This is a genomic window from Acinetobacter sp. ANC 3832 (genome assembly GCF_002135415.1).
GTDB lineage: Bacteria > Pseudomonadota > Gammaproteobacteria > Pseudomonadales > Moraxellaceae > Acinetobacter.
The window spans coordinates 173,015-230,685 of record NZ_NEGJ01000005.1 but is presented as its reverse complement, the minus strand read 5'-3'; the positions used below and the strand labels follow the sequence as shown (position 1 = coordinate 230,685).

The window sequence follows — 57,671 nt, the reverse complement described above, 5'->3', positions numbered from 1 at the left end:
TGGCATGTTTTTATTCAAAAAATTATTAAAAATGAAGATTGTAAAACAGATGAAGAAATCAAAGAATTAATAGTGGATGCTGCGAATAAATTAAAAGATTTAACAGGCCTAGAATTAGAAAATATTCTAGAAATTAAAGTTAAATTTAGAGAGAAATAAAAATGACAACAAAACTTCAAAAAAGTAATGATGCTATTTCAGCTTTAAATTCAGATTTCCAAACAGGCAAAATTAAAACTTTAGATGATCTTAAGGCTTTTGTTAATAAAGTTTCAGGTGATGTATTATCTAAAGACGGAAGTAGCAGTTCTGCTTCGAGATTACTTTGGTCTGGAGGTCTAAGTCCTGATGGTACAGGAGGCTTTGTTGCATAAACCTAGCCTAGAAGGTTTATTCAGCCATATAATTTCAAAATGAATAAGCCTACCCCTAAAATCTATCGCACCACCAATTGGGCATCGTATAACCGAGCGTTAATAAATAGAGGAAATATCACCATTTGGTTTGATCCAACGACTCAATGGTATGCTCAGCCACAAGGTAGGCATGGGCGAAATCAAACCTATTCCGACACAGCAATTCAATGCTGTTTGATGATCAAATCTCTTTTTACACTTTCTTTACGAATGGTCACAGGCTTTGTGCAAAGCCTTATTCAACTTAGTGGGTTAAGTTGGACAGCACCGGATTATTCCACACTTTGCAGACGACAAAAACAGATTGATATTGCGATCAGCTATCAAAAAAGTCATGAAGGACTACATCTATTGGTAGACTCAACTGGCCTTAAGTTTTTAGGTGAAGGTGAATGGAAACGTAAGAAACATCAGCCTGAATACCGTCGACAATGGCGTAAACTTCACATTGGCATAGATGCTAACACCATGCAAATACGTGCTATACAGCTTACAACCAATAATGTGAGTGATTCACAGGTATTTGGTGATTTACTCGATCAAATTCCACCAGATGAGCAGATTGACTCTGTTTATACTGATGGTGCTTATGATACCAAGCAGTGCCGTCAGGTTATTGCAGATCGGCAAGCGCATGCGTTGATTCCGCCCAGAAAAAATGCGAAACCTTGGAAAGATACAAAGACCAGCTCGCTAGAGCGGAATGAATTACTTCGTACTGTTAAATATTTAGGCAGGATGCTATGGAAAAAATGGTCAGGCTATCATCGCCGAAGTTTGGTCGAAACCAAGATGCACTGCATCAAATTATTAGGCGATAAACTCAGTGCAAGAAACTTTCAAAGCCAAGTCAATGAGATTCATGCACGTGTAGCCGTCCTCAACAGATTTACGGAATTAGGTCGCCCTCATACCCAAGTTGCCACTTAAATTTGGCTCAATTAGGGTAGCTCTACCTTTCAAATCTTTGTGCAACAAAGCCATTTAGATATAAATCTCGTTATGTATCAATAATTACACTTAAAAATAGATTTGATGTTATTCCTAGGTGGCAGACGTATCAGCAACAAGTGATTAAAACCATCCAACAATTCGAAACACAATAAACAAAATCAAAAAGGAATCAAACATGAATAGCAATTCAAATATTACGACATCAGGTCAATTGAAATTAACGCAGGGTGAAATAGACTATTTACAACAGTTTTTAAAAGCCAATGACCGAGGTGGCTATTATCTTGCTTTATACAATATGACAGGGGTGACGCAGGTTTTAGTACAAGGAGAAATTTCAACTTTTAGTGGATTCGGTGGTGGTGCTGCCTATGTTTCAAATATGCTGATGTATGAATATAAAGAAGATTACAAAGCCATGAGAATACCATTGAGTTTTAGAATCTATGAAAATCGAGATGTTTCCTAGATTGATCAGACGTGTATAGGATACTGCTCATATAGAAGACCAATTGGATGCAAGACTTTTCATTTGAGAGTTATATGATTGCATAAGCTATTAATGATAGGTTTATGCAACAAAGCCATATTTAATACTCAAAGTTTATGTTTCGTATAACGGCAAGTAGCAACTTTCAGCAATTCGTTTTATTTCTTCAGCAGATTTTAAAGTAACGTCATCCCATTTGATCATTTGTTCAATGAGCCAATAAAAATCATCTATTTTCGGTGTTGTAGAATCTTTGACTAAATGACGAATGATATTTTGAATAGAATAATATTTGTCTACATGAAGACTTTCTGAGCATTGAAATTGAATAATATTAAATTCAATTAATAACTCCCAGACTTCATCAAAATCGACCATATCTTTTAACTCTTGTTGAGCTTTAACAATTGCTTGAGTAATCGCTTTAAGCGTATTGGGATATTGTATGGCCCAGTCCTGAGTGAACGCTAAAACTTTATCTGCGATGTCAGGGATAATCTCCTGACTTGAAATGATGGATTGGCTGATACCTGCTAATTCCCCTTGCGTATTCCAAGGTTCTCCAACACAGAAACCATCAATTAAGTTTTTAGAAATGGCTTCGACCATATAGGGTGGGGGAAGTGTTAGAAGATTACATTGTTGAGCGGTTTCATGATCTGCAAGTGCGAGCCATTGTCGTAGACAATAGTGGTGTATAGATTGCTTAAATACATTTGCCAAACGTATTTTCTGCCCATTTTTTAGGGCGAGAACAATTTTTTGAGCAGATTGTTCAGCAGAATCTTGGTGAGAAATATTGAGTTGATGGCAAAGCTTTTGGCTGAGTGAAATAAAAGCACGATTTTGGCTCAAGACCAAATTGGTTTGTAGCGGAATACCGAGCTGATCCTCACCTAAAGCTGCTGCAGGAAGCATGGCTGATAGGCAATGAGCGACATCTAAAACACCAAAAGCCAAACGATCTCTTAGGCTCGCCCAAGAGGCTTCTTTGATTAAATTCACCTCTAAACCTTGTTCATCAAAAAAACCACGCTGTTTTGCCCAAAGTATTGCAATGCAATCGAGTAAAGGAATATAGCCGATTTGGATTTTGGTTTTTTCTAAATCTATCATCATCTAATCCTTCAATTGATTTTGTAAAAGTTGTTGAGCGTCCAGTAAACGACGAGCCATTTCACCCATGGTCATACGATGGCTCATGGCATTTTTACGCAATAACTGAAATGCGTGTTCTTCATTTAAGCCATGTAATTGCATCAATAAAACTTTGGCTTTTTCAACATCTTTGCGGTCAGCCAGTTTATTTTTAGTATCTTCAAGATCAGTCATTAATTTTTTATGTTTTTTGAATTGTTCAATGGAAATCTCTAAAATACTTTCCAACTTACTAGGATCAATACCATCCACAATATACGCTGTGACTCCTGCATCTATGGCATTTTTAATTGTATCTTTATGGCTATTCTTGGTGAATAAGACTGTAGGTAAATCAAATTGACTGACACAGCTTTCAATGATGTCTCGATGTGGATGATCCATGTCTAGTAAAATCACATCTGCATGTAATTGTTGCAGATCGAACATATTTAAATGATCAATCATCAGGCATGCCACGACTTCGAAGTCATGTTCGATCAGTGATTTTTTGATGAACTGCGCCCGATCTAAATCGTCATCAATTAAGGCTATTTTTAGTTTTGGCATTTGAAAATGACTGAAATCTAAAAAGTTATAGAGATAAGCAAGCAAATAAGATGCCAGTCATATTGTTTCTTATAAGCCTTAAATGCTTATTTGGATAGATAGATTATTCGTTATATATTTCAATCATATAAAACTTAAATAAAAGGATTTCGTACAAAAAATATAAATATGTAAAGTGATAAAAATAGTGAATTATGGGATATGCATCATCATGATGCACTCGAAAAGCGCAAGATGAACATTAACAAAGCATTTTTAAATTCACCATGATTTTAATTTAGATAACTTAAATGACTGTAAAATAGAGTTTAAGAAAATAATCATGAATAAATATTTAAAAATCAAATAATTAAAAATGAATTTAAAGTCTTGGCACACTAAGTGCACTATCTATTTCGAGTCAAAGACGACTCCAATAAAATTTGTAAGACGGCCAACGACGTCCGCTCTGATCGCTCTGAGATGCAATGTCTGCATCACAGAAAAGCCATACGTTCAGTTCAGGTAGGAGAAGGTTATGTCTTCAAATTTAGATGCTAAAAAAGCCACAAAAATAAGTCTTTTTAACTTTAATAGCGCAGCGATGCGAGCCTTCCACATGAGTTGGCTCGCTTTTTTTGTCTGTTTCTTTGCGTGGTTTGCCTGTGCGCCGCTGATGCCTGTGATTGCAGGTGAGTTTCATCTGACTAAAGATCAAATAGCCAATATTAATATTGCAGCAGTTGCGATTACCATTTTAGTCCGCCTGATTGTTGGCCCTCTTTGTGATAAATACGGGCCACGTAAAACCTATACCGCACTCTTAATTATCGGCAGTATTCCTGTGTTTGGTGTTGCATCTGCCAACAGTTATGAATCCTTCTTATTCTTCCGCTTACTCATTGGTGCAATTGGTGCCAGTTTTGTGATCACGCAATATCATACCAGTATTATGTTTGCACCGAATGTCGTGGGCACAGCAAATGCAACCACAGCAGGTTGGGGAAATGCAGGTGGTGGTGCGACACAGGCTTTAATGCCCTTAATGTTAGCGGCTTTGGTAATGTTTGGTGTTGAACAGGCAATGGGTTGGAGAATTGCGCTGATTGTGCCGGGCGTATTGATGCTGATTGTTGGTGCGATGTATTGGAAATTTACACAAGACTGTCCACAAGGCGATTTTAAAGAATTACGTGCACAAGGTGTTCAAGTCGGCAGTGATAAAAAAGGCGGTATCGCGATTTTAATGCACGCTGCACGTAACTACCGTGTTTGGATTCTTTTTGGGGCGTATGCGGCATGTTTTGGTATCGAAATTTTCATTCACAATATTATTGCGTTGTACTACGTCGATAATTTTCAGTTTGGTTTAAAAGAAGCAGGCTTGGCAGCAGGAATTTTCGGTTTACTTGCCTTATTTGCCCGTGCTTTAGGTGGCATTGTTTCAGATAAAGTCGCAACAAAAAAAGGTTTAGATGGTCGTACCAAAGTGCTTTTCCTGATGATTTTGATGGAAGGTGTATTTTTGGTGGTCTTCTCTCAAATGAATACTGCGGTTTTTGCCATCCTCGCAATGACTGTTTTTGCTTTATTCACACACATGGCATGTGGCGCAACTTATGCACTCGTACCTTTTATTGATCGTGATGCTTTAGGTGGTGTGGCGGGCATTATTGGTGCAGGCGGAAACGTCGGTGCTGTGGCAGCAGGCTTCTTACTGAAAGGTATGCTTGATATTCAAACGACACTGATGGTGTTGGGTGGTTTGGTGGTGATCGCTGCAAGTTGTGTCCTGATGATTCGCTTTTCGGTTGAGCATAAAGAAAAAGAGCAAAAACTGTTTGAAGCCGCTGTTCTTGAGCGTCGTCATCTTGAGCAGAGCCTCGCACAAAGCACTAAACAAAATCACGCAGCTTAATATCAAAAGAATAAGAATATTTGAGGAGAATTGAAATGAAATTAGTCATGATTGGTCACGGCATGGTGGGTCACAAATTTATCGAATCGGTGCTTGAGCACGCAGGCGATGAAGTGGAAATCACAATCCTTGCTGAAGAACCGCGTTTAGCCTATGACCGTGTGCATTTAACTGAGTATTTCTCAGGAAAATCAGTTAAAGATTTAACCTTATGCCGTAGCGATTTTGCAGATGCTTATGGAATAGATTTGCGCTTAAGCACCAAAGCGGTTGCTATTGATCGTATCAATAAAAGCATTACGACCAATCATGGTGATGTGATTGCCTACGATAAATTGATATTAGCAACAGGTTCTTATGCTTTTGTTCCACCTATTCCGGGCAATGAACGTAAGAACTGCTTTGTATATCGGACTATTGATGACCTTGATGCCATTCGTGCTGCAAGTTTAAATGCTAAAACAGGTGTAGTCATCGGTGGTGGTCTGCTTGGACTGGAAGCGGCCAAAGCATTAAGAGATTTAGATTTAGACACCCATGTGGTGGAATTTGCGCCCCGTTTAATGGCAGTACAAATTGATGACTTGGGCGGTAAAGTTTTACGTTCAAAAATCGAAAATTTAGGTGTGAAAGTTCACACCCAAAAAGCCACATCATCCATTGAAGACGGCACATCAACCACGCATGTGATGAAGTTTGGTGATGGTTCAGAGCTTGAAACCGACATTATTCTATTTTCAGCAGGCATTCGCCCACGTGATGAATTAGCGCGCCAAAGTGGTTTGAACATGGGTGAACGTGGCGGAATCAGTATTAATGATTATTGTCAAACCTCAGATGAAGACATTTACGCCATTGGTGAATGTGCATTATGGCAAAATAAAATTTATGGTTTGGTTGCACCCGGCTATGACATGGCACGTATTGCAGCCAAGCATGTTATGGATGAGACAAGCACTGCATTTTTAGGTGCGGATATGAGCACCAAGCTGAAATTGATGGGTGTGGATGTGGCATCAGTCGGTGATGCCCACGCCATGACACCGAATGCACTCAGCTATTTTTATGCAGATGAAGATGCCATGATTTATAAAAAAATTGTGGTGAATGCTGAAAAAACTAAACTTTTGGGTGCGGTATTGGTTGGTTGTGCCAAAGAATATAACGACCTTTTGCAAATGATGTTGAATGGCTTAGCGGTTCCAGAAAGCCCTGAAAGTTTGATTATGCCGGGTTATGCCAATGCACCCTCTAAAAGTGGGGGCAGTGGTGTTGATTTACTGCCTGACAGCGCAACGATTTGTTCATGTAATAACGTGTCTAAAGCAGATATTTGTTCGGCCATTGCAGAGGGTTCAACCTCATTGGGCGCACTGAAAAAATGCACCAAAGCCGCAACGGCGTGTGGTGGCTGTTCAGCCTTGGTAACACAGGTTTTAAAATCTGAATTACAGCGTCAGGGCGTGACGGTTAATAACCATCTATGTGAGCATTTTGCTTATTCACGTCAAGAGCTGTATCACTTGGTACGGGTCAATGAAATTAAAACTTTTGATGATTTAATCCATCAACATGGGCATGGTTTAGGTTGTGATATTTGTAAACCAACGGTAGCGAATATTTTAGCCTCCTGTTGGAACGATTTTGTTTTAAAACCCACGCATGCAGGCTTACAGGACAGCAATGATTATTACTTGGGCAATATTCAAAAAGATGGTTCTTATTCGGTTGTGCCACGAATTGCAGGCGGGGAAATTACCCCTGAAGGTTTAATTGCCATTGGACAAGTGGCGAAAGATTATGGCTTGTATACCAAAATCACAGGTGGGCAACGCATTGATTTATTTGGGGCGCAAGTGCATCAATTGCCTGACATTTGGGAAAAGCTCATCAATGCCGGTTTTGAATCAGGTCATGCCTACGGTAAATCCCTTCGTACTGTTAAATCTTGCGTAGGTCGTACTTGGTGTCGTTATGGTGTCGATGATTCTATGGCTTTGGCGATCTTTTTAGAGAATCGTTATAAAGGCTTACGTTCACCACATAAACTTAAAATGGCAGTTTCAGGTTGTACCCGTGAGTGTGCCGAAGCACAAAGTAAAGATGTCGGTGTGATTGCGACAGAACGAGGTTGGAATTTATATGTCTGTGGTAATGGTGGGATGAAACCTCGTCATGCAGAATTATTGGCTTCCGATTTGGATACTGAAACTTTAATTCGTTATATTGACCGTTTCTTTATGTTCTATGTGCAAACTGCTGACCGTTTACAACGAACTTCAGTATGGCGTGACAACATGGAAGGGGGCTTGGATTATCTAAAAGCTGTCGTGATTGATGATTCTTTAGACATCGCGGATGAATTGGAACGCCGTATGTCGCATGTGGTTGGTACTTATCAGGATGAATGGCGTACTGCAATTGAAGATCCTGAAGTACGTAAACGCTTTATCACCTTTATTAATGCAAAAGCTGAACAACAAAATGACCCACATATTCAGTTTGCCTCTGAACGTGGGCAAATCCGTCCAAAAACCACAGCAGAACGTGATGTGAGCCGTATTGCGATGGTTGAAGCTTAAGCGGTTGAAAGCTTAAGTATTTGTACTGAATAAGATCAAGGAGAATTTGCATGACTATTTTAAAAAGCGTCAATCCAACCGATGAGATGGAATGGGTTGAAGTGTGTCAACTTGCCGATATCACGCCAAATACAGGTGTGGGTGCAATCATCCATAAACAACAAATTGCATTATTCCGTGTCGGGAATGAAAAACGGGTCTATGCCTTAAGCAATCAAGATCCATTCAGTCAGGCTTTTGTGATGTCACGGGGGATTGTGGGAGATTTACAGGGCGAACGTGTGGTCGCATCGCCTATTTATAAACAACATTTTAGCCTTGCAACAGGGCGTTGCTTGGAAGATAAAGAACAAAAACTCTTGGTTTTTCCAAGCAAGATTGAAAATGGTTGTGTTTTTGTCTGCCCGACAGCACAAAAAACCTATATTACCAACAATGCATCTTCACAGGAAAAAACCAAACTTGTTTTGGTGGGTAATGGTTTGGCAGGTATGCGTTGCTTGGAAGATTTATTGGATATGGCACCTGAACGCTATGATATTACGGTGATTGGTGAAGAACCATGGGGTAACTATAACCGCATTATGCTGTCGCCTGTTTTATCCGGTGAAAAAACCATTGAAGATATAATGTTGCATCCACATTCGTGGTATCAGTCGAAAAATATCAATTTTATTGCCGATGATCCTGCGGTGAAAATTGATCGCCCACGGAAGCAAGTCTATACCCAAAAAGGTCAGGTGGTGGATTATGACCGTTTGATTTTAGCCACAGGTTCAAAACCCTTTATTCCGCCTATTTCAGGTGCAGATTTAACAGGCGTGATTAGCTTTCGTGATATTTACGATGTGAATACTATGCTTGATTATTGCAAAAACAAAAAAAATGCGGTGGTGATTGGTGGCGGATTGTTGGGGCTTGAAACAGCTTATGGCTTAAAGCAACGGGGGATGAATGTCACCGTATTGCATTTGATGGATCGGATTATGGAGCGTCAGCTTGACAGCAGAGCAAGTGTAATGTTGCGCCATAGTATTGAAGCCAAAGGTATTTCGATCATCACCGAAGCCAATACCGCAGAATTGATGGGTCAGGATGGGCATGTCAGTCAGATTAAACTGAAAGATGGCACAATCCTCGATGCAGATTTAGTTGTGTTTGCTGTCGGTATTCGCCCCAACATTACTTTGGCACAAAGTGCAGGCTTGCGTTGCAATCGTGGCGTGATGGTGAATGACACCATGCAGACTTTTGATCCTAGTATTTATGCGGTCGGTGAATGTATTGAACATCGTAATCAAACTTTTGGATTGGTTGAGCCATTGTGGGGACAAGCTTTTATTTGCGCGACCCATTTGGCAGAGCATGGCAGTTTAACTTTTAAAGCGCCAACTGTACCCACGCAGTTAAAAGTCAGTGGTTGTGATGTGTTTTCCGCAGGTCGAATTGATTTGGAAAATAGTGAATCAGCTGAAGATTATGAAGACATTATTTTGAATGATGAAAAACGTCAGATTTACAAACGCATCATTATTCAAAAAGACAAAATGATTGGTGCCGTGTTGTTTGGTGACACTGAAGATGGTGCTTGGTATGCAGAACTGATTGCAGATCAAAGCTCAATTTCAAGTATTCGCAATAAATTACTGTTTGGTCGAGATTTTGCATTAAAACAAGCAGGGTGATGAGAACCTCCCCTAACCCCTCCTAAAAGGAGGGGGAATTAAAAGAGCAATTTAGATTAAGGAGCATCCATGAAGAGTATTCCCATGATGGAACTGCACGGCTCCACAGAAAGTCATACAGACAATAATATTAAAACCACCGATTCTACGTGCCCATACTGTGGTGTGGGTTGTGGCGTGACGGCTACAGTACAAACGGAGACTTTGGGGCAAAAAGTCACGGTCACCGGGGATATTCATCATCCTGCAAATTTTGGGAAATTGTGTATTAAAGGCAGTAATTTAGCCGATACGCTTGGCTTGGAAAGCCGTGTTTTACAGCCGATGCTTGGACGTAAGGCACAACGTGAAATAAGCGATTGGGATACGGTCACGACAAAAATTGCAACACAATTTCAATACTGTATAGATAAGTATGAGCGTGGCAGTGTGGCCTTTTATGTATCGGGGCAATTGCTGACCGAAGATTATTATGTCGCCAATAAATTTGTGAAAGGTTATTTGGGCACAGCTAATATCGACACCAATTCACGACTGTGCATGTCTTCCGCCGTGGCAGCGCATAAACGGGCTTTTGGTGAAGATATCGTTCCTGCAAGTTATCAGGATTTTGAACATACCGATATGGTGGTTTTGGTTGGTTCAAATACCGCATGGTGTCATCCAGTGTTATATCAACGGATCATGAAAGCCAAAGAAGAGCGGGATTTATTCGTGGTGGTGATCGACCCACGTTTTACTGCGACCTGTGAAGCCGCAGACTTACACCTACCGATTTTACCCGGACAGGATGTCGCACTGTTTAATGGTCTATTGCAACATTTGCATCAAAATGGCGCAGTTGATGCCGATTTTGTCACAGCACATACTCAAGGTTTAACAGCGGCTTTGGACAGTAGCAACAGTGAATCCTCCATTTATGATGTGGCACAAAAAACAGGGATTTCTCTCGAAAAATTAGAATTGTTTTATCAAAAGTTTGCTCAGACTGAAAAAGTCATGAGTTTATTTTCGATGGGGGTTAATCAATCTTCACAAGGCGTGAATAAAGCCAACAGTATTATCAACTGTCATCTGTTAACAGGCAAAATTGGCAAACTTGGTGCTGCGCCATTTTCTATGACAGGACAGCCGAATGCGATGGGCGGGCGTGAAGTGGGTGGACTAGCCAATATGTTGGCGGCACACATGGAAATTGAAAATCCTCAACATCAGCAATTGGTACAGGAATTTTGGCACAGTCCGCACATCGCGCAAAAGTCAGGTCTAAAAGCCGTTGATCTATTTGAGGCTGTAGAAAGTGGGCAAATCAAAGCTATTTGGATTATGGCGACCAATCCCGTGGTGAGTTTACCCAATGCCGATCATGTGAAACGCGCTTTGGAAAAATGTGAATTTGTGGTGGTGTCTGATATTTGTGCGGATACAGATACCACACAATATGCGGATGTGCTTTTACCTGCACTTGCATGGGGTGAAAAAGAAGGTACCGTCACCAATTCGGAGCGACGAATTTCCCGCCAAAATGCTTTTTTAGCTGTACCTGAACAATGTAAAGCCGATTGGTGGTCGATTTCGCAAGTCGCAAAGAAGATGGGTTTTGATGGTTTTGAATTTGCCAATAGCCATGAGATTTTTATAGAACATGCGAAATTATCTGCTTATCAAAATGTACAACCTATAGATCGAACAGATGATTCTACTTTCCGTTATTTTAATTTAAGTGGTTTAACCGATTTAAGCATTAGCGATTATCAAAATTTAGCACCAATTCAATGGCCTGTATGGTCAAGCGAACAAAAAGAAGATGCTGTGGCACGTTTGTATGCCGATGGTCATTTTAGCCATGCCGACAAGAAAGCCAAATTTATCGCCACATCCGTCATTCATCCTGTACATCAAACTGACAGTGAATATCCACTCATTCTCAATACAGGTCGAATTCGGGATCAATGGCATACCATGACCCGTACAGGTTTATCCGCCAATTTAAGTACCCATAAAGCAGAGCCTTATTGCGAGATTCATCCTCAGGATGCTTTGAAGTTTGGTTTAAAAGATACTGAATTGGTTGAAGTGAAATCGAAATGGGGCAGTTGTGTATTACGTGTCGTTCTGAGCGATAAAATTCGCCGTGGTCAGGTTTTTGCCCCCATTCATTGGACAGAGCAAACAGCGTCCGATGCGAGAATTGGAAAAGTGGTCAATCCTGTGGTGGATGTAATTTCGGGCGAGCCTGAATTTAAACATACACCTGTCATTATTCAGCCTTTTTATACACAGTGGCAAGGCGTGTTATATGTGCGTCAAGGTTTTGAATGTTATACAAAAAATGCAGTGGATAAGATGGTGTGGTGGACCAAAATCACCACAGCAAAAGCTACCCGTTATGAGTTGGCAGATCGTCGACAAATGTCTGCGACCACTGAAAAGCTCAAAGAACTTTTAGCTTTTGAGGATGAAAGTTTTGAATGGCTGAATGTAGAAGATCCATCGGCGTATATCAGTCATAGCATTGTGCTAAAAGATGGCATTTTAATTGCTAGTTTATATATTGCACCTAAAGCTTTATTGCCTGATCGGGATTGGATTGCAAGTCTGTTTAAACGGGAACGCTTGAGTGCCATGCACCGTAAAGCTTTACTTGCAGGGCAACCGATGTCGATGGGCAACAGTGAGGGTGCATTGGTCTGTAGTTGTTTTAAAGTTGGCAAAAACCGCATTCTTGAAACCATTAAAGCCAAAAATATCACTGATGAAAAACAAGTCACAGCGTGTTTAAAAGCAGGTGGCAATTGTGGTTCATGTTTACCTGAAATTCGTGGTTTGATTAAAATCTGTCAGATGGAGGCACTATCATGAAAATAAAGGCGATTCATCTAAAATCAATGAATATAAAAGCCATGAAAGAACACACATTTAAAAAAATAGATTTGAGTAAAGCAGTAAAAAGAATGTATCGGAAAGTGAGTTTGAAAATGGCTTATCCTGCCACTGATTTGGTCATTCTTGCAGGTGGTCAGGCACGGCGTATGAATGGCATCAATAAACTTTTACAGAAGTTTGATGACCAAATTCAACTGATCAAAATCCATCAACAACTTAAATCTACTGTAACGACTGTGTGGATTAACAGCCATCGGGATGATTCGATTTATCAGAAAATTATTCCGAATATTCATTGTTATCAGGATGATGAACGTGGCTTTTTAGGCCCTTTGATGGGGATTAAAAGTGCGTGGTCGCATGTGCAATCTGATTATGTGCTGTTTGTTCCCTGTGATGTGACTTATATTCCGTCCAATGTCGTGGCAAAGTTGCATCAGGCTTTGGCTAAAAACCCGAGGGCAGAAGTGGCTTATGCGAAAATGAATCAAACTGCTTTATATCCATTTTGTTTGTTAAAGCGTAGCAGTCTGCCCACATTAGTGGCACAGCTTGAGCAAAAACAGCGCAGTTTAAAGCAATGTTTTGAATCTTTGCACGCTCAGGTGGCATGTTTTAAAAATCATGCACTTTTTTTCCACAGTATTAATTCATTGGATGAATTACAGCAGTATCAACAACTGAAATTTCTCCATTAATTCAATCAAATTTTTACTTTTGCACAAAGTTGGAACACTTATTGCAATCTCTAATCACAACAAGTCATCAGGATAGATTGGGCCGTTTTAAGTTGAAGCATAAATAGAGTGCAAAATTTAAATACCCAAAGAGGTGAGTGCTCAGAATGAATGCGATGATGCCATTGGAAACACAAGCCGTATTTGCTGATCAATTTGGTCGTCAAAAGCGCAAACTCAGAATTTCAGTGACTGATCGCTGTAATTTTAAGTGTGTCTATTGTATGCCTGAACATCCTGAGTGGGTCAAAAAACAGGATTTACTCAGCTTTGAGGAACTTTATCAGTTTTGCCATTTTATGGTGCAACAAGGTATTGAACATATCCGCATTACAGGTGGTGAACCTTTAATGCGCCAAGGTGTGGTGCATTTTATTGAACAATTACAACAACTCAAAAAAATCGGTTTAAAACGTATTTCGATGACCACCAATGCGCATTATTTAAAAAAATATGCTGAAGCACTAAAGAATGCAGGTTTGGATGATCTGAATATCAGTCTGGATAGTTTGGATGCTGAACAATTTAAACAACTCACCCAAAAAGAGTTGGCTCCTGTATTGGCGGGGATTTCTGCAGCACAAGAAGTTGGATTACCGATTAAAATCAATACGGTTTTAATGAAAGATATGAATGACGATCAGATTTTACCTTTGGCAAAATGGTCGATTCAGCAGAATATTGTGTTGCGTTTTATTGAGTTTATGCCACTTGATGGTGATCAAAAATGGTCGGCTGCAGATGTGGTGAGTGAGCAGCAGATTTTAACGATATTGGCGACTGAATTTGATGTACAAATTCAGGAACAATCATTGGCTAAATATCGGGCCAATCCTGCACGGCAATATTTGATCAGTCATTCTTTAATGAAGAATGATCTTATTCATAGAGATCTTTGCAATAAACATCCGATTGGTATTATTTCCACGATCAGTCATTCATTTTGCGGTGATTGTGATCGGATTCGTTTAACAGCTCAGGGCGAATTGTATAACTGTTTGTTTGCACCCAAAGGCTTAGCGTTGAAAGCAGAAATTAAAGCGCTGTCATTAGCATCATTGTTATCAGCAACTTCAACCATTGAAAAGATGCCTGAAAGCACCTTTGAAAATTTAGCGTTATTGCAAAAAATTGGTGCTTATATTTGGAAAAAAGAACAAGGCTATGACGCCATTCAAGCCCGAACAGCGCAACAAGCATCCCGAAAAATCAGTATGCACATGCTTGGAGGTTAACGATGTCAAATATTCAAATCAAAATTGAAGCCTTTGGTGCAATTGAACGGCAATTACCGAGTGATTTAATGCTGCAATGTGTAGCTTCAAGCAGTATTGCAGATGTTTTAGCACAAGTGGAACGGTTATATCCACATACACAAAAAATGCTTGAACGCTGTGCCTGCGCTATTGGTGAAGATATTGTGTCACGGCAAACGCTACTGAATCATGACAGTACTCTTGTCATGCTGTCACCTGTTGCAGGAGGTTGATCATGCAAGCACTGAAACATTTTGCACGAATTCAGAACCACGCATTTACACAGGATATTTTTGATGGCATTCAAAATTTTCCTGAATGTGGGGGCATTGGTGTATTTATTGGCACGGTGCGCAATCATCATGAAGGTAAAGCCGTTCAAGCATTGAAATATACTGCTTATGCACCTGTGGCGGAAAAAATGATTCGTCAGATTGAACAAGACATACAACAAAAATACGGCGTGTCTTATGTACGGGTCATTCATAGAATTGGTGCTTTGGATATTGGTGAAACGGCGATTATTGCCATTGCTTATGCAGCGCATCGCCGTGAAGCATTTCAGGCGTGTGAAGAAGCGGTGGAACAGGTCAAACATGAAGTGCCTGTGTGGAAAGAAGAATTTTACTGTGATGGGACAAGCCAATATGTGGAAGGTTGTTGTATTCGGCAGGATTTAGATCAAAGTTTAAATCAAGATCAACAAAGTTCAAATAACCATCAGCATCACTCAAATCATCATCAGCATGAACATTGTCATGATAAAGCACATTAATAACGTGATGAATCGCATTAACAGCATTCATTTCAATCATGATCTCAAAGAATGCTTTAAACCTATAAAGTTGTATCAGCACTGAAGGATATTGTCATGAAAAATGTAGGTATGAAGGCGGAAAGCTATCGGACTGCAATTGCATCGGGTATTTTGTACGCACCGCCACACTGCATTGAATTGCTTCGCAATGGCAATACCGAAAAAGGTGATGCGCTAAAAACAGCACGTATTGCCGGCATTTTAGCAGCAAAACGGACCGATGAGCTGATTCCATTGTGTCATCCATTGCCGATTTATCGTGCAGATGTGGATTTCGAACTATTTGAAAATTATGTAAAAATTATTGCAACTGTTGAAACGATTGGCCCAACGGGCGTAGAAATGGAGGCATTGACAGCAGTGAGTCTTGCAGGTCTAACCCTCTATGACATGCTGAAACCACATTGTGAGCCTGAAGATTTAAGTTTGGATCAGTGCAAATTAGACAAGAAAAAAGGCGGTAAATCGCATTTTACTCGTGCGTTGAAAGAGGCTTTATCTGCATCGGTGATTGTGCTGTCAGATACAGTCGCAGCGGGGAAAAAGCCCGATACCGCAGGGCAAAATGTTTTGGAAATTTTACAGGAAGCGAATTTTAGCAATATCAGCTATCAAGTGATTGCAGATAGCCCTGAACAATTATTGGCTTTAATTGAACAACAGAAAAATCAATATCCGCTCATTTTAACCGTGGGTGGTACAGGTTTAGGGCCAAAAGATTTAACCGTAGAAACGATTCAACCCTTATTAAAGCGTGAAATTCCCGGCTTGATGGAAGCTTCGCGTATTTTTGGACAGAAACGCACGCCTTATGCTGCACTCAGTCGCGGAGTTGCAGGTTATATTGATAACAGTTTAGTGATTACTTTGCCGGGAAGTCGTCAGGGTGCCAAGGAGTCCTTAATCGCAATTTTACCTGCGTTGGTTCATTTATTTGATGTGCAAAAAAATATTCCGCATCAAGGTGGTTATGAATGAGTGAAAGTATCAATGAAATAATCTCGTTTCAAGCAGAGTCTGCCACACAGTCGGGCTGTGGAACGGAATCAGGATTGATTTCGATTGATCAGGCTTTAGCTTTGATTTTAGAAAAAATACAACCTTTAGGTACTGAAACACTTTCCTTGAATGCTGCCTTAAACCGTTATTTAGCCGAAGATATTTTTTCAACCATACAGTTACCTTTATTTTCACAAAGTGCAGTGGATGGTTATGCGATTAATTCAGCTGACCCTGTAGAAAATCATTTAGAAGAGGTTATACAAGCGCATAGCCAATTTACTTTAATTGGTGAAATTCGTGCAGGGCAAAGCGCAGAATTAACTTTACAGGCAGGGCAAGCGCTACGGATTTTCACAGGTGCTGAAATTCCACAGGGCACAACGACTGTGGCAAGGCAGGAAATCGTTCAAATTGTTAATGCTGAATCCATCGAAATAACAGAACATTTAAAAATTCACGCTGATATTCGGGATGCAGGCGAAGAAATTACGGTTGGGCAACTTTTGGCACAAGCAGGACAACAATTATCAGTTGGTGCCATTGCTTCATTGAGTATGGCAGGCGTGCAACAGGTTCAAGTCTATCAATATCCTAAAATCGCAGTGGTGATTACAGGGGATGAAGTCGCCAAAAGCAGTGCAGAGTTTGAAGCAGGGAAAATTTTTGATGCCAATGCACCGCTTATTCAGGCTTGGTTTCAACAACAAAATCAAACAGTTGATATTTTTCATGTCGCAGATACAGCCGAGGCCGTAAACAGTTTATTAGCTGATTTAAATCAAAAATATGATCTGATTCTAAGCACAGGTGGTGTATCTGTCGGTGACTATGATTTTATTCGACCTGTCGCTTTGGATTTAGGTTTTCAGCAAATATTTTGGAAAGTGAAACAAAAACCTGGCAAGCCGATGCTGTTTGCAGAATTTATCAGAACAGATGGATCTGTTTGTTATTTATTAGGTTTACCCGGAAACCCTGCTGCGGTCTATGTTGGAATGCATATTTATACTCAAACCATTTTAAATGCTTTGCAGGGGCATCGACATATTCCCAATGGCTTTAAAGCAGCATTGACCCACGACTTAAAAGCCGATGTACGGGAACGCATTTTACGCATGACTGTCAGTTTTGCTCAGGCAACATTAAAAGTCAGCAGTCTGTCCAATCAACAATCACATATGTTGAACAATTTGATGCACGCCAATGCTTTGGTTCGTATTCCTGCTGGGGAGAAAATACACGCAGGGCAAATTGTAGATGGATTTTTCATCTAATTAAAAGCATTTATTGCGCTCAATATCAATAATTCGTAATTGGAGAAAGCATGAAGAATTTAATGATTGGAGCAGTATTATTCAGTCTATGCAATTTAAGTCAGGCCGAAACTGTCAAGGTATATGCTGCTGCGAGTTTAACCAATGCAATCTCAGATATTGCCGTAATTTATGAAAAGCAACACCCTCAGACCGATATTGTACCTGTTTTTGGAGCATCTTCTGCTTTGGCTAAACAGATTGAAGCAGGGGCAAAGAGTGATCTTTTCTTTTCTGCGGATGTTGATTGGATGAATTATTTAATCAAAAAACAAATGATTACTGAAAATAAAAGCAAAGCTTTATTGTCAAATCAATTGGTGCTGATTAGTCTAAAAAATTTAAATATCGCATTTAAAGCACAACCTAATTTTAATTTTGCACAATCCTTTAAAGGGCATGTGTGCACGGGTCAAATGGAATCTGTTCCTGCGGGTAAATACGCCAAACAAAGTTTAATCAAGCTCAATTGGCTCGATAGTTTGAAAGGGCGCATTGTCGGTACAGATGATGTCCGTTCTGCCTTGGCATTTGTGGAACGTGGTGAATGTGATGTCGGTATCGTTTATAAAACCGATGCACTCATCAGCAAAAAAGTAAAAGTGATTGGGATATTCCCTGAAAATTCACATCATCCGATTCTTTATCCTTTGGCTTTAACCCAACAGGGTGAAAAAAATGCGGATGCAGTACAGTTTGAAAAATTTGTAAAAAGTAGTCCACAAGCTAAAATTATCTTTCAAAAATATGGTTTTAGCATGAATCAATAAAGTCTAAGAAATTCATAAAACATGCAAAGAGTGAGAAGGATAAAGATAAAGGATGCTAAGCCCTGAAGAACTAAGTGCACTCTACCTTTCGGCAAAAGTTGCCTGCTTTGCAACGCTGTTTTGCATTCCCTTTGCGATTGTATTGGCGTGGTGTTTAGCACGTTATGAATTCAGACTTAAATTTTTAGTTGAGGCGATTTTACAATTACCCATGGTATTGCCACCTGTAGTTTTGGGTTATTTGCTTTTGATTTTATTTGGCAATAAAGGTTGGATTGGACAATATTTACATCAAATGGGTATTGAATTGGCATTTAATTGGAAAGGTGCAGTATTGGCCTCCATGATTGTGGCTTTTCCATTAATGGTGCAACCAATTCGACTGTCTTTTCAAATGATGAATCAACAGCTTGAACACATTGCAGGCTCTTTGGGAGCAAGTCCGATCAAAGTATTTTTCAGTATTAATTTGCCTTTGGCACTGCCTGGGATTTTGATTGGCAGTATTTTGTGTTTTAGCCGTAGTCTAGGCGAGTTTGGTGCAACCATGACATTTGTCGGTAATATTCCTGATGAAACTCGTACTATTCCCATTGCCATCTATTCATTTTTACAGCAACCCGATGGTGAACAGATGGCAATGCGTCTGGTCATTCTTTCTTTAATTCTTGCTTTTTCTGCACTGATCGCCAATTACTTCATCTTGCAGAAATATCAACGGAAATTAACAGGATAAGTTTATGCTACGGTGTGATTTTCAATATCAGAGGGCAGATTTTAAGTTAAATATTCAGCTTGAAATGCAAGATCAACTCTTGGGCATCGTTGGTACATCGGGTAGTGGCAAGAGTACATTTTTAAAAAATCTTGTCGGTTTATTACACCCAACACAAGGCTCCATTCAGTTTAATCAACAGATTTTATTTGACCACCAACAAAACATTCATGTACCCATGCATCAACGGAAAATTGCGCTGATTTTTCAAAATGCACTATTGTTCCCACACATGAATGTACAACAAAATTTAATGTATGCAGAAAAACAGGTGAAACACGCGGATCCTAAATTTCATTTTCATGAGATTGTTGATTTACTCGAATTAAAACCTTTAATTCATCGTAAAGCGCATCAGCTTTCTGGTGGAGAAGCACAGCGCGTGTCTATCGGTCGTGCTTTATTGTCTTCACCGCATTTATTGCTATTGGATGAACCTCTGACAGGGCTTGATCATCAATTAAAACAGCAAATTTTACCTTTCTTAAAAAGATTAAAACAGGAAATTGATTTGCCGATGATTTATGTGACGCACCATATAGATGAGTTAGTATTTTTACACGCTGAAATATTGATGTTAGAACAAGGAAAATTAATGCTTGCAACTGATCAATTTTCATCATAAACAAGGGGTCTTTGAATATGGATATTTTTCCAATCTCTTTAAAGTTGCAACAGCAACCTTGTCTGATTGTCGGTGGTGGACACATTGCTTATCGCAAAGCTGTACTCTTAGCTAAAGCAGGTGCAGTGATTAGCGTGATTGCACCTGAAATTGATGCGAATCTTTTAGAGATTGTCGTACAAAGGCAAGGGCAATATCTGCAAGCTACCTTTGAACAGCAATTAAACCTACACAATCCTGAATCTTTAAATCTGCGTCAATATCGCTTGGTCATTGCTGCAACAGATAGTAAATCTACCAATCAACAGGTTTTTGAAGTCTGTGAAGCTGAAAATGTCTTGGTGAATAGTGTCGATGATCCACCACATTGTCGTTTTATGGTGCCTGCAATTGTTGATCGTTCACCTTTGGTTATTTCGATTGCGACCAATGGTACATCTCCTGTTTTATCCCGCCAGATTCGTACCCAACTTGAAGCAACTATTCCTCAAGGTATGGGAAAGCTTGCTGAATTTTCAGGAAAATGGCGCGCAGTTGTTAAAGAAAAAATTATCAATCCTGATGAGCGTCGTATTTTTTGGGAAGACTTATATGCAAGTCCTCTAAAAGAACAAGTGTTCAATGACAATATTGCTGTAGCAGATCAGTTGATTGAACAGGCTTTACAAGAATGGAAAACACCGAAAGGTGAAGTCTATTTGGTCGGTGCAGGTCCGGGTGATCCTGAACTACTGACACTGAAAGCTTTACGGTTAATGCAACAAGCTGATGTGGTGATTTATGATCGCTTGGTATCTGCGCCGATTTTAGAACTGTGTCGCCGTGATGCAGAAAAAGTCTATGTCGGTAAAGCACGTTCCAATCATGCTGTACCGCAAGAAGGCATCAATGATTTATTGGTGAAATATGCACAACAAGGTAAACGAGTGTGTCGCTTAAAAGGTGGTGATCCGTTTATTTTTGGACGTGGTGGTGAAGAAATTCAAGAGTTATTCGCCTCAGGTGTTAGCTTTCAAGTTGTACCTGGAATTACCGCTGCATCAGGCTGTTCAGCATATGCAGGTATTCCATTAACCCATCGTGATTATGCACAAAGTGTACGCTTTCTGACAGGACATTTAAAAGAAGGCTCTCCTGAGTTGCCTTGGAATGAGTTGGTCTATGAGCATCAAACTTTAGTGCTTTATATGGGTTTGGTGGGATTAGAAAAAATCTGTCAGAAATTGATAGAGCATGGTCAACGTCCGAACATGCCTGTTGCACTTATTTCCAAAGGTACAACGCCTGAGCAGAAAGTTGTGATTGGAACTTTGGCGGATATTGCTTCTAAGGTTGCAGAACATCAAATACAAGCACCGACTTTAACCATTATTGGTGAAGTGGTCAGCTTACGCGAACAATTACAGTGGCAATAGAAATATCATCATTGCTTATTTTTATGTTTTTTAGCATTCATTAAAGTCGAGAACTCCCGTGATTCATGTCGTTCTATTTGAGCCTGAAATTCCTGCAAATACAGGGAATATCATTCGTTTATGTGCGAATACTGGAGCTCAATTACATTTGGTCAAGCCTTTGGGTTTTGAGCTGGATGATAAAAAATTAAGACGTGCAGGTTTGGATTATCACGAATGGGCACACATGAAAGTGTGGGAAAATTTTGCTGAATGTATTGCGCATCTTGCAGAACAAGGGATCGATCAGAATGCGATTTATCCTTTGACCACTAAAGGCTCTGAAACACCACATACCTCTGATTTGAATCGTCCTGTTGCATTGCTGATGGGGCCTGAAACTCGTGGTCTGCCTGAAGATGTACGCATGATGTTTCCTGAAAAACATTGGATCCGTTTACCGATGGCACCCAATTCACGCAGTCTGAATTTGTCTAATGCAACGGCTGTGATTTTATATGAAGCTTGGCGACAGCAGGGTTTCCAAGAATTGAAATAAAAGATGCCACCGATGAGGTGGCTTTTTTATGGAAGTTTAAATAAACATTTTATCTATTGATTCATATTGATGTGATATTTATAGTCTATGTATTGAAAAGATTTTAAGTAAAAATAACGATTCGTGACTAAATGGAATTTTAGTTGTTCATTAAAATATAAAATTGATAATTAGGTTCTAGATGATTCGTCTTTTACTTATTTGCTTTGGCTTACTTATTTCCAGTTTTACATTCGCAGAGTGTAAAGAGCCGATTAAGTTTGCAGGATTGACTTGGGAAAGTGGTCAATTTACCACAGCTGTCCTTAAAAAAATCATTGAAAAAGGCTACGGTTGTAATGTTGTTGAAGTGTCTGGTTCAAGTTCAGCACAAGAAAATGCATTGATTCAAGATGATTTACAAGTGATTGGTGAAATATGGGTTGGGCGTTCACCTGTTATTCAGCAAGGTTTATCATCAAAAAAAATTGAGGTCATTGGCAATACTTTAAAAGGGGGAGCCACACAAGGTTGGTATATTCCTCACTATTTAAAAGTACAGTTTCCTGAGTTAAATACTCAGCAGGATCTCATCAAATACGCTTCAGTATTTAACAATGAAATAAGCAATAAACCTCAATTTTTAAATTGCCCAACGGGATGGGCTTGTGAAATATTTAATAAAAGACTGATTCAAAATACTCATCTCAATCAAAATTTTAAAACAGTTCAGCCCGGAACAGGTGCAGCACTAGATGCTGAAATTTCAGCAGCCTATCAAAGGAAAAAACCGATTTTATTTTATTATTGGCAACCAACAGGACTCATGGCAAAGTACAATTTTGTACCCATTGAATTTCCTGCTTATAATGAAAAATGTTGGAGTGATCTATTAAAAAAAGACAATCAAAATAGCTGTGTATCAGGTTTTCCAACGTCCACATTATCAATTGCCGTATCTACGAAATTTAAGCAGCAACATCCTGAATTAATCGATTTATTTGAAAAAATTCAATTTACGCCAGAACAATTAAACCATGCAATTTTAGAGATGAATGAAAATAAGCAAACGGCAGAGCAACAAGCGGATATTTTCTTGAAGAATCATCCAGAGCTTTTAAAACAATGGTTAAACCTAGACATGCTGAAGCGTTTTGATACTGAACAAAATACGACAATTGAACAAAAGCATTTTTTTCCGAATTGGGATATCCAAGATATTTTAAATCACGGGCTTAAAAGCTTAGTGACACAATTTGCAGAACCACTTCGTCAATTTAGTGGCTTTTTAGCACAATATTTTATTCAGCCTGTGCAATCAATATTGGTATTTTTTCCTGCATGGTTTTGGATTGTATTTACAGGTATCACAGCTTGGTTGGGCTCACAGCGTATTGTTTTAACAGTATTCTCGATGTTGGGTTTATATCTGATCGGTGCATTTGGATTATGGGATGCACTGATTCAAACCACCGCTTTATTGATTTGTTCCGTACTTATGACTCTATTGATTGGTATCCCTGTGGGTATCGCCATTGCTCAGAAACCTAAGCTATATCGAATCGTTCAGCCCATCTTGGATGTGATGCAAACGATGCCGAGCTTTGTATATTTAATTCCAATATTGATGCTATTTGGTTTAGGTAATGTTCCTGCACTTTTTGCAACGTTTATCTATGCAGTTGCACCACTGATTCGCCTAACGGCATTAGGGATTCAACAAGTCAATCCTGAATTGCAAGAAACAGGGCAGGCCTTTGGTACTTCGAAACGACAGCAATTGTTTTGGGTGGTATTACCGTTGGCACGTCCAAGTATTATGGCAGGAATCAATCAAGCAATTATGATGTCACTGTCGATGGTGGTGCTTGCTTCGATGATTGGTGCACCTGGTTTAGGTGAAAATGTTTTACAAGCCATACAAACCCTAAATGTTGGGCAAGGAATTGAGTCAGGTTTAGCAATTGTGATCCTTGCGATTATTATTGATCGGATTACACAGGCTTATGGTTCAAAAAATTCTGATCGTTTAAAAGCCGATAAACGATAAAATCGAAAGATAAAAGGATAAGCCTTACTATGCAAAATGGGATCAAACTTGAAGCGATTAGCAAGATTTTTGGTGATGATAAATCACAAGCACTGTCTTTGTTAAAGCAAGGTGCAACGAATATTGAAATTAAAGAAGACACCGGATGTCATATTGCACTAAGAGAAATTAATCTTAGCATCCCCAATCAAAAAATATATTGTTTAATGGGGCTTTCAGGTTCAGGTAAATCAACATTAATTCGTCATATTAATCGCTTAATTGAACCAGATTTAGGTCAAATTTGGGTGGGTGAATTGAATGTTACCAATTTAGATGAAAAATCACTTCGAGAATTTAGACAACAGCGTGTCAGTATGGTTTTCCAACATTTTGGTTTATTTCCACATCTGACCGTTTTAGAAAATACAGAGTTCGCACTAAAAGTTCGTGGTGTGAATGAAGCTGAAATGGATGAACAAGCACGTTATTGGTTAAATGAGGTCGGTCTTTCGGGTTATGAGCAGGCTTATCATTCTGCACTTTCAGGAGGAATGCAACAACGAGTTGGTTTAGCACGAGCGCTTGCAGCAGGAACAGATATATTACTGATGGATGAACCCTTTTCCGCATTAGATCCATTGATTCGTACAAAATTACAAAGCTTATTATTGGGTCTACAAGACCGTTTACAAAAAACGATTGTTTTTGTCACCCATGATATTGATGAAGCTAAAAACTTGGGTGGGCAAGTTGCTTTAATGAAAGACGGTGAAATTGTACAAGCAGGATCTATCGATGATTTAGAGCAATTTCCAAACAGTGAATATGTCCAAAGTTTTATGCAAGCCAAGAGATGATATTGATATAAGTTATTAAAATATAAATATTTTAAATGGTTTTTGTGAGGTAGCTATTTTATTGCATAGATTGATCATATCGTTGTTGTGCATCCAGTACTTTGAGCATATTACTTTCAGCCCATAACTTAAATTGAAAAGCCGTTTGAGCCAATTCTTCACCTAAAAGTGTCAATGCGTATTCCACACGAATCGGGCGGGTATCAAGCATTGTTCGTGAAATAAAGCCATCTCGTTCCAACATTTTTAATTTTTGTGACAAGACTTTGGGTGAAATTCCAATAATATTTTTCTTTAAAGAATTAAAGTGTTGGGTTTCATGTTTTAGAGTATCCAAAATAAATAAAATCCATTTATCCGCCATATTTTCAAAAAATAAGCGTGAAGGGCAGTCTGGATGGTAGATATTAAATTTCATAAATACATTCTTTCAACAAAATAATAAGCCTGATCATTGATAATAGCATATAGTTACCAATTGGTAACTAATTGACATCTAGTTTCAAAAATATATTATTAAATCGTATTCCAATAAATGAGCAACATACATGTCTAATTCTAATATCTCCGTCGTTTATTATTCTGGCTATGGTCACACTAAAGTGATTGCAGAGGCATTCGCTCATGAAATTCAGGCAAATTTAATTGCTGTAGATCAAGAAGGTTTAGTGAGTGAGCAAGATTGGCAAACTTTAGATCAATCGGATGCAATCGTATTCGGTGCACCTACTTATATGGCGGCAACACCTTGGCAATTTAAAAGATTTGCGGATGATTCATCTAAACGATGGTTTAACCGAACATGGCAAGATAAAATTTTTGGTGGATTTACCAACAGTGGGAGTATGAATGGAGATAAGCAGATGACTATTCTTCAGATGCAGGCACTTGCTGCACAGCATGGTGGTCTTTGGGTGAGCCTAGGTTTGATGCCGTCAAACACCAAAGCAGCGACACATAATGACATCAATTACATGGGAAGCTTCGGTGGGGCGATGGTACAAAGCCCTGCGGATGCTTCTGTGAATGAAATTCCACAAGGTGGTTTGGATACAGTCAAAGCTTATGCAAAACGTATTCAGCAAATCACAAATAAATTTAATGCAAAATAATTTTTGTTGAGCAATTATTTAGGATTTAAATGAAAAAAAGGCGTATTAAGCGCCTTTCTTTTGGAAGAAATTAAGAAATTATTTATTCATGCTCGTTGTGTTGCGGAGCAGGGTAGCGGAAGCCACGGGTTTTATAGGCAAGATAAGCGACACCAATCACAGCCCAAGCTAAACCAATTTTAAGTGCCATTTCATCAATTTCAAGCCACATTAGAAATACACTGGCAAAGCCGAGTGTAGGAATAATGACGTAATTGAAAATTTCTTTAAACGTTTTGGTTCTGCCATCACGTAATGCATAACGTGAAATCACTGAAAAATTGACAAAACTGAATGCAGTTAAAGCACCAAAGCTGATGAGGTTAACAATATGCTCAAGATCGAGGAAGCCTGCAGAGAGTGCGACCACACCTACAATTAAAATATTGTAAGTCGGTGTATGTAGTTTCGGGCTGATATGACCAAAGATTTTCTTATTGATCACGCCATCACGACCCATCACATACATTAAGCGTGAAACACCTGCATGTGCTGAAATACCTGATGCCATTACAGCAACCACTGCAAAATATAAAACCATGGTTTTAAATGCAATGCTACCAACTGCCGCAACCATTACAGGTTGTGATTCATCAAGCGGTTTGAAATATATATTCGGGTCACTTGGGAAAAACAATTGAATGAAATACGTGCTGACAATAAAGATAATCCCTGCGATTAATGCTGTTGCAAAAATTGCTTTTGGGAGTGTTTTTTCAGCATCTTTAGTTTCTTCAGCTAGTGATGACAGTGCATCAAAACCGGTAAAAGAGAAGCAAAGAATGGTCGCACCACCAATTAATGCACCAACAGAAGTTAAATCATTCCAGAATGGCGCAAGTGACCATAATTCAGCTTTGTCAGGATTCAGCGTACCATCGGCATATGTACCTTGAGTGAGCAGCGTATAGACCTGATAAACGAAGTAAAAAATGACACCCAATTGAATGATGACAATTGTGCTGTTAAAGCGCGCGACAAAACGTGAACCAAATAAATTGATTACCGTCATAATGGCAGTTAAACCAATCACCCAAATCCAGTTATTTACACCTGGAAATAATGCTCTTAAATAAATATCAGCAAGAATGATATTGACCAGAGGCGACAATAAGTAATCTAACCATGAAGACCAACCAACCATAAAGCCGACATTGGGGTGGATCGATTTTTGTGCATAGGTATAAGCAGAACCAGAAGACGGGTAACGCTTAATCATGTGCCCATAACTAATTGAAGTTAAAAGAATTGCAACTAATGCAAATATGTATGAGGTCGGTACATGACCTTGACTTCCGTCTGATACAAGACCAAAAGTATCAAATAAGGTTAATGGCTGAATATACGCCAACCCGATAACGATAATATGCCACAGCACAAGATTTTTTTTCAGTTTCGCTGTGGATTGGGTCCCAGAGATATTTGTCAACGGCGGTTTCCTCTTAATCGTTGATCAAGGATCAGTCATGTTTATAAGGATCGTTTGAGACGAACGATCCCCCCTATGGATAAAACAAAAGTGCGCCAATCTACTCTAAAATGATGCTTTATGCCAATCAATTTGTTGGCTTTTGAGCAAAAATTAGCAGATAGGGGTAAAAAACTAAATCACAATGTATTCTGCATGATAAAAGCCCGATGTTCGTATAAACATCAGGCTCTATTTGAACTATATTGGCTTATTTTTCAGCAATTACCAAGCTTTTTCTAAAATGGCTCTTAAATCTTTAAATGATGCTTCTTTCGGATTGAAAATAATTGAGCCATCATTCAATGCTTTTTCAGCAACATCATCTAATTGCTCTTTGCTTACTTTACCCGTTTCACTTAACGTGCGTGGTAATTTGGTCAAAGCATACAAACGATCACGCATGGTATTTAACATTGAAATGGCTTTATCAGCACGCTGATTAGCAGGGGTTTGCGAGTAAATATCTGGACCTGCTAATGGAAGTAACAAATCTGCAATTTTATCGCCATTCACTTCTTTATTGTATTCCAATACATAAGGAAGGAATAAGTTCATACATAGACCATGAGGTAAATGTGCAACTGCACCTAACGCATGACCAAGTGAGTGAACCAGACCGACCATTGCATTCGAGAATGCAATACCTGCCATTGTCGATGCTTGAGCCAATTCTAAACGACCTTCCGCATCCGTTGGGTTGTCTAGAACAGTAAATAAATATTGGCTGACTTTTTTAATTGCTGCAGTTGCATAAGCATCTGAAATTGGATTGGCTGCCATACAAGTGTAGGCTTCAACTGCATGCGTCATCGCATCCATTGCGGTCATAGCGGTTAAATGCGGTGGCAATGTTTGCGTCATACGCGGATCAAGAATTGCTGCATGAGGCATTAAATAATTTGAAGCAAAAGGAATTTTCACATGACGCTGGTTATCAGAGATTACCGCAGCCATCGTCACTTCTGAACCCGTACCTGATGTGGTTGGAATCACAAAAAAAGGTTTCAATGGGCGTGGTAAATTATGTGCACCTGAATATTTCAATAAGTCATCGCCACCTTCGCTGACCAAAATATTGGTCGCTTTTGACGTATCAATCACTGAACCACCGCCAATGGCAATAATGGCATCACAATTGTTGGCGCGATATGCCTGTGCAGCAGCACGAACTGTTTCTAAACTTGAATCGGGTGGAACATCATCAAAAATAAAGCCAATCACCACATCTGTAGATTCAAAAGAAGCTTCAATCGGCGCAAGTAAATTATTGGTACGGACACCTTTATCAGTAATAATCATTGGGCGCTTTGAACCTAAAGACGCAAGTTCAAAAGGAATATGTTCTAAGGCTGCATGTCCAGCAATCACTTTAACAGGGCAAAAAAATTCGTAATATGGTTTAGCCATGGGTTTTATACACTCCCTTTTAAATATGATTGAGCGACTTTTAAATAAATATTTGCAGCGCCTGTTAATTTTTCTTTTAAAGTTAATCCCTGTGGATACTCTTTCACTGCCATTTCTGCGACAAGTTTCGGCAGAATCAGAGCTTCCATTTTATTCAGACAACGTACTAAACGAATGGCATAGCTTAAATCGCCATCTGCAATCATACGGTCATTGGCAAAGGCTTGTGCAGTACTTTCCTGGAAAGAAAAAACTAAAAATGCATGATGTAAATGTTTGAAGGTAACCGTTAAATCTGGTTTATCTTGTAAAGATTGAACGAGTTCTAAATTATGTTTGGCATTTACTTTGGCAATAAAAGCAGAGCCATTCGGAAATACTTTCATCGATAAAGTAAAACCAACAGGGAACTTAGACACTTCATGTTTAATTTCATCATCGACTTGACTCGCCATAACTAAACCTCTGCCAATCACATCCATCATGAGTTTGACATAAGCTTGTTCTAAAGCGGGCTTTACGGATTTGGTTGAAATCACTCGCTTATCCCTTTAATAAAATTTTATTTATGTTTTAGAGTAATTACTCTAATTTGTTTTACTGTAAAAAGAAAGTCATTTATTGAGGAATGACTTTAACGTCACTAAAGTAACCGCTGTTGTTGAAATATTTAATCACATCAACACATAACTGTGGGTATTGAGGATAGGTCTGCATAAGATCACATAACCGTATCATTTCCAAGCCTGCATAACCACAAGGATTAATCGTATGGAAACCTGTTAAGTCACAATCGATATTTAATGCTAAGCCGTGATAGCTACGACCTTTTCGAATTTTAAAGCCCAAAGAACCAATTTTGCGTTCATTGACATAAACACCCGGTGCATCTGCTTTGGCATAGGCTTCAATATTATATTTTTTCAGCAAATCTATCATCAGATTTTCTGCAAATGTAACCAGTGTGCGAACATTCCATTTCAAGCGATTTAAATCTAACATGAAATAAATCACCATTTGCCCTGGACCATGCCATGTGACTTGACCACCACGGTCAGATTGCACCACAGGAATATTTGTGGGAATGAGGATGTGTTCAGGTTTACCAGCTTGTCCCTGCGTTAAAACATCAGGATGTTGTAAAATCCAAAGTTGATCTTCTGAATATTCATCCCGTTGCTCCGTGTAACTTTTCATTTCCTGAAAACGTTCGCTATAAGGCGTATTTTCATTGTATTGACGAATGATTAATACGGGTTTTAGAACAGCATCATTCACAGGCTATGCGTCCTTTTATAATCAAGAATAGAGCTTCAATTATAAAGAAAATCAGGTCAAATAGGGGGGTTCCTTTGCGGAGCATATTTAAAAAAAAATTCAAAAAGATAAGAAATGTATACAAATGCACGATCAATGCAAATCGAAAAATAACCTTTATAAGTGAACAAAAACAATGAAATGCTTTTTGAGCTTATGTAATTATCCAAATGATAATCTTATTCATTTATTACAAAAACAATTATTTAAAGCAGATAATGAATGGGATGCTTAAGCAGTAGGAGTTTTGCATCAGTGTTTCCACTGTTTTTATTTTTCTTTGCTGAATAGAGAACTAAAAGGTCGATGTAAAATACTAAGTGAGAAGTAATTTGTTTTAGCCAAACTTTATTCATCTGAGAAGAAAAATATAAAGGAATAGCCCAATATGACAAATAAAACCAAATATATTATTCAAGTGGGTTCAACGGTAGCACCTGAAAATATTTTTATCCAAGTGATCCAAGGTGGTCCATATTTAGTACATGGCTCACCGAAACTCTTACAAGTTATTATTGAACAAAATGAGTCGGGTAACTCAGGAAAGTACGCGAGTGGGAAAAGTTTTGAAAGCAAAGACTCAATGTATCTTTGTCGCTGTGGACACAGTAAAAATGCGCCATTTTGTGATGGCTCACATACTAAAGCCCATGTGAATTTGGATGAAGCCGCAAGTTTTCAACCTTTACTTGAGGGATCACAAGAAATTGATGGTCCAACTCGAATTTTGACTGACAATGAACATTATTGTGCTTTTTCAAGGTTTTGCGATAACGGTGAACAGGTATGGGGGGAAGTTAAAAAATCTGGTGCGGAACATGAAAAACTGACTGAGTTTATGGTGCATGCATGTGCAGGTGGACGTTTATTGGTCTTTGATCGTGAGACTCAACAGCCAATTGAAAATGTAGAAGAAGCAGGTATTTACCCTATTGAAGATCCTGCGGAAGGCTGTAGCGGTCCTCTAATGGTTCGGGGTGGTGTGCGTATTGAAAGTGCATCAGGTGAATCTTATGAAATCCGTAATCGCCAAGCTTTATGCCGTTGTGGACAATCTTCAAATAAGCCGTTTTGTGATGGTTCACATGCGTCGGTGAAATATAAAGATGGCATGCGATCTTAGCCAGTATTTTATGCTCAGATTCCGAAATAAAAAAACACGCTTTTAAGCGTGTTTTTTTAAAGGAATTTTTAGATTAAAGCGCAGTCTTAATCAATGGACATGCTGCTAAATCTGCATAAAGTGCATGAACTTGTTCAAGTTCTTGAAATACAAGTTGTGCAGTTAAAGAGTGATATTTACCTGAGCTTGATGGTTGAACTTTTATGCTTTTACCATCAAATTCTGGAAAATGTTTCACTAATATTTCAACAACAGCAAGATGTAAATCTTCGCCTGCGATACCAATCAATTTGATTGGGTAGTCCATTGGAAAAACCCAAAGATCTTCCTGAAGTTCGCGTGATGGTGTGCGGTCTAACATAGTCATCGTATGTCCCCTTTATATCAAACGCCTGCATAAGTGCAGGCGTTGTATTATCTATTAACAATATAAATGGGGATGCTTAGTGCAATTTCAAGCACCCATTTACATCACTAAGATTAATCGTTTTCTAGGAATGAACGTAAGTGTTCAGAACGAGAAGGGTGGCGAAGTTTACGTAATGCTTTCGCTTCAATCTGACGAATACGTTCACGTGTTACATCAAACTGTTTACCCACTTCTTCCAAAGTATGATCCGTTGGCATGTCAATACCAAAACGCATTTTCAATACTTTTGCTTCACGTTCAGTTAAGTTCTCTAGAACTTCACGTGTTGCTTCTTTCAAGCCTTCTGATGTTGCTGCATCAATAGGTGAAGTGATGTTGCCATCTTCAATAAAGTCACCAAGATGCGAATCTTCATCATCACCAATTGGCGTTTCCATAGAAATCGGTTCTTTGGCAATTTTGAGGACTTTACGAACTTTAACTTCATCCATCTCCAAACGTTCACCCAGTTCTTCAGGAGTAGGCTCACGACCCATTTCTTGAAGAAGTTGACGCGATACACGGTTAATCTTGTTAATGGTTTCGATCATGTGTACTGGAATACGAATGGTACGTGCTTGATCGGCAATTGAACGCGTAATTGCCTGACGAATCCACCAAGTTGCATAAGTCGAGAATTTATAACCACGACGGTATTCAAACTTGTCTACGGCTTTCATCAAACCGATATTACCTTCCTGAATCAAATCGAGGAATTGCAGACCACGGTTGGTATATTTTTTCGCAATTGAAATAACCAAACGTAAGTTAGCTTCAACCATTTCTTTTTTCGCACGACGCGCTTTCGCTTCACCAATCGCCATACGTTTAGAAATGTCTTTAATATCTTTAACGCTTAGACCTAAGTCAGCTTCGATGTCAGCAATCTTTTGTTGGAATGCCAATACATCCGGACGAACTTTTTCTAAGTAATTTTTTAGCTCATTTGGTGCTTTTGCAATTTGATCATCTAACCAAGCAAAGTTTGATTCGTGACCAGGGAATGATGTACGGAATTGTGTGCGATCCATACGGCCACGACGAACTGCATAACGCATCACTTCACGTTCAGATGTACGAATACTTTCATGTGTACTACGAATCATTTCTGAAATGATTTCAAATAAACGTGGCGTAAATTTAAACATCATAAATACAGTTGCAAGTGCTTCCATTGCTTCTGCAGATTCGTTGCTATCACGACCATGCTTCGCAATACTTTCTTTCGCTGCTTTCCAAACCGCTGCTAATTCGTCAAAACGTGCTTTGGCAATTTCTGGATCTGGACCAGATTCGCCTTCAGAATCGTCATCAGTAGTTTCAGCTTCTTCTTCTTCGTCATCTTCATCAACTTTGACATCTTTTGCTGGTTTTGCTGATTTTGAATCGTCTTCTTCAACTTCTTCAACTTCTTCTTCCAAAACTTCTGGAATAACTTCATCAGATTCAGGATCTAAATAACCAGAAAGAATATCGGCTAAGCGACGTTCGCCACCTTCATAATCTTTATATTCTTGTAGTACAACTTCTACTGCATTTGGCCAATATGAAATTGAATGCAATACATCTCGAATACCTTCTTCGATACGTTTGGCAATACTAATTTCGCCTTCACGTGTCAAAAGCTCAACTGTACCCATTTCACGCATATACATACGTACTGGGTCAGTCGTACGACCAGGTTCATTTTCTACAGAAGCAAGTACTGCAGCGGCTTCTTCTTCTGCAACTTCATCCGTGGTTTCGTTATTACCTTCGAACATCGTATCATCAGATTCAGGCGCACGTTCGTGCACAGGAATACCAACGTCTTGAAGCATTTGAATGATGTCTTCAATCTGTTCGCTTTCTGTGATTGAGGCTGGGAGATGATCGTTAACCTCAGCGTAGGTTAAGTAACCTTGTTCTTTGCCTCGGCTAATCAGAGCCGCTACTTGTGAAGTAGGGGAATGTATATCGCTCATCTTTGCTCTCTTCTCGTTGAATCTGTGGCAGTAAAAAACCGTGCAATAGTCGACCAGCTAGACATATCTATTCATGCATAGCTTATCGATTTCATCAGAGAAAATATCGTCTGATAAAATATTAAAATTTGGTTTCAGTGAAATAATAAATGGGGGATGAAGTTGTTGTTTTCAAGTTCAGCCCTAGCGTATTCCTATTTAAAATCTATCATCAAATAGAAGGACGTAAGGTGGATTATACCATGCCATAAAATTAAACAAAAAAAAAGCCCTAATTCACATTAAAATTAAAAAATAAATACATAAAACTTGACAAGGTCTCAGAAGAGAGATAAATAGCGCCTAGACCCATTCACATTTTTTCACTTTGAGGTAGTTTTAGTGTCTTCTACAGATTTTGAACTAGATGATAGCTACGGTGATGATGAAGTTAGTTTTGATGAGTCATCAAGCAAAATTAGCGCAAAAGAGTCGTTAGAAAAGCGCCGTCTGATTGATGACTTACTGGCTCAACGCCGTTTAGATCGAGAATTAAAAGATTTTGATTATGATCTTGATGATGACGATGATTTTGACGACGAAGACGAATAAATCATATCAGGCATAGCATGACTCATATCCCTAGGAATGCTATGCTACACCCCTAATTAAGTTATGTTGGAATCAAAATGAGTGCTTTAAATTTAGACCAGTTGAGTGACTATCTAGATGGCGACCAAAATGAGTATGGTCTGGATTTCGCAGCAACTCATGGTTTCTTATGTGCAACTGCTGTTGGTCCTAAGTTTGATAAATGGCTTGATGAGCTATTTGATAATAACCAGAAGAAAGTTCCAGCTGAAATTATTACTCAAGTTCAAGCTTGGTTAGAAGCACTTCGTCAAAACTTGGCCAACGAAGAAGGAATTGCGTTTCCTTTTGAGATTGAAGAAGCTGACGTAGAGTCAAGTTTAGGCGACTGGAGCGTTGGTTTTGTAGACGCGATGTTCCTCAACGAAGAAGCTTGGTTTGCACCAGAGTATGAAGATCAGGTTGTTGATCTAACTTTACCAATGATGGTCTTTAGTGGTGTGGATGATGAAGACCCACAAATGGAATCTTTCCGTCGCAATGGTCAGTTAATGGATGAGATTGCGGAAGAAATTCCAGAAAATTTAAATGAACTTTATTTGATGTACCATACGCCAGCGTAATGTTACATCATGAGTCGCGATTATATCGTGGCTCATGTTCTACCAATCAAATCAATGATTTGATTGTATTTAAAGGCACCTTTTAAAAGGTGCCTTTTTATTGCTTTGTACAATGCTAAAAATCAAAAAAAGTTTGGTTTATTGGTCAACAATAAATATAAATGAGTATTTTTCTTAAGAGACTACTTGCAATAAAGCCTTTTAATTTCTCTTTGAAGAGAGGATAAAAAGGGGGTATTTATATTTATGCAAGATGTCTCTTTAAACTTTTAGCTTTTTAAATTATGGTTGGCGATCTGCAATTTTCTTAAGATTTTCATGAATTTTAAAAATGACAATTAATAATTCTGAATAGACGCGGACCAATATTCCACCAAAGATCAAGATTAAAACAGCATAAATTAGTCTTTGAAAAAAGCCAGCAAATAGACCATAACCAAATCCAAAAAGTGTTGAAAAGGCAGTAATTACGACACCAATTAAGCCAAGCCAATAAAGTACAGTGACAATTTTTGGCGTCAGCATATTATCAAGGGTTAATAAATTATTCATATAGTCTTCCTATTATTCATATTTAGTTAAAACACACGCGTTATTCATCGTTCATTTAGGTGTGTTGAATGAATAATAAGTGAAATAACTCTCAAAATCGATGACTTTATAGACGAATTATATGCATTTATATCGAATTATTTTGCAAAATTTTGATGAACTATTTGAATAAATCAAACAAGTACAGTATTTTTTTGATGATATATTTATTTGTAAAGTCAGCTCAATCCTAGTTAAAGAATATATTGAAATCCATGATTTTGAACTATGTTAACAATATTGCGGTTAAGGGTTGAATATAAAAATAGGATGTTTGATCGCATCCTACAAGGTATTGAATATTATTTAGAATAATTTATTTCTATATCTCATTATTCTTGAAAATTCAACAGTGTGTAAATATAGACTTTACGTAAAATATAACTAATGATAATCGGGATACTAGTTAATAATAAATAGCTGAATAAATGTGCTTTTATGCTGTATCCAATACTGAGTGCAATAGTTGCTCCAAGTAGAGTACCTAAAATCACGATGAACAAATGTGATTGATGATTGAGCTGGCTTTTAAGTTGTTCAAAATTGATTTGTTCACTTAAAGGGTTCTGAACGTTATATACATTTTTCTTCTGTAATATACGTGATTGAGGAGTATGCAAATGAACTATTTTAGACATATATATTCTCCTTGAGTTTTTATAAAACTTTATATAAAACAAATTCTTATTATCATGTTTTAAGATATCTAATCTTATGAAATTAGATTAGCAAGTTCGTGAGGGAAAGTACTTAGAGAAGTATGTGTACCTTGTATCATTCTTATTATTTTTTATAAAAAACGTAGTGAAAAAGTAAAAACCGCAACATAAAAGCTGCGGTTTTTAACATACGATTTACAAAGTGCAGATTATAAACGTTTACGTTTTGCCGCAACAATCTGTGATTGGCGCATACGGAAGCCATCTTTCTGTTTTTCTGTGGTTTTATCAATACAGTATTTACAAGAAACGCCATGCTCATAGCTTGGAAGTTCAACTTCGTTGGGAAGTAAAGGCCAACCACATGCGTGACACTTCGTATTTAAGCCTTCTTCAACACCATGAGTAACTGCGGTGCGACCATCAAAAACGAAGCATTCACCTTCCCACATGCTTTCTTCAGCAGGGGTTTCTTCTAGGTATTTTAAAATACCACCTTTAAGATGATAAACCTCATTAAAGCCTTCTTGAAGAAGCAATGATGTTGATTTTTCACAACGAATGCCACCCGTACAGAACATGGCAATTTTTTTATCTTTGTGTTGTTCAAGATTCTGTTTTACATATTCAGGAAATTCACGAAAGGTTTCAGTATTTGGATCTACAGCACCTTTGAATGTACCTGCTTTATATTCGTAATCGTTACGTGTATCAATTAAAATCACGTCATCACGAGCAATCAGGTCATTCCACTCTTTCGGATCTAAATAATGACCCACTAAATCACGTGGTTTTACTTCAACGCCAAGCGTTACAATTTCAGATTTGAGTTTAATCTTCATTTTACGGAATGGTTTATCATCACTTTCAGATTCTTTATATTCCATGGTTGTAAAACCGTCGTCTAAAAGAAATTGACGAATGACATCAACCGCTTGACGATCACCAGCAACAGTGCCGTTGATTCCTTCACCTGCAACAATTAGAGTACCGCAAAGGTTGATGGTTTTTACCAATTCAACAAGACGTTGTTGAAGATCAGCAGGATCTTGAACTTCTTTGAATTGATAAAGTGCTGCAACAACCCAACCAGAGGTCGCTTGCTGTTCTACAGGTGCAAGCTGTTCTACAGTAGCGTTCATGGAGTACTCCAAATGTATTAAGATAAGATATATTTTACGGCGCATATATTAGCGCTATTTATTGAAATAAGCGAGAAAACCATAAAAGAAATATGGTTTTAAATGAGGATTTGTGTTTTGAGTAATGATCGTCGAATACCTTCTTTGACACCTTGTGCAGGGCGCTGCTCGACTGTATTTGGTGATTCAGTCTGTCGAGGATGTCGACGCTTTAACCATGAAGTGATTCGTTGGAATACATATACCGCAGAGCAACGCTTGGCTGTGTGGAAAAGATTAGATGCCCAGTTGGATCAAATTTTAGTTCCTATGTTACCTTTGGCAAATGTACAACATGTGACAGGCTTTATTTTGGGGAAGCGAGTACGCGTACTTGATAGTGCCAGTAAAGGGCGGAAGTTGTACCACGCATTAAAAATTTGTGAAAAGAATAAGCATCTGGCGGATGAAAGTGGTTTAGGCATTAGCATGCAAAATGTAAAACCGATTTGGCAAGAATTTGAACGTCGTGTTTTGGCTTTGGCGACGGCCAGTTATGATCTGGCTTTTTTACGTGCCGATGGCATTAGTCATAGTTTGATGCAGATGCTGGAAGATGATTAAGAATTTATTTAACTCTAATGGATAGACATCTTGCACAAGGATTAATCACCATTTTATTTTCTCCTGTGATGAAAAATAAGATGGTGCTATGTAATAATTCTCATCGTTAATTTGGGTTTTTACTCTGGATAATTTGTTACTGTTAAAATAAGCAGCATGACTAAGCTCTGTTGATTGTCATGATATTACTTACAAATGTAGATATAAAATATAGTTACAATATGGGTAATGAATTTCGCTTCCATCGTATCATCCAATATGTAAATGATTGACTCATTAATCATCGATATAGAACTGCTGATCGATAATTTTAATTTAAAAAATATACAAAACTATGAGTCACTTGTGGTTTAATTCTCATTATAATTGTAATGTATGGAATATATACGACAGCCTCATTCAATTTTGAGTTGTGCTATAACCATGTATAATCTTGAAAGTAGGATGTTTTAAAATCCATAGAAAATTTAATCATAAAAAAGCGACGGTAAATAGTATGACTATAGATCAAAAAGAATTAGAAACAATTTTGTTATTAGATGCGGAAGACCGCAATGAGTTTTTCTTCGATCAAATTTCTGAAACAGGTTTAGTATGGGGCTTGTGTGGCGAAGGTTGGGCATCATTTTTAGATGATGCACAAGGTATTCAACTTTTTCCAATTTGGTCAGATCAAGAACTTGCTGAAGTGAATGCAAAAGGTGAATGGGAAGGTTTTGAAGGTAAATCATTTACTTTACAACAATTTGTTGAAGAGTTAATTCCTGAGTTACTTCAAGCAAATATGCAACTCTCAATTTTTAAAATTCCAGCAGATTCGGGTTTTATTGCACATCCTGAAGTTTTATCAAAACGGTTGGCAAGTAAGTTTGCATCGTAAAACATTCTAATATTGATAAAAAGCCCTATTTCAAATAGGGCTTTTTTGATTTTTAGCTTTTAAATTAAATATTGTGTTTTAAGCGATATTGAACCAATTCTTCAATCGTAATAAGAGTGAAGTTATGTGTTTGTGCATAAGCTAAAACTTGATGACCTGAAGCCATTGTTCCATCAGGATTAGTGACTTCACATAACACACCAGCAGGTTTTAGACCTGCCATTCGAGCAAGATCGATAGAACCTTCTGTGTGCCCACGACGCGTTAATACGCCACCATCACGACCACGAAGTGGGAATATATGCCCAGGGCGGTTTAAATCGCTGGCTATAGCTCCATTTTTAATTGCAGTATGAATAGTCGTCACACGATCTTGAGCAGAAACTCCAGTAGTTACGCCTTCAGCAGCTTCAATGGTAATGGTGAATGCTGTTTTAAATTGGCTCGAGTTATCATTGACCATTGGCGGTAGTTCAAGATGATCTGCCAATTCTGCTGTTAAGGTTAAGCAAACGATACCAGAGCCATCACGAATCATACGTGCCATGGTCTCAATATTTAGTGTTTCAGCTGCAACAATGAGGTCGGCTTCATTTTCACGATCAAAATCATCCATAACCAAAACGGCTTTGCCTTGGCGGATATCTTCTAATGCTTGCTCAATACGTTGTTCAGCAGGTGGGAGGGTAGAAAAGAAAATTTCGGGTTGAATTAAACTAGACATTGAAACGCTCGCGTAATAAAAAAGTACGGTTGAACATTTCAGGACATGTGAAATAGTGGCGTTACGAAGCATATCCAAATATTGAATATGTCAAATTGTGACGTCGTCTTCTTTCATCCGGACTATACCGTCGGCTTTGGTATTTCACCAAATCTGCGAATCATGAATTGAATATGATAGGCTCGTGGGCTGATTAGGTCTTGATCAGTTGATCAGCCTAACTTACCACCGGTGGGGAATTACACCCCGCCCTGAAGCGATGTAAGATTATTATAGCCATATTTGATGCAAAAAATCAGCTTTTGTATAGAATGGTGAGTACTATAAATAGAACATTTAATGCTTAACTTATGAATTTTTAAAAGGTTGAGTATTTTTTTAATGCGGATTAACATTTTAAAAGACTATTAAAATTAGACCAATAACAACCAATAAGGAGAATTCAATTTATGCAGATACAACACCATATTTTTCCGTGGAATAGTGATCGTTTCATTCAACATTTATCTATTTTAGGTTTTGCACTTATTGCAACCAGTGTCATGTATTTAGTTGCTGCAAATTGGTTAATGTTACCGCATTGGGCACAATTACTCATTCCGCAAAGTTTATTGTTATTGAGTGCGGTTGCTAGCATTTTTCTGTCCAAGCATGATTTTTTGGTACAAACGTTTAATACAATTTGTGGGTTAATGATGGGACTGAGTTTGGCTGTTATTGGTCAAATTTATCAAACAGGCGCAGATAGCTATCTGCTTTTTTTAGTCTGGTCTGTTTTATTGTTGGCTTGGCTATATCGATACAATATCGGTGTATTTTTATTACTTTGCGTTATTAGTCAAATTGCTTTGTTTCTATTTTTTAAGCAAACATTTTGGGGTGACCAATTTCCTGTTTTGTTTCTCGTAGCGCTTAATATAGTGACTGGATTACAATTTTATTTTTGCCTCAAATATTATCCAAAGCTTCGTTATATTTTTATTCTTTGGGTGAGTATTTTTTCGATTTGGCATATGTGGTCATTTTTGTACGGTGATGGTGAAATCGCCTTTTTAGCATCTCTTATTTTCACTTATTTAGATATCAAAATAGCATATCTAATTTCTTCATTCTTTTTACTTTCAATATCATTGTTCTATTTTTATAAGAAAAAAGACCAACTGTGCAGTGTGTTATCGGCTGTTGGATTGGGCGTGGTATTGACCTTCTGTATTGTTGATGTCGTAAGTAACTTATTTTCAAATTCTGAAATTTTTCAATTATTTTTCATCGCATTGGTTATTTTTGCTTGGTTTGCTTTGATTAGTTATTTATTGGTAAAAGCATTGCCCAATAGTCGCTTTAATATGATTCCACTTGCTGTCGGTGCATGGATTGCAGGATTAATTTTAGCTTCTTTAATGCTGACTTTTTGGGAAAATTTTTCCCTGATTATGGGATTGTTATTTGTATTCATCGCAATTTATATTTTAAAGAAGAAACAAAGCCTGTTTTTAAGACAACTTGCCTATTGTTTGTTTATTGCAGGGCAGGTCGCTTTCCTTTTTCACTTGGGTCTTCTTATTGAAGAAATATTTCCGATTCTTTTATTACAAATCGGATTCTTAGTCTTGTCCTACTTTTTACGAATGCATTGGTTTTTTATTTTTATGCAATTACTCGGAACATATGCCGTAGGCTTTGCTACCATTTTAAATTTGAATGATGCATTTAAAACTGATGATTTCTCTGAAAGTTTAAGTTATATCGTTCTCTTGAAGTATTTATTTTTTGTTTTAGTTTTATGCATTTCTAAAATTATGCCTTCACAGTATCAACGTAGTGTTTTACTGGCCATCCTAATGATTATTTTATATTCAGTATTTTTTGAGTTCGTAGTCTCTAATTTTATAGGACTTGCTGTTCAACATCACTCAGTATTATTTTATGGGCTTCCAGTTATTTGGTTCACACTTTTTGTTTGTCTATTTCTACTCAAACAGTTGAATATATATGCCTTAATTATATTAACTGCCTTTGCTACTGTATTTATTGTTTATGGTTATTTTGAAATTTTCATTGTTTTAAGTATTTTGGCTTGGGCAATACAGCGTCAAGATAAACTCATTTATGGTTTTTCACTGACCTGTTTAGTTTTTCTTTTAGGCTTTCTCTATTACAACTTGCAGATTACATTTTTGGTTAAAAGTGCCAGTATTTTTTTTTCTGGATTATCAATCTTAGCATTGGCTTATTTACTGAATAAGCTTTCAATGACAGAGGAGCGCATACCATGAAAAAGTTTATACCTCTGTTGATTGCAATAATCAGTATTGTACTTTTTACTGGGATGATTATGAAAAATGAAATGCATCTTAAAAACAGTCAAAGTATTTATATTCAATTAAAACCTGTAGATCCACGTTCTCTCATTCAGGGAGATTATATGCAGTTAAATTATGAGTTATTTTTTGCACCGCACAATTCAGATCAAGTTGATTTAGTTTTTTCAGGTGGTCATTTTGATGAACTTATTCAAAATAAGCCAAAGGTCACGACATTCGTAGAGTTAGATGAGAGGAAACGCGTGATTCATACTAGTTTTACGCAACTGACAGAAAATCATACAGAAAAATTGGTTTTGCGAAATCCAGATAATCGCTACACCTCTCTTTATCCCGCATCTCAAAGTTTTTTATTTGCGGAGGGTTTAGCTGAATGTTATGCACAAGCACAATATGCTGAATTTAAGGTAGATAGAGAAGGTAATGCAATTTTAGCCGCATTGAAAGGGCAGAACCTTCAAGACCTTGGCTGTGAGTATCAAAAGAGTTGGTGGCAATAGGACAGATAAATTTAATCACATTCATAAAAAACCCGCACGCAGCGGGTTTTTTGAATTTTACTTTTTATGCAACTTGAACTGGAATACAGTTTGCTGTGTGATTCACAGTATTGTTTGGATTTGCATAAACAAGGCGTGGTTTATGTGCATCGGCTTCTGCATTGGTGAAGTCACCAAATGTAGCGATAATCACTAAATCACCAACATCTGCTTGATGAGCTGCGCCACCATTTACAGAGATAATACCAGAGTTTTCTTCACCACGAATCGCATAAGTCGCGAAACGTTTACCGTTAGTGACATTCCAAACATGGATTTCTTCATATTCACGGATACCCGCTAAATCCAATAAAACGCCATCAATAGCACAAGAACCTTCATAATGAAGCTCTGCTTGTGTTACTACTGCACGGTGAATTTTTGCTTTTAATAAACGAGATAGCATGAATAGCGTCTCCTGAGTTGCCCTAAGATGTTATCCTATGATTAAACAACAACTTCTATTTGGGTGGATGCGTTTGAAAGCGCATTTTGCTCTCAAAAGCCCCATATGGCAAGAAAAATTGTTTAACAAAGATTAATTTTATGTACTAAGGTTTATAGGCATTTATTTGATTCATTGCCTGTTGGATTTCACCATTAACCAGTAATTTTATACGGCCTAAAGCATAGTGAATTGCATCGTCCATAAGTGATTGTTCACTTGAGGGCGCTTTGCCTAAAACATGACCAGACACACGTTCTTTAGAACCCGGATGTCCGATGCCAATACGTAAGCGATGAAAATTTGGACCAATATGCGGTACGATGTCTTTTAGACCATTATGACCGCCATGTCCACCGCCTGTTTTCAAGCGAATAACACCCGGATCCATATCTAATTCATCGTGAGCGATTAGCATTGCTTCTGGGGCAACTTGATAGAATTTTGCGAAGGGTACAACACTTTGACCTGAAAGGTTCATAAAGGTTGTTGGTAATAATAGTCGAACGTCTTGACCTTCAATATTACCACGACCACTGACTCCTTTATATTTAGGGTCAGCTTTAAGACTAATGCCATATTGTTCTGCGAGGCGTTCTACGAACCAGAAGCCTGCATTATGGCGGGTTTGGGCATACTCCTTACCGGGGTTACCCAAACCGACAATCAGTGAAAGTTTAGTCACTCATTTACACCATTAACACTTATGCGCGTTTAAAGTCAGCGTGCATAGGTGTGTTTTTAGCTGGATGACGTTGTAAAGCTTGGATTTTAACGCTTTCAACTTTACCGTCGATAGTGATTTCAATTACTTCTTCAAAGAAAGCATTGTTTTCTAATGCTTTAACAAGTTGACGAAGTTCTAAAGTAATCGCTACAGGTTCAGCAGCACCACCATAGATGATTGCTGGAACTTTTGATGCAAAACGAAGGCGGCGGCTCGAACCTTTCCCTTGTAATTTTACATCACGTGCTTCTGCATTAAATACGAAATTGCTCATGAGATATCCTCAGTATGAGTAAAGTTTACGTTAAACTTTCGACCAGTCTAACGATGAAAAACCCTACCAGTATTGATAGGGTCATAAAAAATTATTGATAATTATAAATAACTATCGAACATCGCGCTAATAGATTCTTCGTTGTTAATACGACGAATTGTTTCAGCAACCATGCTTGCTACAGAAACTTGGCGAATTTTACCAAGCTCTAAAGCTTCTTGTGAAAGTGGAATCGTGTCAGTAACAACGAGTTCATCAATCACAGAATTACGTAAGTTTTCTAAAGCTTTACCAGATAAAACAGGGTGAGTTGCATAAGCAATCACTTTACGAGCACCAAAAGTTTTCAATGCATCAGCTGCTTTACATAAGGTACCTGCAGTATCAACCATATCGTCGACGATAACGCAGTCACGATCTTTCACATCACCAATCAAATGCATCACTTGTGATTCATTTGCTTTTTGACGACGTTTGTCAATAATTGCAAGATCGATATCACCCATTTGTTTTGCAACAGCACGTGCACGAACTACACCGCCAACGTCAGGTGAAACCACCATCAGGTTGTGATGTTGTTGTTGACGAAGGTCAGCAAGCAAAACAGGTGTTCCGTAGATGTTATCTACAGGAATATCGAAGAAGCCTTGGATTTGGTCGGCATGCAAGTCAATCATCACAACACGGTCAATTCCCACGGTTGTTAGCATATCTGCAACAACTTTCGCGGTAATTGGAACACGAGTTGAACGAGGTCGACGGTCTTGGCGCGCGTAACCAAAGTAAGGAATAACGGCAGTAATACGACCAGCGCTTGCGCGACGCAAAGCATCAGCCATAACGAGGATTTCCATAAGGTTATCATTCGTTGGGGCACAAGTTGGCTGTACGATAAAGACGTCTTTACCACGCACATTTTCAGTAATTTCGACAGTGATTTCACCATCAGAAAATTTACCTACAGCAGCAGCTCCCAACGGGATGTGCAAGTGGCTAACGACTTTTTGAGCGAATTGTGGATGAGCTGATCCACTAAAAACGACAAGATTGGGCATGAAGCACCCTTGGCGGTTGGAATGTTTGAAAATAGATGGCAGGGGCGGCTGGATTCGAACCAACGGATGCCGAGATCAAAACCCGGTGCCTTACCACTTGGCGACGCCCCTAATGCGGCAGAACTTTAATATTTTTACAGCTCTATGTCAAGGAGTTTAACATGAAAGGCGTAAGATTATGTTCTGTCTTTTTGAAATAAACTGGCAGGGGCGGCTGGATTCGAACCAACGGATGCCGAGATCAAAACCCGGTGCCTTACCACTTGGCGACGCCCCTAAATTCGATGTGTTATTTTGATGAAAGTAATGGCAGGGGCGGCTGGATTCGAACCAACGGATGCCGAGATCAAAACCCGGTGCCTTACCACTTGGCGACGCCCCTAATACTTTACTTTAAAACAAACATCTACAGATGAAAATAATGGCAGGGGCGGCTGGATTCGAACCAACGGATGCCGAGATCAAAACCCGGTGCCTTACCACTTGGCGACGCCCCTATCATATAACGTTAAAGTGATTTAAAGGTGATTCATTTAAACTATTGACCAAGTAAACTTTACAAGGTGAGTGATTTAAAATCTCATCAATATTCATATTTACCGTTACTTCAGTAAAAACACAAGCACCTGTACCTGTAAGTTTTGCAATACCGAACTGATCTAAATATTGCATTGCTTCATCGACTTCTGGATATAAACTTCTTGCCAATGGCTCAAAGTCATTTCTGAAATCAGATGGCTTTATCTGATAGGCGCAAAATTTAGTAGGCTTCGTGTTTCTTGTCAATGTTTTTTGTGAAAAAAGCAGTTGAGTGCTGATAAAACAATCAGGTTTGAGCACTATGTATTGTTTTTGATCTAAGTCTATGAATGTTAAGTGTTCACCAATGCCTTCCGCCCATGCATTTTTTCCATGTACAAAAATAGGAACATCTGCACCTAACCGCACACCCAATTCAGCAAGTTGAGTTTTATTTAGCCCACATTGCCAAATCTGATTGACCACAATCAATGTTGTTGCAGCATTCGATGAGCCGCCACCCAAACCTGCACCCATCGGAATATTTTTTTCTATGCTGATTTTTAAACCTGTTGGCTGTTTTGCATAAGGTTTTAAGATTTTTGTGGCTTTATAAATGAGATTTTGTTCTAGCTCGACGTTGCTTAAACCATCAATCGAAATATCAGCGTCATCTGTTTGAGTGAATTCCAACCAATCGAATAAATCAATCAGCTGAAAAATACTTTGTAGTTCGTGATAACCATTTTCACGACGCCCAGTAATATGTAAAAACAAATTTAGTTTTGCTGGAGAGGGAACACGAATCATAGACTTTAAGACTTAAATGGATTAACGATTTTGAATGACCATTGTAATACGGTTTTCTTTACCAGACTCAAGCTGTTGTTTCAAAATGAGCTTATTCGGCAGCGTAGCAGATTCATTGTAAGTTAAGTCTACAATCCAACCATCTTCATCTATTTGAGAAATACGTTGTGCTGTATCTTTCTGTATTTTGGCTTCTTTGCTGGCAGGTCTTGCTTGAACCCAATCAATAATATGGGTAATTGGTGCAACCCAACCTGTTGCTTGCTCTAATAACTCTTCTGGTGTTTCCGCAGTAATTTCACCTGTTTTTGAGCTATTCAACGTGACTTGCCCAGGGCGACCCTCAATAATCGTTTTACCCATCCCTAAAATACCAGACAATTGAATATCAAAATTGTCTTGATCCTGTGCCCATGTATAGAATGCGCTGCCTGATTGTTGCGGTGTTTTAACCCCAATTTTCCCTTGCAAATTAAATTGATTTTTAGGCGTTTGAGTCGCAGTTTGGTCTGTAGATGATTCAAGAATTGGTGTGGTATTGACAGGTTTAACCACTTGTTGACAACCAGTAAACGCTAAACTTGCTGTTGCAGTGAGTGCGAAAATAAATTTATTCAAAATTTGCATGAAAGGTGCTTAACTCTTTTTTAAGTGCTGAGGTAACAATAGCGAATCTAATTGATCTAATTGAGGATCTTTCGGATGATTTTGTTTGAGTTGTTGTAACACATCATTAAATTGCGTCAATGCGCCTTGCATATACAAAGATTTGGCATAACGTACCCCAATATTGATGCTGTGACTTAATGTGTAGGCTTTCGCCAGTACTTGAGATGATGTTTCAAAATCATTCTGTAAGAATGTGATATATCCCAAAGTATCTAAAATAGAGGCTTGTTCAGGTGCATATTCTAGTGCATGTTCCGCATAGGTGCGTGCTTCGTCTAATCGGCGATTTTGCAATGCCAATGTGTATGCGTATGCATTGAGATAAGCAGGGCTATTCGGTTCTAATAGTAAAAGCTGTTTTAATGCTTTATCAAGTTGATCACGGTCTTGGAAAGGATCAAGCAATAATACTTCTGAATAGAGAATTTCAGGATCATCAGGTAGATTTTTAACAGCTTCAGTCAATAGTCTTAACGCGGCTTTCTTATTGCCCATTTTTCTGAGAATTTCAGCTTGGGCTTGATAAAGAAAACTGGCATGTTGTGGATAATTCACGCGTTCTTGAGTTAAGAAACGAAGCGCATCATTCAATTGACCTTGTTTGTCATAAATTGAAATTAAGTTACGACGTGAAACGGTATATAAATTACCATCGACCAAGCGATAATAGGCTTTCGCTGTTTCGTAATGTTGTTTACGTTCAGCATTGACCGCTAAATAAAAATAAGCATCATTTTGATATTGGGCTGAATAGCGTAATTCAACTAAATATTGTTCTGCTTGATCATAATGTTTCAAATCAATAGAAGTTAAGCCTGCGATAAACAGGGCTTCTTCAGCATCAGGCCAATTCTTAATGATCTTTTCTAATTTAGTCAGCGCAAGTTCTGACTGATTGATTTTGATTAAATAACGAACCTCAGCCAAGCGAACATCTAAATTATATTTGTGCTTTTTACTACTTTGTTCGTACCATTTTAATGTCGCTTCTTGATCACCCAATGCAGTGAGCAAGTTGGCTTTCATGAGAATAAATCCCGTTACTTTAGGGCGCTTGCGTAGCGCTTTATTCACTGTTTTTAAAGCTTGTTCAATTTCATCATTTTGAGCTTCTAAGCCTGCAATGAGAATTAGAACGGAAGGATTATCTTTTTCTTTACTGGTCCGTAAAGTATTTAATAAGTTTTGACGATCTTCTTCTGAATCTGGGGAAATACCTGCCAAAATTTTCTCTAAATCGGCATTGGGATCAATCGTGAGGATACTATCGAGTGTTTCCGCAGCAAGTTCATATTCATGTGATTTGAGTGCAATATGTGCCAAATAAAATTTTGCAGGGACATCTTCAGGTTCTTGAACCACCCAATGTGTCGCAATATCCAGTGCTGAACGTAAGTCATTTTGCTCAATAGCCACATTTAAAGCACGTTGTTTGACTGCCGTTGAACTACTACGAATAGCAAGCACAGTGTAGTTATGTAGTGCGGTAGCGGTGTCACGATATGCCAAAGCGAATTCGGCAATCATGCTTTGTTTTATTGCATCTGTATTAGAATTAGCATGATATATTTCTCCAGATGCTCTAATATGAGCACTCGAAGCCATGCTACCGACAAGTAAGAATGTGGTAGAATACTGCCTAATTGTCGTACCGTTGATTCGCCCATTCGTTTGACGCAATTTTTCTTTATCCAAGTAATGCTTTTTATGACACCGATATTGCACAATAGCATAAATTTAGCGAAATGATGATCTGATATGTCTTTCTTTGCATTAGGTGTCAATCATCAAACTGCCTCTGTCGCGCTTCGCGAGCAAATTGCATTTAATCCCGAAAGGTTAAAAGAATTACTTGCTGAGCAAAACCATCACCAAAATTTAAATGATATGGTGGTGGTCTCTACGTGTAATCGCACAGAAGTCTATGCTATGGCAGATAATGCTGACATGGTACTAGATTGGCTCGCACGTACAAATGGTCTTGATGTAAAGCAATTATTAAATCATGTATATCGTTATGAAAATGCTGATGCTGTCACCCATCTGATGCGTGTTTCTAGTGGTCTAGATTCGCTCATGTTAGGTGAGCCTCAAATTTTAGGTCAGGTGAAAACGGCATTGTCTTTAGCAAAAGATGCAGACGTTGTTTCGGGTAGTCTAAATCATATTTTTGAATATGCATTTTACGCTGCAAAGCGTGTTCGTTCAGAAACAGCCGTCGGTAGCCATGCTGTTTCTATGGGCTATGCGGTTGCTCAGCTTGCCTTACAAGTGTTTAGCAAACCTGAAAAGCTCACCGTGATGGTGGTTGCAGCAGGCGAAATGAATAGCCTCGTTGCTAAACATTTGGCTGAAATGGGTGTTGGTAAAATTTTAATTTGTAACCGTGGGCAAGAGCGTGCCGAACATTTGGCGCAGGAAATTGCACATCGTGTTGAAGTTGAAGTCATTCCATTTACAGAGCTGGCAAATAACTTACATCGTGCCGATGTCATTTCAAGTTGCACAGGAAGTTTACATCAAGTTATTTCATTTGCAGATGTGAAAACAGCACTCAAAAAACGTCGTTATCAACAAATGCTGATGGTCGATTTAGCTGTACCTAGAGATATTGATTCTAAAGTAGAAAGTTTGGATGGTGTTTATTTGTACGGTGTAGATGACCTACAAAGCGTGATTGATGATAATTTGGCACAACGTAGACAAGCTGCGGTTGAAGCTGAAGTCATGGTCAATCAACTGGTGACACAGCTTATTACCAAACAACGAATTAATGACGCAGGTAGTACTATTCATCGTTTTCGCGAACATGGTGAGCAACAGAGTCAGCTTGAACTTGCACAATCTTTAGCGCGTATTCAAGCTGGAGAGGATGCTGAAAAAGTTTTGCAAGATTTCGCACATCGTTTAACACAAAAACTACTTCACCCGACGTCAATGTTGCTACGTAATGCAGCAGAGTCGGATGAAGTTTCACATTTTGAATGGTTACAAGAAAATTTAGATGATATTTTTAAAAAACAACGTCAGCCGAAAATAAAATAAAAATACTTAAATCTAACTATGCACCAATTTTAAACCAATTTTTTTGGTGAGCTCATTCAACTGTTGGCGTAAATTTCGAGATTCACTCAGTGAAATAGGTGCTTTAAGCTTCTGTCTCAAATAGCGTTCTTGTAGTGCGAGAGAGTATTCTGAAGCAAGTTTATCCGCCATTTCAGGTGCTTGAGTGAGGTTCTGAATATTGGTTCGGTGCATGATTTCAGAAAGTTCAAGATGATAAGCACTACAAGCTCCTAAAATATAATAGGTCGCTAATTCTTGATCATCAGGCAAATTATCAAAGATTTTATCAAAAGTCGTTAAAATCTGTGCCAAAAGCTCATCAGGATGAATAAATGCGCGTAGAACTTCAAAATGGATATATAAAAAGGGATGTTGCATTAAGATTGCGACAGCAAAATCTTCATCTTTAGTGCGAATATTAAAAGATAAAGAGGCATCTAAACTGATTTGAGGTTGCCATTTTTTATTAAAGCCCAGTTTTTCTCTAAAGAACTGGCGTAATAAATAGCGATAAGAACCCTGTTTAGGTAGTAGTTCTGTCAGTTGATTCAGTTCCGCCATCACCTGACTTTTACCTTCAGGTGTGGTGATTTCATATTGCTGGCTGAGTAGCGCAAAGACAAAGTCAGAAAGGAGCGGGGCTTGTTGCCACTCTTTTTGAAAAACTTCGATGCCTTCCTTACGAATTAAAGAATCTGGGTCATGCTCTTTTGGCATCACAAAAAACTTGAGTTCACGACCATCATTGAGCAATGGAAGGGCTATTTCTAATGTTCTACGTGCTGCTTTTTGTCCAGCCGCATCACCATCAAAAGCAATGGTGATTTGATTGTTCTGTTTAAATAAAATATTTAAGTGTTCGGTATTACTGGCTGTTCCAAGCGTAGCAACTGCACCGAAAATGCCATATTGCTGTAAAGCGATGACATCCATATATCCTTCAACCATGAGCCAATCATGCGCTTTCTGCTTGCGACCTTCATATAAACCATAAAGCAATTGGTTCTTATGAAACACTTCGGAGTCTGGAGAGTTGATATATTTTGGTTTAATTTCATCATTAAGTGCACGACCACCAAAGCCAACAACGCGACCCTTTGCATCACGAATGGGAAAAATGACACGATCACGGAGTAAGTCAAAATCTCGACCACTATCACTAGAGCGAATCAGACCGATGAGTTTTAAACCTTCAATATCTTGAGGAAATGCTTTTTCTAGATGCTGCCAGTCTTCAGGTGCATAGCCTAAACGCCAGTATTGTAATGTTTCAGCACTTAGACCCCGTTTTTTAAAATACTGCTGAGCAACTTGACTATTGGGTAATTGGCGCTCATAAAATTGTGCGACATTTTCCAATAAGTCATATAAGTTGCCCTCTTGTTGCATCGGCTCATGAATATTGATGCTGTGATTATCATCAAATTGAACTGGATCAAAATCTGGGTATTGCTGAAAAGCTTCAAAAGGATCAGCTTCGAAATGAACACCTGTATTTTTAGCACTCGTCGTCGTAGGATCTTGAGCAACATGAGTGGGTGGATTATCTTTTTTAGGTAAAGCTTTGGGTGTTTCTCGTTTATAGGACAGTTTTGAATTGTCTTGATTATCTTTGGGTAACTCTATGCCCGTTTGGTTCGCAAGGTCTTTCATCACATCAATAAAGTTGCGACTTTCAATATCCATTAAAAAACGAATAGCATTACCATTGGCTTGGCAGCCAAAGCAGTGATAATACTGTTTATCGCGATAGACGTGAAAAGAAGGCGATTTTTCTTGATGGAACGGACAGCAACCTGAATAGGTACGACCTGTTTTTTTCAATTTCACGCGTTGACCAATTAAATCGACAATGTCTGTGCGATCTAAAATTTGATCTATCGTATGCTGTGGAATTGCCATAGAGAAAAGCCAAACTAGAATTTGAGATAAACGATCAGTAAGTTTAACGTAGTTTCGGCTTTAAAAATATCTATGCAAAAAAAGACGGGTAAAAACCCGTCTAATTTTTTACTGTATATGGTTTATTGATTACGTTGAGCATCATGTAAGCTTTCATTCGCTGGCGCATAGTCACCTGAATTGGTTTGACGATCAGGACGATCTAATAAACCAAGGGTCATACGATTTAACCAACTGTGTTCAGCTTGAGATGAAGATTCTTTGCTTGCTGTTTTTTCTTCAGCTTGAGCTTTATCACTACGACCAAGAACACCTAAAGTCGCTTTATTCCACCAGCTACCGTCTTTACGAGCAGCACGTAAATTAACTTCACCATTTGATTTAACAAGGTTTGGATAATTCAATTTAAGTACATTGGTATACTGCTGAGCAGTTGCTGTATCGCCTAGTTTTTCATAGCTATAGGCCATGGTTGCCAATGCTTCAGGAACTTGTGGAGATTGTGGGTAATGTTCAACAACCCATTGCGCACGCTCTACAGCAGCTAACCATGCTTTACGTTTAATGTTAAAGCGCGCTGCATTCATTTCACTTTCAGCCAATTCTTGACTGATAAACTTCATACGTTGAGCCGCATCAACCGCATATTGGCTACTTGGGTAGCGACGGATAAAGTCAACAAAATTTTGATATGAAACTTTAAGATAACTGACATCACGGTGTGCTTGTTTAAGTGATGTATAACGAAGCAAACTGTCATAGTTTTGCTCCATATTGGCTACACCACGAATATAGTATGCATAGTCCACATTTGGATGTTGCGGATTCAAACGAATAAAGCGATCGGCAAGTGCAATCGTACCTTCATAATCTTTTTGTTTAAATTTAGTGTAAAGCAAGTCAAGCTGAGCTTGTTGAGAAAGGTTGCCTGTTGGATAGTAGGTGTCAATTGCTTCTAGTGATTTTGCAGCATCGCCATATTGTCCACGATCCAATGCTTTCTGAGCTTTATCAAAATAAATTTTTTCGCTAGATTGTGGACCAGTATCAACAACTTCCTTCTTAGGATTGCTGCTACAGCCCACTAAAGCCGTTGCTAAACTTAAAGATAATGCAAGCATCGTAACTTTAAAATGTGGTAGCGACATAAAAATTCCTCTGTTTATACGGGCAATAGGCTACAATTGCGCTATTAAACCACTTTTGTCCGAATGAGCAAATGACTTCAGCACAATCTTCTAATTCTAATTCCCCAGAAAATGATTTCAATTTACTTGAAGATTCTGAGGATGCAGATAATCATACTTCGGCTCCAACTGCAACACGTTTATCGTTGCAATTTCAACTGGATGAAAGCTATTTAGGTCAACGTATTGACCAAGTTGCTGCGACCGTCTGGAATGACTTTTCACGTGAGAAACTTAAGCAGTGGATGAAGGATGGCCATTTGTTGGTAAATGGTAACATCGTCAAACCAAAATACAAATGCGAAGGTAATGAAACACTGGCGCTTGACGTAGAGTTGGAAGCTCAAACTACAGCACAACCTGAAAATATTCCTTTAAATATTATTTATGAAGATGATGACATTATCGTCATTAATAAGCCTGTCGGCATGATTGTACATCCAGGTGCAGGTAATCCAAATGGTACATTAGTCAATGCATTGCTTTATCACTACCCTAAATCTGTGGAATTGACGCGTGCAGGCTTAGTGCATCGTATTGATAAAGATACCAGTGGTTTATTGGTGGTTGCAAAAAACTTAGAAGCGCAATTCTCACTGAGCAAACAACTTGCCAAAAAATCGGTTTATCGTATTTATGACTTAATTTGTTATGGCACGATGATCGCTGGCGGTACCATTGATGAGCCAATTAAGCGTCATCCAGTGGATCGTGTGAAAATGGCGATTTTACCGGGCGGTCGTGATGCGGTAACACATTATAATGTGAAAGAGCGTTTCCAAAACTTTACCCGCGTACAAGCACAGCTTGAAACAGGCCGTACTCACCAGATTCGTGTACATTTTACATACATTGGTTTCCCATTGGTTGGTGATCCTGTTTATGTCAGTCGTGTAAAAGTTCCTGCGGGTGCTTCTGAAACGCTGACGACGAAATTGCGTAGTTTTAAGCGTCAAGCATTACATGCAACTAAATTGGGTCTAGTTCATCCGAAAACAGGCGAAGAAATGATGTTTGAAGCGCCATGGTCTGATGATTTTATTGAGTTGTTAGAAGTTTTACGCACTGAAAATAAAGCCTATTAACCAGATGTTAAAAAATCTTAATCTTTGAAAAGGGTTCTCTCTACGAAACTATTTTAATGGTGGTTTTTTTGAGAGAGTCCTTTTTAGATTAAAATAAATGATTAAATTTCTTGCATAACGCCTCTTTATTTTGCCTTACTAGGAAAAAAATAAAGAGGTTATTAATGCTTATGCACGAGATCTAAATTTATCTTTTGAGTTGAGTGAGAATATATGCAATTTGTTCAGGGATTACCTCAGGGCGTATATGTTGGACAGACTCATATTCATCACCCTAAAGCTTTAGCATCGAGACAACCTGAATTAGCAGGATTTAATCTGGCTTTGCATGTGCAAGATGATCCTCAGCGTGTGCAACAACATCGTATGATTTTATTGAATGAATTTTCTAAATTCGGTGTTAATAAAATGACTTGGATGACCCAAACGCATAGTACGATTTGCCACACAATTAATGATGAGATTACCTTTGAAGCTTTAATTGGCGATGGTCTCGTCACTCAGCGTACAGCACATGCTTTGATGATGATGACAGCAGATTGTTTACCTGTGGTCTTAGGCAATGCTCATGGTACTGAAATTGCAAATTTGCATGCAGGTTGGCGTGGTTTAGCAGGTGGAATTATTGAAAATACCATTGATGAAATGACGACTCAGCCGACTTGGGCTTGGTTAGGGGCAGCAATTAGTCAGCCTTGTTTTGAAATTGGGCAAGAAGTAAAAGATGCATTTTGTTTAAAATACTCTGGGCTTGAAACTGCCTTTAAAGGAGGTGAGCAAGCAGGAAAATTTTATGCAGATTTGTATGCAATCGCTCGATTTATTTTAAACAAGCAAGGGATTGAAGCCGTATTGGGGGGGGATCAGTGTTCATATACACAAGCTCAAGATTTTTATTCATATCGCCGTAATGCGGAAACAGGGCGCATGGCAACCTTTGTTTTTATGCAAAATATTTAATTAGATTGTGATTTGAAAACGCAATCGTAAATCAATTTTAAGATACTGTTTTTAAATAAGTTTAAAGGGCTTCAATGAAGTAATGAATGAACTCTCTTAAATAATGTTAAACTTGGGCGAATTTGTTTATTTTTAATTGATATGTCTTTGTCTGCTAAATCTCTCGCGATCGTTTATCACAGTCCATATGGTCACACTGCAAAAGTTGCAAGCTTTATTGCTCAAGGTGCTGAAACAATGGGTGTTCGAGTTCATAAAATGGATATTGAGCATATTGATTGGGATGTGCTTGATCAGGTAGATGCCATTATTTTTGGTACACCGACCTATATGGGTAGTGTGACCGGTCCATTCAAAATGTTTATGGATTCAACCTCAAGACGTTGGAAAGACCAGCAATGGAGAGGAAAACTTGGTGCTGCTTTTACAAATTCAGGTGGCTTAAGCGGTGATAAACTTGCGGTTTTACAACAAATTAATATTTTTGCCATGCAACATGGCATGCTGTGGTCAGGTCTGCCTTTAATGCCTACAGGAATTAAACCAACAGATTTAAACCGTATGGCTGGTTATTTAGGCTTAATGACGCAGTCAGATAACGCACCTGTAGAAATAACACCACCAAGTGGTGATTTAGCAACAGCAGTGTGGTTTGGTGAATATGTGGTGGGTGTTTTACATCGATTAAAATAAATTTAAATTTTTTATTATCATTTTTAGATGAGTTGTCATAGAAGATGCTAAATCTTAATAGAATTGACATCTTTAATTGATCATTTCCTCTATATTTTAAAATTACAATGTATTTTTTTGTTAAATACTTTTATTACAAATAATTTTGTTAATGAGTGAGTTATAACGTAGCACTTTTTTTAAATGAGAATATTGTGATGTATTTCATCTGATTGTCATAATTTGCCAATAATTCCTTAAATTTTTCTTAAATAATAACTATAAATTTATAAAACATAGATAAATAATAAAATGGAGCAAAAGAATGCGACTGAAGCAAAATTATAATTCAATTCTTGGACTATTGGGTATATCTCTATTTTGTTCAAGTATAGTGCAAGCGGTTGAGCCACAATTAATAAAAATGAGCGATAGTGAGCTTTCGGAGATTAATGGTCAAGCATTAATGAGCTTAAGCTATTTGGCGCCTCAAGATACAAACAATCCAATGAAAAATATTCAAGGTGCAAATAATATTGGTTTCTATAAGTTAGGTTTGGAAGGCGAGTTAGAACTTAATGCAAATATTAGAAACCTTCAATTAGGTTGTGGTGGTGCAAATGGTGTAGGTGCATGTGATATTGATATCAAAAATTTATCATTAAGTGGTTTACCTGATTCATATGATGCAAATGGAGCACCTGTATTTAATAATGGTCGCGCATCAACAAGTGGAAAAATAACCAATCCATTTATGGAGTTTGCTATTAGTAATCCTAACTCTGCTTCTTTAAGAGAGGTTAAAGGCTTACGTTTTAGTGCAGAAAAAATTCAGGCATTGCTCTCAGCAGGCTTGGATAATAATCCTGTGGCATCTACAACAGACGGAATTCAAAGGCTTAGCGGTTTTATGCAAATTGCAGGAACTTCAGGTACAGCTAAAACTCAAGAAACTAAATTTGGTTTAGCGAGTAAAGAGCCTGGTGCAGGAGTTAATGATCAGCAATTACAGGGATATGCTGATCTACATGTATGCGCATTATTTTGTATTCTTCCCATAGCAGATACTAATATTCGATTTGTGAGTAGAACAGGTTCAGATAGTACAGGTATTACGGTTCCTTCAGTATCAGCAAATTTTAATTTAGATCCTTTTGTTGTGAATGGCGTACGTAAAACGGATGCGGAAATCTATAATATTAAAACACGGTTAGATTCAATACCTATTGCTGCTAATGGTGCTGCAGCATACCCAAGCTCTATGTTTGCAAATGACCAACTTCGAGTTGATTTATTCTGTGATGCACCCGGAAAAAGTTATGGGTGTGGTTTAGTTACAGCTCTAAAACCTAATGCAAAATTTAAAATGGCAGAAGGCTCAGCTATTCAAAATTTGAATTTGAAAATTGATTTTGTTCAATCTTTGAGTATGTTCCACAATATTCCTTTAACAGGAACTGGGGGATATTTATCTATGCAACGTATGGCTTTAATTTGGCCTGGAGCTAAAGTTGATAGTGCAGATTCATTATTGACAAATTTAAGTTCAATGTCAGAAAAAACAGATGTTGCACAACCAGGCTGGTGGATGTCTTTCAATGACCCTGTACAATTGGGTAAGCTTAATGTAACTCAACCAATTGTTTTAGATAATGGTACTTTAAAACAAGTTGCACAACGGGTAACAGAAACATTGTTAACGCTTGGTCCGAATACTCCTAAGGCTGAAGCTAATGGTTTGGGTGAGCTAATTAGTCTTTTAGCTGATCAGCCTTTATCATCAAAAATAGTCGCGGATTTAAATTCATCTACATTAAATAATCCTGTTTATTTGAAATTGCAAAATCAACAATTGACAAATCAAGCAGTAAAGTCAAATTGTTACGGTGGTTTAAAATTTTGTTAGGCTAGCTTGAAATAAAAAACCTCCAATTGGAGGTTTTTTATTTCTTAAACATTTAAACTTATTTATGGAAAATCCGTGCTTTATCACGTTGCCAATCACGATCTTTTTCTGTAGCGCGTTTATCATGCAATTGCTTACCTTTAACTAAGGCAATTTCAATTTTG

57 protein-coding genes, 4 tRNA genes and 1 riboswitch (2 of these 62 running past the window's edge) are annotated in these 57,671 nt (G+C 38.2%); of the genes, 34 read left to right on the top strand and 27 right to left on the bottom strand.

All coding sequences use genetic code 11. From position 1 onward, the window contains the following. The 4 genes from B9T35_RS09310 to B9T35_RS09295 all read left to right on the top strand — a co-directional run. On the top strand, positions 1-159 hold the end of the coding sequence (locus tag B9T35_RS09310; RefSeq protein WP_086190832.1) for a hypothetical protein. Its footprint begins 291 nt before the window's first position; the window shows 159 of its 450 coding nt (coding positions 292-450); the start codon falls outside the window, past its left edge; its stop codon occupies positions 157-159. A gap of 2 nt (positions 160-161) precedes the next feature. Beyond that, the gene (locus tag B9T35_RS09305; RefSeq protein ID WP_086190831.1) at positions 162-374 is read left to right on the top strand and encodes a hypothetical protein; all 213 of its coding nucleotides are present in this window, start codon (positions 162-164) and stop codon (positions 372-374) included. Between the two features lie 39 nt (positions 375-413). Further along, on the top strand, positions 414-1,346 hold the full coding sequence (locus B9T35_RS09300; protein WP_086190830.1) for an IS5 family transposase: 933 nt from the start codon (positions 414-416) through the stop codon (positions 1,344-1,346). A 199-nt stretch (positions 1,347-1,545) separates the two neighbouring features. Next, positions 1,546-1,839 carry a hypothetical protein gene (locus B9T35_RS09295; RefSeq protein ID WP_086190829.1) on the top strand — a complete coding sequence of 98 codons (294 nt, stop codon included), beginning with the start codon at positions 1,546-1,548 and terminating at the stop codon, positions 1,837-1,839. A 135-nt stretch (positions 1,840-1,974) separates the two neighbouring features. Here the strand turns inward: B9T35_RS09295 and B9T35_RS09290 are convergent, their stop codons facing one another. Both B9T35_RS09290 and B9T35_RS09285 read right to left on the bottom strand, forming a co-directional pair. Next, the gene (locus B9T35_RS09290) at positions 1,975-2,976 is read right to left on the bottom strand and encodes an ABC transporter substrate-binding protein (protein WP_086190872.1); all 1,002 of its coding nucleotides are present in this window, start codon (positions 2,974-2,976) and stop codon (positions 1,975-1,977) included. A 3-nt stretch (positions 2,977-2,979) separates the two neighbouring features. Then, complete coding sequence (locus tag B9T35_RS09285) at positions 2,980-3,567, bottom strand: ANTAR domain-containing response regulator (protein ID WP_086190871.1); 588 nt, start codon at positions 3,565-3,567, stop codon at positions 2,980-2,982. Between the two features lie 517 nt (positions 3,568-4,084). Here B9T35_RS09285 and B9T35_RS09280 point away from each other — a divergent pair. The 17 genes from B9T35_RS09280 (at position 4,085) to B9T35_RS09200 (ending at position 24,733) form a co-directional block, all read left to right on the top strand. After that, complete coding sequence (locus B9T35_RS09280) at positions 4,085-5,464, top strand: MFS transporter (RefSeq protein ID WP_086190828.1); 1,380 nt, start codon at positions 4,085-4,087, stop codon at positions 5,462-5,464. A gap of 35 nt (positions 5,465-5,499) precedes the next feature. After that, positions 5,500-8,046 carry a nitrite reductase large subunit NirB gene (gene nirB / locus B9T35_RS09275; RefSeq protein ID WP_086190827.1) on the top strand — a complete coding sequence of 849 codons (2,547 nt, stop codon included), beginning with the start codon at positions 5,500-5,502 and terminating at the stop codon, positions 8,044-8,046. 50 nt (positions 8,047-8,096) lie between these two features. Beyond that, complete coding sequence (nirD, locus tag B9T35_RS09270; RefSeq protein ID WP_086190826.1) at positions 8,097-9,731, top strand: nitrite reductase small subunit NirD; 1,635 nt, start codon at positions 8,097-8,099, stop codon at positions 9,729-9,731. A 69-nt stretch (positions 9,732-9,800) separates the two neighbouring features. Beyond that, complete coding sequence (locus B9T35_RS09265) at positions 9,801-12,593, top strand: nitrate reductase (RefSeq protein WP_086190825.1); 2,793 nt, start codon at positions 9,801-9,803, stop codon at positions 12,591-12,593. 92 nt (positions 12,594-12,685) lie between these two features. After that, positions 12,686-13,315, top strand: coding sequence for a molybdenum cofactor guanylyltransferase (gene mobA, locus B9T35_RS09260; RefSeq protein WP_086190870.1), 630 nt, complete (start codon positions 12,686-12,688; stop codon positions 13,313-13,315). A 146-nt stretch (positions 13,316-13,461) separates the two neighbouring features. Beyond that, positions 13,462-14,589 carry a GTP 3',8-cyclase MoaA gene (gene moaA / locus B9T35_RS09255; RefSeq protein WP_086190824.1) on the top strand — a complete coding sequence of 376 codons (1,128 nt, stop codon included), beginning with the start codon at positions 13,462-13,464 and terminating at the stop codon, positions 14,587-14,589. A 2-nt stretch (positions 14,590-14,591) separates the two neighbouring features. Then, positions 14,592-14,843 (top strand): MoaD/ThiS family protein, encoded by a 252-nt coding sequence (locus tag B9T35_RS09250; protein WP_086190823.1) that lies wholly within the window; start codon positions 14,592-14,594, stop codon positions 14,841-14,843. A 2-nt stretch (positions 14,844-14,845) separates the two neighbouring features. Further along, positions 14,846-15,385: a molybdenum cofactor biosynthesis protein MoaE gene (locus B9T35_RS09245; protein WP_086190822.1), complete on the top strand. Its 540-nt coding sequence runs from the start codon at positions 14,846-14,848 to the stop codon at positions 15,383-15,385. A 96-nt stretch (positions 15,386-15,481) separates the two neighbouring features. Continuing rightward, positions 15,482-16,405: a bifunctional molybdenum cofactor biosynthesis protein MoaC/MoaB gene (gene moaCB / locus B9T35_RS09240; RefSeq protein WP_086190821.1), complete on the top strand. Its 924-nt coding sequence runs from the start codon at positions 15,482-15,484 to the stop codon at positions 16,403-16,405. Next, positions 16,402-17,703 (top strand): molybdopterin molybdotransferase MoeA, encoded by a 1,302-nt coding sequence (locus B9T35_RS09235; RefSeq protein ID WP_086190820.1) that lies wholly within the window; start codon positions 16,402-16,404, stop codon positions 17,701-17,703. Before moaCB ends, B9T35_RS09235 begins: the two co-directional genes overlap by 4 nt. A 50-nt stretch (positions 17,704-17,753) precedes the next feature. Beyond that, positions 17,754-18,512: a molybdate ABC transporter substrate-binding protein gene (gene modA / locus B9T35_RS09230; protein ID WP_086190819.1), complete on the top strand. Its 759-nt coding sequence runs from the start codon at positions 17,754-17,756 to the stop codon at positions 18,510-18,512. A gap of 52 nt (positions 18,513-18,564) precedes the next feature. Then, positions 18,565-19,248, top strand: coding sequence for a molybdate ABC transporter permease subunit (modB, locus tag B9T35_RS09225; RefSeq protein ID WP_086190818.1), 684 nt, complete (start codon positions 18,565-18,567; stop codon positions 19,246-19,248). 4 nt (positions 19,249-19,252) lie between these two features. Further along, a complete protein-coding gene (locus B9T35_RS09220; protein WP_086190817.1) occupies positions 19,253-19,912 on the top strand; it encodes an ATP-binding cassette domain-containing protein in 660 nt (219 codons plus the stop codon). Positions 19,913-19,929: 17 nt separating this feature from the next. Beyond that, on the top strand, positions 19,930-21,327 hold the full coding sequence (cysG, locus tag B9T35_RS09215; protein WP_086190816.1) for a siroheme synthase CysG: 1,398 nt from the start codon (positions 19,930-19,932) through the stop codon (positions 21,325-21,327). A gap of 58 nt (positions 21,328-21,385) precedes the next feature. Then, positions 21,386-21,865, top strand: coding sequence for a tRNA (cytidine(34)-2'-O)-methyltransferase (locus B9T35_RS09210; RefSeq protein ID WP_086190815.1), 480 nt, complete (start codon positions 21,386-21,388; stop codon positions 21,863-21,865). 181 nt (positions 21,866-22,046) lie between these two features. Next, positions 22,047-23,894, top strand: a complete 1,848-nt coding sequence (locus B9T35_RS09205) for a glycine betaine ABC transporter substrate-binding protein (protein WP_086190814.1) — start codon at positions 22,047-22,049, stop codon at positions 23,892-23,894. Positions 23,895-23,923: 29 nt separating this feature from the next. Beyond that, positions 23,924-24,733, top strand: a complete 810-nt coding sequence (locus tag B9T35_RS09200; protein WP_086190813.1) for an ATP-binding cassette domain-containing protein — start codon at positions 23,924-23,926, stop codon at positions 24,731-24,733. A 58-nt stretch (positions 24,734-24,791) separates the two neighbouring features. On the opposite strand, the gene B9T35_RS09195 is transcribed toward B9T35_RS09200, so the two are convergent. Beyond that, positions 24,792-25,151 carry a winged helix-turn-helix transcriptional regulator gene (locus B9T35_RS09195; RefSeq protein ID WP_086190812.1) on the bottom strand — a complete coding sequence of 120 codons (360 nt, stop codon included), beginning with the start codon at positions 25,149-25,151 and terminating at the stop codon, positions 24,792-24,794. A 130-nt stretch (positions 25,152-25,281) separates the two neighbouring features. Here B9T35_RS09195 and B9T35_RS09190 point away from each other — a divergent pair, with 130 nt between their 5' ends. Then, positions 25,282-25,845, top strand: coding sequence for a flavodoxin family protein (locus tag B9T35_RS09190; protein WP_086190811.1), 564 nt, complete (start codon positions 25,282-25,284; stop codon positions 25,843-25,845). 82 nt (positions 25,846-25,927) lie between these two features. Here the strand turns inward: B9T35_RS09190 and B9T35_RS09185 are convergent, their stop codons facing one another. From B9T35_RS09185 to lipB, 4 genes are all read right to left on the bottom strand, one after another. After that, positions 25,928-27,313 carry an APC family permease gene (locus B9T35_RS09185; RefSeq protein ID WP_086190810.1) on the bottom strand — a complete coding sequence of 462 codons (1,386 nt, stop codon included), beginning with the start codon at positions 27,311-27,313 and terminating at the stop codon, positions 25,928-25,930. Between the two features lie 264 nt (positions 27,314-27,577). Then, on the bottom strand, positions 27,578-28,762 hold the full coding sequence (locus B9T35_RS09175; RefSeq protein WP_086190809.1) for an iron-containing alcohol dehydrogenase: 1,185 nt from the start codon (positions 28,760-28,762) through the stop codon (positions 27,578-27,580). A 5-nt stretch (positions 28,763-28,767) separates the two neighbouring features. Further along, on the bottom strand, positions 28,768-29,301 hold the full coding sequence (locus tag B9T35_RS09170) for a hypothetical protein (RefSeq protein WP_086190808.1): 534 nt from the start codon (positions 29,299-29,301) through the stop codon (positions 28,768-28,770). A gap of 79 nt (positions 29,302-29,380) precedes the next feature. Beyond that, on the bottom strand, positions 29,381-30,040 hold the full coding sequence (gene lipB, locus B9T35_RS09165) for a lipoyl(octanoyl) transferase LipB (protein WP_086190807.1): 660 nt from the start codon (positions 30,038-30,040) through the stop codon (positions 29,381-29,383). A 427-nt stretch (positions 30,041-30,467) separates the two neighbouring features. On the opposite strand from lipB, the gene B9T35_RS09160 reads away from it, so the two are divergent. Next, positions 30,468-31,202, top strand: a complete 735-nt coding sequence (locus B9T35_RS09160) for a CDGSH iron-sulfur domain-containing protein (RefSeq protein WP_086190806.1) — start codon at positions 30,468-30,470, stop codon at positions 31,200-31,202. Between the two features lie 73 nt (positions 31,203-31,275). On the opposite strand, the gene B9T35_RS09155 is transcribed toward B9T35_RS09160, so the two are convergent. Both B9T35_RS09155 and rpoD read right to left on the bottom strand, forming a co-directional pair. Then, positions 31,276-31,563, bottom strand: coding sequence for a YbeD family protein (locus B9T35_RS09155; RefSeq protein ID WP_086190869.1), 288 nt, complete (start codon positions 31,561-31,563; stop codon positions 31,276-31,278). Positions 31,564-31,682: 119 nt separating this feature from the next. After that, entirely contained in the window at positions 31,683-33,632 is a 1,950-nt protein-coding gene (gene rpoD, locus B9T35_RS09150) for an RNA polymerase sigma factor RpoD (RefSeq protein WP_265733441.1), read from the bottom strand. Between the two features lie 324 nt (positions 33,633-33,956). On the opposite strand from rpoD, the gene B9T35_RS09145 reads away from it, so the two are divergent. After that, positions 33,957-34,166 carry a PA3496 family putative envelope integrity protein gene (locus tag B9T35_RS09145; RefSeq protein ID WP_086190804.1) on the top strand — a complete coding sequence of 70 codons (210 nt, stop codon included), beginning with the start codon at positions 33,957-33,959 and terminating at the stop codon, positions 34,164-34,166. A 77-nt stretch (positions 34,167-34,243) separates the two neighbouring features. Further along, positions 34,244-34,768: a YecA family protein gene (locus tag B9T35_RS09140; RefSeq protein WP_086190803.1), complete on the top strand. Its 525-nt coding sequence runs from the start codon at positions 34,244-34,246 to the stop codon at positions 34,766-34,768. 282 nt (positions 34,769-35,050) lie between these two features. Here the strand turns inward: B9T35_RS09140 and B9T35_RS09135 are convergent, their stop codons facing one another. The 3 genes from B9T35_RS09135 to B9T35_RS09125 all read right to left on the bottom strand — a co-directional run bounded on the left by B9T35_RS09135 (position 35,051) and on the right by B9T35_RS09125 (position 37,160). Further along, on the bottom strand, positions 35,051-35,320 hold the full coding sequence (locus tag B9T35_RS09135) for a DUF4282 domain-containing protein (protein ID WP_086190802.1): 270 nt from the start codon (positions 35,318-35,320) through the stop codon (positions 35,051-35,053). Positions 35,321-35,691: 371 nt separating this feature from the next. Further along, a complete protein-coding gene (locus B9T35_RS09130; RefSeq protein WP_086190801.1) occupies positions 35,692-35,997 on the bottom strand; it encodes a hypothetical protein in 306 nt (101 codons plus the stop codon). Positions 35,998-36,227: 230 nt separating this feature from the next. Beyond that, the gene (locus tag B9T35_RS09125; RefSeq protein ID WP_086190800.1) at positions 36,228-37,160 is read right to left on the bottom strand and encodes a rhodanese-related sulfurtransferase; all 933 of its coding nucleotides are present in this window, start codon (positions 37,158-37,160) and stop codon (positions 36,228-36,230) included. Positions 37,161-37,277: 117 nt separating this feature from the next. On the opposite strand from B9T35_RS09125, the gene B9T35_RS09120 reads away from it, so the two are divergent. Together B9T35_RS09120 and B9T35_RS09115 are read left to right on the top strand one after the other, a co-directional pair. Then, positions 37,278-37,763, top strand: coding sequence for a DUF1289 domain-containing protein (locus B9T35_RS09120; protein WP_086190799.1), 486 nt, complete (start codon positions 37,278-37,280; stop codon positions 37,761-37,763). A 496-nt stretch (positions 37,764-38,259) separates the two neighbouring features. After that, a complete protein-coding gene (locus tag B9T35_RS09115; protein ID WP_086190798.1) occupies positions 38,260-38,643 on the top strand; it encodes a DUF2750 domain-containing protein in 384 nt (127 codons plus the stop codon). A gap of 64 nt (positions 38,644-38,707) precedes the next feature. On the opposite strand, the gene ribB is transcribed toward B9T35_RS09115, so the two are convergent. Further along, a complete protein-coding gene (ribB, locus tag B9T35_RS09110; RefSeq protein ID WP_086190797.1) occupies positions 38,708-39,367 on the bottom strand; it encodes a 3,4-dihydroxy-2-butanone-4-phosphate synthase in 660 nt (219 codons plus the stop codon). Positions 39,368-39,468: 101 nt separating this feature from the next. Further along, positions 39,469-39,629, bottom strand: a riboswitch (FMN riboswitch). A gap of 187 nt (positions 39,630-39,816) precedes the next feature. Here ribB and B9T35_RS09105 point away from each other — a divergent pair. Together B9T35_RS09105 and B9T35_RS09100 are read left to right on the top strand one after the other, a co-directional pair. After that, complete coding sequence (locus B9T35_RS09105; RefSeq protein WP_086190796.1) at positions 39,817-41,643, top strand: DUF2157 domain-containing protein; 1,827 nt, start codon at positions 39,817-39,819, stop codon at positions 41,641-41,643. Next, positions 41,640-42,191, top strand: coding sequence for a GDYXXLXY domain-containing protein (locus B9T35_RS09100; protein WP_086190795.1), 552 nt, complete (start codon positions 41,640-41,642; stop codon positions 42,189-42,191). The genes B9T35_RS09105 and B9T35_RS09100 overlap by 4 nt, the downstream gene beginning before the upstream one ends. Before the next feature lie 64 nt (positions 42,192-42,255). Here the strand turns inward: B9T35_RS09100 and panD are convergent, their stop codons facing one another. From panD to B9T35_RS09045, 11 genes are all read right to left on the bottom strand, one after another. Beyond that, positions 42,256-42,636: an aspartate 1-decarboxylase gene (panD, locus tag B9T35_RS09095; protein ID WP_086190794.1), complete on the bottom strand. Its 381-nt coding sequence runs from the start codon at positions 42,634-42,636 to the stop codon at positions 42,256-42,258. A 145-nt stretch (positions 42,637-42,781) separates the two neighbouring features. After that, a complete protein-coding gene (gene pth, locus B9T35_RS09090; RefSeq protein ID WP_086190793.1) occupies positions 42,782-43,360 on the bottom strand; it encodes an aminoacyl-tRNA hydrolase in 579 nt (192 codons plus the stop codon). 19 nt (positions 43,361-43,379) lie between these two features. After that, positions 43,380-43,676, bottom strand: a complete 297-nt coding sequence (gene rplY / locus B9T35_RS09085) for a 50S ribosomal protein L25 (protein WP_086190792.1) — start codon at positions 43,674-43,676, stop codon at positions 43,380-43,382. Between the two features lie 101 nt (positions 43,677-43,777). Then, a complete protein-coding gene (locus tag B9T35_RS09080) occupies positions 43,778-44,731 on the bottom strand; it encodes a ribose-phosphate pyrophosphokinase (RefSeq protein WP_086190791.1) in 954 nt (317 codons plus the stop codon). A gap of 36 nt (positions 44,732-44,767) precedes the next feature. Continuing rightward, a tRNA-Gln gene (locus tag B9T35_RS09075) sits at positions 44,768-44,842 on the bottom strand. Positions 44,843-44,933: 91 nt separating this feature from the next. Continuing rightward, a tRNA-Gln gene (locus B9T35_RS09070) sits at positions 44,934-45,008 on the bottom strand. Positions 45,009-45,038: 30 nt separating this feature from the next. Further along, positions 45,039-45,113: transfer RNA gene (locus B9T35_RS09065), tRNA-Gln, on the bottom strand. A gap of 40 nt (positions 45,114-45,153) precedes the next feature. Beyond that, positions 45,154-45,228, bottom strand: a tRNA-Gln gene (locus tag B9T35_RS09060). A 1-nt stretch (position 45,229) separates the two neighbouring features. Further along, complete coding sequence (gene ispE, locus B9T35_RS09055; protein ID WP_086190790.1) at positions 45,230-46,060, bottom strand: 4-(cytidine 5'-diphospho)-2-C-methyl-D-erythritol kinase; 831 nt, start codon at positions 46,058-46,060, stop codon at positions 45,230-45,232. A 21-nt stretch (positions 46,061-46,081) separates the two neighbouring features. Further along, positions 46,082-46,687: a lipoprotein insertase outer membrane protein LolB gene (lolB, locus tag B9T35_RS09050; RefSeq protein ID WP_086190789.1), complete on the bottom strand. Its 606-nt coding sequence runs from the start codon at positions 46,685-46,687 to the stop codon at positions 46,082-46,084. A gap of 9 nt (positions 46,688-46,696) precedes the next feature. Further along, positions 46,697-48,409 (bottom strand): tetratricopeptide repeat protein, encoded by a 1,713-nt coding sequence (locus B9T35_RS09045; RefSeq protein WP_086190788.1) that lies wholly within the window; start codon positions 48,407-48,409, stop codon positions 46,697-46,699. A 78-nt stretch (positions 48,410-48,487) separates the two neighbouring features. Between B9T35_RS09045 and hemA the strand changes: the two genes are divergently transcribed. Then, positions 48,488-49,774 (top strand): glutamyl-tRNA reductase, encoded by a 1,287-nt coding sequence (gene hemA, locus B9T35_RS09040; protein ID WP_086190787.1) that lies wholly within the window; start codon positions 48,488-48,490, stop codon positions 49,772-49,774. A gap of 12 nt (positions 49,775-49,786) precedes the next feature. Here hemA and B9T35_RS09035 read toward each other — a convergent pair whose 3' ends face one another. Together B9T35_RS09035 and B9T35_RS09030 are read right to left on the bottom strand one after the other, a co-directional pair. Beyond that, the gene (locus B9T35_RS09035) at positions 49,787-51,697 is read right to left on the bottom strand and encodes a DNA primase (protein WP_086190786.1); all 1,911 of its coding nucleotides are present in this window, start codon (positions 51,695-51,697) and stop codon (positions 49,787-49,789) included. Between the two features lie 122 nt (positions 51,698-51,819). Continuing rightward, positions 51,820-52,845 carry an outer membrane protein assembly factor BamD gene (locus B9T35_RS09030; RefSeq protein ID WP_086190785.1) on the bottom strand — a complete coding sequence of 342 codons (1,026 nt, stop codon included), beginning with the start codon at positions 52,843-52,845 and terminating at the stop codon, positions 51,820-51,822. A 71-nt stretch (positions 52,846-52,916) separates the two neighbouring features. On the opposite strand from B9T35_RS09030, the gene rluD reads away from it, so the two are divergent. The 4 genes from rluD (at position 52,917) to B9T35_RS09010 (ending at position 57,507) form a co-directional block, all read left to right on the top strand. Beyond that, positions 52,917-53,969, top strand: coding sequence for a 23S rRNA pseudouridine(1911/1915/1917) synthase RluD (gene rluD, locus B9T35_RS09025; protein WP_086190784.1), 1,053 nt, complete (start codon positions 52,917-52,919; stop codon positions 53,967-53,969). A 213-nt stretch (positions 53,970-54,182) separates the two neighbouring features. Then, the gene (pgeF, locus tag B9T35_RS09020) at positions 54,183-54,929 is read left to right on the top strand and encodes a peptidoglycan editing factor PgeF (RefSeq protein ID WP_086190783.1); all 747 of its coding nucleotides are present in this window, start codon (positions 54,183-54,185) and stop codon (positions 54,927-54,929) included. A gap of 141 nt (positions 54,930-55,070) precedes the next feature. After that, positions 55,071-55,622, top strand: a complete 552-nt coding sequence (locus tag B9T35_RS09015; protein ID WP_086190782.1) for a flavodoxin family protein — start codon at positions 55,071-55,073, stop codon at positions 55,620-55,622. Positions 55,623-55,926: 304 nt separating this feature from the next. Next, on the top strand, positions 55,927-57,507 hold the full coding sequence (locus B9T35_RS09010) for a hypothetical protein (RefSeq protein ID WP_213033363.1): 1,581 nt from the start codon (positions 55,927-55,929) through the stop codon (positions 57,505-57,507). A gap of 58 nt (positions 57,508-57,565) precedes the next feature. On the opposite strand, the gene smpB is transcribed toward B9T35_RS09010, so the two are convergent. Continuing rightward, positions 57,566-57,671: the 3' portion of an SsrA-binding protein SmpB gene (gene smpB / locus B9T35_RS09005; RefSeq protein WP_086190781.1), read on the bottom strand. It continues 371 nt past the right edge of the window; only the last 106 of its 477 coding nucleotides appear in the window; its start codon lies off the right edge, out of view; the stop codon is at positions 57,566-57,568.

Excerpts from the sequence above, each read along its gene's own strand:
- B9T35_RS09155 (WP_086190869.1), bottom strand. The coding sequence starts at position 31,563 with ATGTTAGACCGCACACCATCACGCGAACTTCAGGAAGATCTTTGGGTT.
- B9T35_RS09305 (WP_086190831.1), top strand. The coding sequence starts at position 162 with ATGACAACAAAACTTCAAAAAAGTAATGATGCTATTTCAGCTTTAAAT.
- B9T35_RS09200 (WP_086190813.1), top strand. The coding sequence starts at position 23,924 with ATGCAAAATGGGATCAAACTTGAAGCGATTAGCAAGATTTTTGGTGAT.
- lolB (WP_086190789.1), bottom strand. The coding sequence starts at position 46,687 with ATGCAAATTTTGAATAAATTTATTTTCGCACTCACTGCAACAGCAAGT.
- ribB (WP_086190797.1), bottom strand. The coding sequence starts at position 39,367 with ATGTCTAGTTTAATTCAACCCGAAATTTTCTTTTCTACCCTCCCACCT.
- pgeF (WP_086190783.1), top strand. The coding sequence starts at position 54,183 with ATGCAATTTGTTCAGGGATTACCTCAGGGCGTATATGTTGGACAGACT.
- B9T35_RS09250 (WP_086190823.1), top strand. The coding sequence starts at position 14,592 with ATGTCAAATATTCAAATCAAAATTGAAGCCTTTGGTGCAATTGAACGG.
- cysG (WP_086190816.1), top strand. The coding sequence starts at position 19,930 with ATGGATATTTTTCCAATCTCTTTAAAGTTGCAACAGCAACCTTGTCTG.
- B9T35_RS09195 (WP_086190812.1), bottom strand. The coding sequence starts at position 25,151 with ATGAAATTTAATATCTACCATCCAGACTGCCCTTCACGCTTATTTTTT.
- nirD (WP_086190826.1), top strand. The coding sequence starts at position 8,097 with ATGACTATTTTAAAAAGCGTCAATCCAACCGATGAGATGGAATGGGTT.
- B9T35_RS09015 (WP_086190782.1), top strand. The coding sequence starts at position 55,071 with ATGTCTTTGTCTGCTAAATCTCTCGCGATCGTTTATCACAGTCCATAT.
- B9T35_RS09125 (WP_086190800.1), bottom strand. The coding sequence starts at position 37,160 with ATGAACGCTACTGTAGAACAGCTTGCACCTGTAGAACAGCAAGCGACC.
- B9T35_RS09235 (WP_086190820.1), top strand. The coding sequence starts at position 16,402 with ATGAGTGAAAGTATCAATGAAATAATCTCGTTTCAAGCAGAGTCTGCC.
- B9T35_RS09300 (WP_086190830.1), top strand. The coding sequence starts at position 414 with ATGAATAAGCCTACCCCTAAAATCTATCGCACCACCAATTGGGCATCG.
- mobA (WP_086190870.1), top strand. The coding sequence starts at position 12,686 with ATGTATCGGAAAGTGAGTTTGAAAATGGCTTATCCTGCCACTGATTTG.
- modB (WP_086190818.1), top strand. The coding sequence starts at position 18,565 with ATGCTAAGCCCTGAAGAACTAAGTGCACTCTACCTTTCGGCAAAAGTT.
- B9T35_RS09295 (WP_086190829.1), top strand. The coding sequence starts at position 1,546 with ATGAATAGCAATTCAAATATTACGACATCAGGTCAATTGAAATTAACG.
- rplY (WP_086190792.1), bottom strand. The coding sequence starts at position 43,676 with ATGAGCAATTTCGTATTTAATGCAGAAGCACGTGATGTAAAATTACAA.
- hemA (WP_086190787.1), top strand. The coding sequence starts at position 48,488 with ATGTCTTTCTTTGCATTAGGTGTCAATCATCAAACTGCCTCTGTCGCG.
- B9T35_RS09190 (WP_086190811.1), top strand. The coding sequence starts at position 25,282 with ATGTCTAATTCTAATATCTCCGTCGTTTATTATTCTGGCTATGGTCAC.
- B9T35_RS09220 (WP_086190817.1), top strand. The coding sequence starts at position 19,253 with ATGCTACGGTGTGATTTTCAATATCAGAGGGCAGATTTTAAGTTAAAT.
- B9T35_RS09135 (WP_086190802.1), bottom strand. The coding sequence starts at position 35,320 with ATGAATAATTTATTAACCCTTGATAATATGCTGACGCCAAAAATTGTC.
- rluD (WP_086190784.1), top strand. The coding sequence starts at position 52,917 with ATGACTTCAGCACAATCTTCTAATTCTAATTCCCCAGAAAATGATTTC.
- B9T35_RS09285 (WP_086190871.1), bottom strand. The coding sequence starts at position 3,567 with ATGCCAAAACTAAAAATAGCCTTAATTGATGACGATTTAGATCGGGCG.
- B9T35_RS09265 (WP_086190825.1), top strand. The coding sequence starts at position 9,801 with ATGAAGAGTATTCCCATGATGGAACTGCACGGCTCCACAGAAAGTCAT.
- nirB (WP_086190827.1), top strand. The coding sequence starts at position 5,500 with ATGAAATTAGTCATGATTGGTCACGGCATGGTGGGTCACAAATTTATC.
- B9T35_RS09160 (WP_086190806.1), top strand. The coding sequence starts at position 30,468 with ATGACAAATAAAACCAAATATATTATTCAAGTGGGTTCAACGGTAGCA.
- B9T35_RS09175 (WP_086190809.1), bottom strand. The coding sequence starts at position 28,762 with ATGGCTAAACCATATTACGAATTTTTTTGCCCTGTTAAAGTGATTGCT.
- B9T35_RS09115 (WP_086190798.1), top strand. The coding sequence starts at position 38,260 with ATGACTATAGATCAAAAAGAATTAGAAACAATTTTGTTATTAGATGCG.
- B9T35_RS09205 (WP_086190814.1), top strand. The coding sequence starts at position 22,047 with ATGATTCGTCTTTTACTTATTTGCTTTGGCTTACTTATTTCCAGTTTT.
- ispE (WP_086190790.1), bottom strand. The coding sequence starts at position 46,060 with ATGATTCGTGTTCCCTCTCCAGCAAAACTAAATTTGTTTTTACATATT.
- B9T35_RS09140 (WP_086190803.1), top strand. The coding sequence starts at position 34,244 with ATGAGTGCTTTAAATTTAGACCAGTTGAGTGACTATCTAGATGGCGAC.
- B9T35_RS09280 (WP_086190828.1), top strand. The coding sequence starts at position 4,085 with ATGTCTTCAAATTTAGATGCTAAAAAAGCCACAAAAATAAGTCTTTTT.
- B9T35_RS09010 (WP_213033363.1), top strand. The coding sequence starts at position 55,927 with ATGCGACTGAAGCAAAATTATAATTCAATTCTTGGACTATTGGGTATA.
- modA (WP_086190819.1), top strand. The coding sequence starts at position 17,754 with ATGAAGAATTTAATGATTGGAGCAGTATTATTCAGTCTATGCAATTTA.
- B9T35_RS09080 (WP_086190791.1), bottom strand. The coding sequence starts at position 44,731 with ATGCCCAATCTTGTCGTTTTTAGTGGATCAGCTCATCCACAATTCGCT.
- moaA (WP_086190824.1), top strand. The coding sequence starts at position 13,462 with ATGAATGCGATGATGCCATTGGAAACACAAGCCGTATTTGCTGATCAA.
- B9T35_RS09035 (WP_086190786.1), bottom strand. The coding sequence starts at position 51,697 with ATGGCAATTCCACAGCATACGATAGATCAAATTTTAGATCGCACAGAC.
- B9T35_RS09130 (WP_086190801.1), bottom strand. The coding sequence starts at position 35,997 with ATGTCTAAAATAGTTCATTTGCATACTCCTCAATCACGTATATTACAG.
- B9T35_RS09290 (WP_086190872.1), bottom strand. The coding sequence starts at position 2,976 with ATGATAGATTTAGAAAAAACCAAAATCCAAATCGGCTATATTCCTTTA.
- moaCB (WP_086190821.1), top strand. The coding sequence starts at position 15,482 with ATGAAAAATGTAGGTATGAAGGCGGAAAGCTATCGGACTGCAATTGCA.
- B9T35_RS09245 (WP_086190822.1), top strand. The coding sequence starts at position 14,846 with ATGCAAGCACTGAAACATTTTGCACGAATTCAGAACCACGCATTTACA.
- B9T35_RS09030 (WP_086190785.1), bottom strand. The coding sequence starts at position 52,845 with ATGTCGCTACCACATTTTAAAGTTACGATGCTTGCATTATCTTTAAGT.
- B9T35_RS09100 (WP_086190795.1), top strand. The coding sequence starts at position 41,640 with ATGAAAAAGTTTATACCTCTGTTGATTGCAATAATCAGTATTGTACTT.
- panD (WP_086190794.1), bottom strand. The coding sequence starts at position 42,636 with ATGCTATCTCGTTTATTAAAAGCAAAAATTCACCGTGCAGTAGTAACA.
- B9T35_RS09105 (WP_086190796.1), top strand. The coding sequence starts at position 39,817 with ATGCAGATACAACACCATATTTTTCCGTGGAATAGTGATCGTTTCATT.